Raw genomic sequence first — 57,671 nt, forward strand, 5'->3', positions numbered from 1 at the left:
GGATCCACCTGTACCCATACCGAACACAGAAGTTAAGCCTTCATGCGCCGATGGTACTTGGCTGGTAACGGCCTGGGAGAGTAGGTTATTGCCGGATTTTTTAAATAAAAAAATGATCTTAGGTAGCTCAATGGTGGAGCAACCGGCTGTTAACCGGTAGGTTGTGGGTTCGAGCCCCACCCTGAGAGCCAAAAGAAGAGGTCAGGCCGGGGTGGCGGAACTGGCAGACGCACAGGACTTAAAATCCTGCGGTAGTAAAATACCGTACCGGTTCGATTCCGGTCCTCGGCACCAAACAAAAAAATGACGCGGGATGGAGCAGTTTGGTAGCTCGTCGGGCTCATAACCCGAAGGTCGAAGGTTCGAATCCTTCTCCCGCTACCATTTTTTTTAATAAGGCGGCGTAGCTCAGATGGCTAGAGCATTCGGTTCATACCCGAAGTGTCAGGAGTTCAAATCTCTTCGCCGCTACCATAAGGCCCTGTGGTCAAGCGGTTAAGACACCACCCTTTCACGGTGGTATCTCGGGTTCGATTCCCGACAGGGTCACCAAATAAGGACGCATAGCTCAGTTGGGAGAGCACCTGCCTTACAAGCAGGGGGTCATAGGTTCGAGCCCTATTGTGTCCACCAAATGGCCTGGTAGTTCAGCTGGTTAGAATGCCAGCCTGTCACGCTGGAGGTCGTCGGTTCGAGCCCGATCCAGGTCGCCAAAGAAAAGAGAATGGAACTTGCTGGTGTAGCTCAATTGGTAGAGCAACTGACTTGTAATCAGTAGGTTAGGGGTTCAAGTCCTCCCACCAGCTCCATTATTTTTTCATATGGAGGAGTACCCAAGTTGGCCAAAGGGGACGGACTGTAAATCCGTTAGCATCGCTTTCAGTGGTTCAAATCCACTCTCCTCCACCAATAAAAATTAAACAATAAAATAAAATTACTTATGCGGATGTGGCTCAGTGGTAGAGCATCGCCTTGCCAAGGCGAGGGTCGCGAGTTCGAATCTCGTCATCCGCTCCATTTTTTTATATGCGCCTTTAGCTCAGCTGGATAGAGCGTTTGACTACGGATCAAAAGGCCGGGGGTTCGAATCCTCTAAGGCGCGCCAATAGCCATAAAATTTTTATGGCTATTTTTTTTTATTTAAAATTTTAAAAATGATAAAATTAAACAAGAGATTTTTTATTTTAGATATGGTAAAATGAAATTGCAAAAAAACTAAAAAGAAATTGTAAAAAAACTAAAAAAGGAGATAATAATGAACAAAAGAATATTAAAACTTATCCTCATACCAGTACTTATATTTTCAATAATAGAAAAAACATATGGAGAAGATAATCAACAATTTAAAATTACCGTAAATAAGAATAAAATACAAATGAACCAAAACTCAGGCTATCCATATATAGCAAAGGGAAACAGAACCATGGTGCCCCTAAGAGTAGTATCAGAAAACATGGGCTTTAAAGTAGACTGGAAGAGTGAAACTCAAGAAATCACCATGACAAACTCAGGCTTAGGCAGGAATTTAAACCTACAAATAGGAAACACCAAAGCAAGCCTAAATGGAAAAGAAATAAACATAGACCAAACAGGTATAATAGCCCCAATAATAAGAGGGGACAGAACATATGTACCTTTAAGATTCATAGCAGAGAACATGGGTTATAAGGTAGATTATAAGAAGGAAAATAATTTACATCAAATAGCAATTTACCTTGCAAACCAAAGTAACCAAGCAAAAGGAGATTTAAGCGAAGACCAATTATTAAACTTAACCTTTAAGCGTATAAAAGAAAGATATGAAACTTGGGATAGACCAGGTGATAACAGTGCTATTGTAAGTGGAAGAATAGCAAGTAGACCCGTAAAAGGAGAGTATCCCGGCAAGGTTTCTGATAAGTGGGTTGCTCCTGATTTGTGGTTAAATTATTGTGACCCGTGGAATAATGACTTTTTTACAAAAACTATTGCTCCTTGGGCTTTTCAGTTAAATAATCATAATGATTTTAAAAATGCTCCTGATGATTGGCAAATGGCTATTGAGCTTATTGACCAAAGATTTTCTCCTTATATAAAACATATTGACGCTAAAAAATTAGGTCATCAATACATTAAGGATGGAAAGTGTGTTGGTAAAAGTGGAAAAATCCATGACTCAGGATTTGCTGGAGATTATTTAAAGGAATGGGCTAAGGATACTTATGCTGTAGCTGGGCTTGAAGATTTATTTGTTGGAAACCCTGAAAACTATAACTTTTTAAAGACAAAGGGTAAGGATGAACTTCTTGCTCCTGCTATGGGCGACCTTATTAGATACAAGCTTATTGTTAGGGAAGGCGAGGAAGAGCATGCTTATGAGTTTGATGTAAGATATATGTTCTTAACTACAGAAAAGACTTTAAATAGAATTACTGACCCAGCTATTAGGGCAGCTATTAAAACTCATTTCCAAGGGAATGGAAACTATAAAAATAATAACAGAGGTCTTGGATCTGAAATTTTCAATATAAAACAACTTTATTAATATTCATCTTTATTATTTTTCACTTTTTTATCTTTTTTATCTTTTTGTATACCCCCTTATGGGGGTATTTTTTTATTGCAAAAAAACATTTCTTACAATGAATAATTTTAAAAACATATCTCTAATATATAGAGTAAGAATAATCATATTTTTTCATTAATAAGAAAGGAGACAAGGGCAGTTGCCCGAAATTTATGAAATTCAAAAGAATTACAACATTTATACTATCTTTAGTAATGTTAATAGGAATGATTCCTGTAGATTCAGTATATGCAGGTGCAGATCTTATTGATAAAAAAAACAAAGACAAAACAGAATGGGACGGCAAAACCGACTGGACCAGACCCTACGATGAAAACATGGGTATAGATCCAAAAACAGGCAAAAACGTTTACACCACAAATCCGGGTGGTCCTGGCTTTGGAGATTCCTACACCTACAGGCAGTGGATGGCTATAATGCTTAACTGGGCTGGAATCAAGTATTTGCCGGAAGAAGAAGGAAAGGGCGTTGACAAAAAGACTGGGGAAACGGCTTTTAGAGAAAGCAGAATTATGTATGACGTTTTGGTTGAGCAGCCCAACGGAGAAGTCAAAGCGTTTTCAGGCTTTGGGTTCAAGGGAAGGCCAATGTATAAACATTTGCTGAATGCAGAAAACAAGGACAAAAAAATAGAGGAGATTGATTGCAGTAAGTTCTTTAGTGTGAAAAAGATTGTGGGGTAAGGAGGGGAGTGTGAGGGGGACATAGGGGCGTTTAGCCCATTGGTCCCCCTCACAAAAAAATATTATATATGGCATTTTTATCCTAAGTACGATAAAAAACATAAAACCCAATGTAGGGTTTATTTATTCGAACAGGTTTCAAAAAAATAAACCCTTGCAAGCCAATGTAGGGACCAATTTATTGGTCCGATCGCCGTAAGGCGAATGATTTGAAACAAAATAAAAAACGAAAAATAAAAAATATAGAAAAAATTTCAATTGAAAATTTTTAAAAATAAAAATGCTTTACGTAGAGCGTAAAAAAGAGAAAATAAAATTCATTTTATTTTCATAAAAATGTGATAATCTAAAATAGGTGATAGATATGAAGATTTTAGTTGTAGAAGATGAAAAAGATTTAAATAAAATTATAGTAAAGCACCTTTTAAAACAGGATTTCATAGTTGATTATGCCTATAATGGCTTGGAAGCTTTGGATTTTGTTGCATATACAAAGTATGATTTAATTATTTTGGACATTATGATGCCTGAAATGGACGGATTTGAATTTGCAAAAAAAATAAGGGATGAAGAAAATGATACTCCTATACTTTTTTTAACTGCAAAAGATACTATTGAAGATAGGGTTAGGGGTCTTGACTTAGGTGGAGATGATTATTTAATAAAGCCCTTTGATTTTAAGGAGCTTCTTGCGAGAATAAGAGCTATTGTCAGAAGAAAAAATGGGGAAAGTTCAAATATAATAAGGGTTTTTGATTTAAGTGTGGATATAAATAAAAAGCAGGTAAAAAGAGGTTCCAAGCTTATAGATTTAACTGCAAAAGAGTACCAAGTTTTAGAGTACCTTTTAAGAAATAAAAATCAAATTCTAACAAGGGAAAATATAAGAGATGGTGTTTGGCCCTATGATTCTTCTGCGGAGTCTAATGTTATAGATGTTTTGATTAAAAATATAAGAAAAAAAATAGATATAGAAAATTCAAATAAGTTGATAACTACAAAAAGAGGACTTGGATATGGAATTTTTGACCAATAAATTAGGGGTGAAATTAAAAAAAATCCCTATTACAAAAAGGATAACTGCCTGGTATTCTTTTTTTATAATAATCTTATTTATAATTTTACTTACAAGTTCTGTCTTCATTTCAAAAAATATTTTACAGAATAGGGCTGAAAAAAAGTTAAAGAAAACTGTAGAAAGTTTACAAAATAAGAAGGGCAATTTTGAATATTTTGATAATGGGGTATTTTTTCTTTTTTACGATGAGTTTGGAGGAATAAAGGGGATAAAACCAAAAGATTTTGACACTAACCTTCCTGTGAGCTATTCGGGAATTTCAAAATATATAAGAAAAGACGGATCTTATCTTTATTATGATGTTAAATTAGATGAGAATGGCAGTTTTTTAAGGGGAATTTTGCCTGAAAATATAGTTTTTCATGAGCTAAGTAAGTTCTTTTTATTATTTTTAGTAGTAAGTCCCATATTAATTATTTTAATAATATATATAGGCTACAAAATAGCTGATAAATCCTTTAAGCCTATTAGAAATATAACCAATACTGCAAGGGAGATAAAGGAAAAAGGAGATTTGAAAAAAAGAATTTTAATTGGTGAGGGCAAAGATGAGGTTCATGATTTGGCCAGGACTTTTAATGGTATGTTGGATACTATCGAAGAGTCTTTAGACCGAGAAAAAAGGCTTACTATTGACGTTTCTCATGAGCTTAGGACTCCTCTTTCGGTTATAATGAGCGAAAGCGAATATGGCAAAGAATATATAAAAGATGAAGAGGCAAGGGAGTTATTTGAGATAATAAACAAGCAATCGGAAAAGATGAGGGCTTTGATAAATCAAATAATGGAGCTTGATAAGCTTGAAAGAGATTTTAAGGTGGATGATAAAATAGATTTTTCTCAAATGATTTTAAATAATTGTCAAATTTATGAGAGTGCCTACAAGGATATAAAATTTATAATAGATGTGGAAAAAAATTTAAAAGTATCAGGTAATAAAATAATGCTTGAAAGATTATTTGATAATTTAATTTCCAATGCAATAAAATTTAAAAAAACTTATATAGAAATAAGACTTTTCAAGGAAAAAAATAGAGTCATCCTTGAGGTAATAAATGATGGGGAAAAAATTTCTAAGGAAGATTCAAAGAAAATATTTAACAGATTTTATCAAGTTGATTCTTCAAGAAATAAAGATCTTAAAGATGGCTATGGCCTTGGACTGTCCATAGTTGATAAGATAAGCAAACTCCATGGAGGACAAGTTTCTATGGAAAGTGATGAAGAAAAAACAATCTTTAGATTATCTTTAGAAAGTAAGGAAAATTAAATGTTATAATTAAAAAAGGTGATAAGGTGAAAATTTTAATTATAGAAGACAACATTGATATAAACAATTTGTTAAGGGATATTTTAATTAAGGAAAACTATGAAGTTCGCCAATGTTTTACAGCTATGGAGGCTTTGCTGCAAAAAGATTTGGAAGAATTTGATTTGATGATTTTAGATTTAATGATGCCTGTAAAAAGTGGGGAAGAATTTATAAAAGAAATAAGAGATAAGTCAATTTCTATACCTATAATAGTTATAAGTGCAAAAATAGATGTGGATTCAAGGGTCAATGTATTAAATATAGGGGCAGATGATTTTATAAAAAAGCCCTTTGAAAAGGAAGATGTCCTTGCAAGAATTCAAGCAAATATAAGACGGTATAGAGAATTTTCAAAAATAAATTCATCTTTAAATTATAAAAATTTAAAATATAATAAACAAATGGAAAATTTTACAATAAATGGAAATGAGCTTCAACTTACAAAAACCGAACTCAACATTTTAAAACTTTTTATAAAAAATCAAAACAGGATTTTTACAAAGAAAAATTTGTACGAGGCTGTTTGGCAAGATAATTTTGCAGCTGATGAAGATACTATAAATGTTCACATTTCAAACATTAGAAACAAAATAAAAAAATTTGATTCAGAAGAGTATATAGAAACAGTTTGGGGAATAGGATACAGGCTAAGAAAATAGCCTGTTATTTTTTTAGAAAAACTTTAGAATTCCTTAAGACCTTATTAAATTAAGTGTCTGATAATAGTATCAGGAGGTAATTATTATGATTATAGAAACAAGAAATCTAAATAAAAAATTTGGAAATTTTCAAGCTTTGAAAAATTTAAATTTAAGTATTGAAGAAGGGGATATTTATGGTTTGGTAGGTCCCAATGGAGCTGGAAAGTCCACTTTATTAAAAATTCTTGCAGGCCATATAAATAAAAGTGACGGTACCTTAAAAATATTTGAAAAAGAAAGTCAAGAGAACCTTAATAAAGCAAGAAGTCAAATGGGATTTTTAATAGAAAATGCTGCTTTTTATGATTATATGACAGGAAAGCAAAATTTAATTTATATAGCAAAATTAAAAGGCTTGGATCCTAAAAATGAAGATATTTGGGATTTATGTAAAACTTTTAAAATTGATGACAGTTTAAATAAAAAGGTAAAATCCTATTCAACAGGTATGAAACAAAGACTTGGCATGGTTGCAGCAACTATGAATAGACCTAAAATTTTAGTCCTTGATGAGCCTATAAATGGCCTGGATCCTCAAGGTATAGTTGAGCTTAGAAATTTTATAAAAAAAATTAATTTGGAATGGTCCACAAGTATTATAATATCATCTCATATACTATCGGAACTTTCAGTTGTGGCAAATAAATTCGCCTTTATAAAAAAAGGAGAGTTAATTGAAGAAATAAGCCTAGAAAAATTACATGAAAAAAGCAAAAGGTATTATGAACTTGAATTTGAAGATCCTGATTTGAAAAAAGCTTTGCCAATTCTTGAAGAAAATAAGTTTATTGAAGACTATAAAGTAAAAAATGATTCTTTTGTGGAAGTTTATAATGAAGTGGACATAAAAAAATTACAGGAACTTCTTGGAAAAAACGGAATATTTTTAAAATCTTATAAAAAAAATGAAGGCAATCTTGAAGATTACTATGTAAACTTAATGGAGGAAAAATGAAAAATTTTATAAAAGCTGAGTTTTATAAAATAAAAAATAAAAAAAGTATTTGGATTTGGCTTATTTTTGTTCCTTTAATAATTTTAGTTCTATTTTTACAAATGAAGGGGGCAAATTCTTCTAACTTAAAAGATTTAAGTGTTGAAACTAACACATATCCATATATGCTTCCTTGGGTTTTGCTTTTAGTGGGAATATCGCCTCTTTTCACAATTTTTGTGGGACTTACAGTTCTGTCAGGAGAATTTAGAGAAGGGGGAAAGGTAAGGCAAGTTGAAGCAGGCTACTCAACAAATAAAACCTATTTGGCAAGATATTTTTTAATAATACTTATAGGATGCCTTTATATATTATTTTTGCTTTTAATTTTCAGCTTGGGAAATTTGCTCTTGGGCTTTAATTTTAGGCAAGTTTTAGTATTTTTTACAACTTTATTTAAAATCTTTACCCTTGGAGTATTTCCACTTTTTGCCTTGGGAGCCTTTATACAAATGGCTTTATATTTAAGCAGAAGCGAGATAGCAACTGTGTTTGCATGGCTATTTTTTACATTTTTTTATAAAGCCATAGAGGAAATTTTAAATAACTTAAATATAAATATTTTTTCAAAAATAAGCCAATATTTTCCTACAGAATTAATTGTAGATATCTTAGCAAAGGTAGGAATAAATAATTTTGAGATAGATTCAAAAACTTATATAAGAGTTATTTTAGTATCATTAATATGGATTATTTTATTTAATTTAATAGGGATGACATTTTTTAAAAGGAGGAGATTTCAATGAAAAATTATTTAAAGGGCGAATTTTATAGACTAGGGAAGGATAAATCAAACTACTTTTTATTTATTTTACCTCTTATTATTTTGCTCTTAGGAATTTTTGTAAATATAAATATTTTACCTGAAGATTATGTGGGAACGGAAAGAACGGTAAATTCTTTAGTTTTATCTTTTGCTTTAGCAATGACAATTTTAGTGGCAAATCCTTCCTTTGGCAGAGAATTTAAAGAGGGGGGACTTCAAAGGGGATTTGAATCAGGAATAAGCCCCAGGGAAATATACCTTTCTAAGATAATAGTTACTAGTATATACGGGATTATAAGCGCAGCATATGCTTCTCTTATTTTATTTATAGTCCTTGCCCTTAAAATGGAAAATATAGGAGGAGCTTTTGAAATAATAAAAAGTTCTTCCCTACATTTACTTTTAGAAATGCCAATTCTTTTTTCTGCAATTGCCCTTATAATGGCTCTAAACTGTTTGATAAAAAAAGAAGTAGTAACAGTTTTTATTTGGCTTTTTGCTATTAGCAATTTAAACTTTGTTGCTCAACTTTTAAGTTATTTATTTAAAACTGATATTTTCCTTGAGCTTAATAAAATTTCCTTTCAAAAACTGATAGGAGCTATACCTATAGGTAATGAAATTTTTCAAAATATAAAATTTTTAAATTTTGAAATAAATAATATTTTGTTTATTTTCACTGTAAGTCTTTTTTATTTCATGATTTTTCATATAATTGGATTTACAAAATTAAAAAATAAAAGGTTGGAATAATGAGCTTATTATTTCTTTTTATAATAGTAATTTTAATTTCATATATTATTTATCAAAAAAAGATAATAAAAAATTTTAAAGATAATTTTTTTTCGATTTTAAAAAATAGGTCTGTAAGCAAAGTACCTTTATCAGGCAACGATGATTTAGATTCTGTAAATGAAGAATTAAATAGCATTATTCTTGAAAATCAAAAATTAAAGATTGAAATTGAAAATCTTAATAAAAAGCATAAAGAAATACTTGCAAATTTAAGCCATGATTTAAGAACTCCTCTTACATCTATTTTAGGCTACTTAGATTTAATAGATGATAAAGAAAATTCTTATTTAAAAACTGTAAAAGAAAAAAGTCAGTTTTTATCTAAACTCATAGAGCGTTTTTACGAGTATTCTCTTGCCAGCATAAATGAAAATTTGGACTTTGAATTAATAGATCTCTATGAACTTTTAGCTCAAGCACTCTTATTTTACTATGATGACTTTAATAAGAAAAATATAGAAGTGGAATTTTGCATTGAGGAAAATGTAAAAATATTAAGCGATTTAAAATCTTTAAAAAGTGTAGTTTTCAATGCTCTTGATAATATGTTAAAATATTCAAAGAGTCATTCAAAGATAGAATATAATAAAGAAAAAAAATCTTTATATTTTATAAATGACACTGATTTAAAAGACGGAGATTACGATTATTTATTTGGCAGATCTGTTGTCATTGAAAAATCAAGAAATTCTACTGGACTAGGCCTTGCAATTATAAAGGAATATTTAACCAAAATAAAGGCAAGGGGAAAAATATATGTAAAGGATAAAAATTTTATTTTAGAAATAGATTTATGAGAAATTTTTGGGATTTAAATTATGGAGAAGCCGGATTTGAATTTTATGGAGTATATCATTTTACATGTGTACTTCTTATTATTTTTTTCGGAATACTTTTTTACAAACCATGGAAAAAAAGTAAAACTTTTAGAAAAATACTTGCAGTAACACCTATTACTTTGGAAATTTTAAGGCTTATAGCTGTGCTTTTAACGGGACATTATGACAGCTCATATTTGCCCTTTCATCTTTGCCTTTTCGGGGCAGAATTTATAGCGGTAGATGCTTTTATAAATAAGAGATTTATAAAATCCTGTCTATTTTTTCTATTTATGCCTGCAGCCTTTTTAAGTTTGTTTACGCCAGGCTGGACAGAAGTTAATAAATTATCTTATGTTGCAATTTCTTCTTGGATTATTCATGGGATAAATACTTTTTATCCTCTATACATTGTTATTTCAAAAGAATATGTGCCTAAGTTTAAGGAAATTTTATATCCGCTTATATTTTTAATAGGGATTTTACCTGTAATAAAATTTTTAAATAAAGTTTTCGATGCCAACTATTTTTATATAAGAGATCCCTATCCAGGATCTTTCTTGGAAATAATAAAAAATGTGTTTCCAAATTATATAATGGGTTTATATTTAGTAACATTTCTTGTAATGATAATGGTTTTTTTGATTTACAAGAGTGTGATTAAAGTCACAAATAAGAAAAATTAGAGCTTTTAAAAGCTCTTTTTTTTTATTTTTTGAATGACTTTTTTTCAAAATCTGTTATAATATAATTCATAGTAAATTTGTAGGATATATAGGAGGAAAAATGAAAGAAGAACTTTTAAAAATAGAAAATCTAAGTGCAGGCACTGAAGATAAATTAATTCTAAAAAATATAAATTTAAGTATAAATTATGGAGAAGTCCATGTAATTATGGGACCTAATGGAAGCGGTAAAACTACCCTTGCTAATCTTATAATGGCAAATCCAAAATACATTGTTAAAGATGGCGACATAAAAATGGACGGTAAGAGCATAATGGATCTTACTACAGATAAGAGGGCTAAAGAAGGCCTATTTATGAGTTTTCAATCTCCAATGGCAGTTTCAGGTATAAGTGTTGAAAACTTTATAAGAACTGCTATACAAGAAAGAAGTGAGGAAAATATTTCTTTTGTTAAGTTCAGAAAAAAATTATATGCTGAAATGGATGAACTTAAAATGGATCATTCTTATGCTGAGAGATATTTAAATTTAGGATTTTCAGGAGGAGAAAAGAAGAAAAATGAAATTCTTCAACTTTTAATGATAAACCCTAAACTTGCTATTCTTGATGAAACTGATTCAGGACTTGATGTTGATGCTACAAGGATAGTATCAAAGGGAATAGAGAGATTTCATAATAAGGACAATGGAGTTTTGATTATAACTCACCACCAAGAACTTGTTAGAAATGTAGTACCTGATTTTGTCCATGTTATAATTGATGGACGAATTGTTAAGACAGGAGATGCAAGTCTTGTTGAAAAAATTGAAAGAGATGGATTTAACTGGATAAGAGAAGAGGTAGAACTTGGTAAATAAAAAGAAAACTGAAATTGATGAAATGGATAGGGGTATCTATGACATCAAGAATAAATTTGAATATAGATCAAAAACTGAAAAAGGAATTTCAGAAGAAATTGTAAGACAAATTTCTAAAGAAAAAAATGAACCGGATTGGATGCTTGAAAAAAGACTTGAGGCTTTAAAAATATTTAACCAAAAGTCAAATCCTTCTTGGGGACCGGATATAAGTGAAGTTGATATGGATAAGGTTACAACTTATATAAGACCTAAGGCGGATATGAGTGATGACTGGAAAGAGGTTCCTGAAGATATAAGAAATACTTTTGACAAATTGGGAATACCTGAAGCTGAAAAAGAATCTCTTTTATCAGGGGTTGGAGCTCAATATGACAGTGAAGTTGTATATCACAGTATTCAAAAGCATCTTTTGGAACAAGGGGTTATTTATACGGACTTTGAAAGTGCCGTAAAAAAATATCCCAAAATTATTAAAGAGTATTTTGGAACTTGCATAAGACCAACTCTTCACAAATATGCAGCTCTTCACTATGCTGTATGGAGTGGAGGAAGCTTTGTATATGTGCCTAAGGGGGTAAAAGTTGATATACCTCTTCAATCTTATTTTAGGTTGAATGCACCAGGAGCAGGTCAATTTGAGCATACTTTAATAATTATTGAAGAAGATTCCTATTGTCACTTTATTGAAGGCTGTTCAGCACCTAAATATAATGTATTGAATCTTCATGCAGGGGCTGTGGAACTTTTTGTTAAGAAAAATGCAACTTTAAGATACTCAACTATTGAAAATTGGTCAAGAAATATGTACAACCTAAATACTAAAAGGGCAATAGTAGAAGAAAATGGGCTTATTCAATGGATAAGTGGTTCTTTTGGTTCAAAGGTAAGTATGCTATATCCTTGCTCTGTTCTAAAAGGAGAAAGGGCTAGCAGTGAATATACTGGCATTTCATTTGCAGGACCAGGACAAAATATAGATACAGGGGCTCAGGCAATTCACCTTGCTCCCCACACAACATCTACAGTAAATTCAAAGTCCATATCAAAGGGCGGAGGAATTGCAGTTTATAGGGGACTTGTAAAGATAAGTGAAAAGGCAAAAGATTCTAAGAGCAGTGTTTCCTGTGAGTCATTGATGCTTGATAGCAAGTCACGTTCAGATACTATTCCTGTAATAGATATAAAAACTAAGAATGTAGATTTCGGTCATGAAGCTAAGATTGGAAGAATTTCTGATGAAGTAATTTTCTATTTAATGAGTAGAGGAATTAGCGAATTGGAGGCTAAATCCATGGTTGTAAGAGGATTTGCAGAACCTGTAGCAAAAGAACTCCCTATGGAATATGCAGTTGAAATGAACAATCTTATTAACCTTGAACTTGAAGGCGCTATTGGATAAGGAGGCCCTATGAAAACACTTTATGGAAATGAACTTACTTTTAAAACTTTCAACTATTTAAAAGTAAATGAAACTGAAATAAAAATTCCTGATGTTTTCAAACAAGATTTCACTTTGCCTTCAGACAGGAAAGAAGAAATAAAAGAATTTGAAAACATTAAATATGCAACATCTGAACAAGCTATTGAAATAAATAAGGAAATAGGAAATTTATATAAGATATTTAAAACAAAAGACAAGGAACAAAAAGATTTTGGAATTTTAAATTTAGAGACTGATGACACTCATACAGAGCTTTTAGATACTATTGATGTAGTTGCTGAAAAAAATTCTGAACTTAGATTAGTTTTAGATTACAGTTCAAAAGGACAAAAAGAAAAATTTAGAAATTCTATAATAAGAATCCTTGCAAAAGAAAATTCAAAAGTGGATTTGTTTTTAATCCAAGGGGATGACGACAAAACCATAGCCAGTGAATCAATTTTAGTTTATACAAAAGAAGATTCTCTTGTAAATGTTTGTCAATATGAACTGGGAAGTAAAAATTTATACACAAATCTAACAGGAGAGCTAATTGGAGATAGAAGTTCCTTAAATGTAAATTCAATTTACTTTGGATACAAAGATCACAATTTAGATCTTTTATACAATGTTTACCACAGGGGAAAAGAAACTAAGGCTGAGATTTTAGTAAATGGAGCTTTAAAAGATAATTCTTTGAAAGTATTTAAGTCAAATCTTGATTTTAAAGAAGGATCCTCTGCATCTGTGGGAAATGAAGAAGAATATGCAATTTTATTAAGTGATGATGTAACAAATATATCAGTTCCCTTGCTCTTATGCCATGAGGATAATGTTATAGGTAATCACGCTGCCTCAGCAGGAAAAATTGATTCTGAAATATTATTTTATATAATGTCCAGGGGAATATCTAAAATAGATGCTGAATCCCTTATAATAGAATCAAAATTTTCAGGTTCTATTGACCAAATAGAAGAAGAAAAATTAAAAGAAAAGATTTGGGACAGAGTTTATAAGGTAATTAAGTAGGTGGAATATGGAAAAAAATGAAATTTTAGAAATTAGAAAAGATTTTCCCTACCTCTCTATAAATGGAGGCTCAATTGTATATTTTGACAATGCAGCCACAACTCAAAAGCCAAGACAAGTGATTGAAAGATTAGAAAAATATTATTTTTACGAAAATGGAAATCCTCATAGGGGAGCTCACTATTTGGCAATGAAGGCAACGGAAGTTTATGAAGAAGCAAGAGCCTATATAGGAAAATTTTTAAATGCAAGATCTTCAAATGAAATTGTCTTTGTGAGAAATGCAACGGAAGGCTTAAATCTTCTAACTTATTCTTATGGAAATGAAGAACTTCATGAAGGAGATGAAATTCTTATTTCAATCCTTGAACACCATTCAAATGAAGTAACCTGGCAAGAAGTTGCAAAAAAAACAGGGGCAAAACTTGTATATTTAAAAGTTGATGAAAATATGCAAATAAGCAGTGAAGAATTTAAAAATAAAATTAATGAAAATACTAAAATATTTTCTATAACTGCAGCATCTAATGTGGTTGGCACAATGCCTGATATTGAAGGAATGATTTCCTATATTAGAAAAAATTATCCTAATACTAAAATAATTTTAGATTGTGCCCAATATATTCCACACAGAAAAATAGATGTTCAAAAAACTGATTGTGATTTTTTAGTTTTTTCAGGTCATAAATTGTGTTCTCCCATGGGAATAGGAGTTTTATACGGAAAAGAAGAACTTCTAAATAAGTTAAAACCCTTCCAATATGGGGGAGATATGATTGAGTATGTCTATGAAGATTATGCAAGTTATTTAAAAAGTCCCCAAAGATTTGAAGCCGGCACGCAAAATGTAGGAGGAGCAGTATCTTTACAAGGTGCTATTGAATATATGGAAAATATAGGTTTTGATAAAATTTTGGAACAGGAAACAATTCTTACAGATTATGCCTATGAAAAAATGATAAAAATCCCCTATATTGATGTCTACACAACTAATAATAAAAGGAGAAGTCCTGTTATAAGTTTTAACTTTAAAAATGCTCATCCTCATGATGTGGCATCTATAATTGATACAAGAGGAATAGCTATAAGAAGTGGACATCACTGCGCCCAACCTCTTCACAGGTCTCTTGGAATAAATTTTTCCTGCAGGGCAAGTTTTGCTTTTTATAATACAATAGAAGAAGTTGACAAATTTATAGAAAGCTTATCTTATGTAAAAGAGGTGATGGGAATTGAATCTTAATGAAATTTATACACAACTTATATTGGAACAATCGAGAAATCAAAGAAACAGAAGGGAACTTGAAAATTATACTCATAAAGAACTTGGACACAACCCCAGTTGTGGTGATGAGATAACCCTTATGCTTAGAATAAAAGATAAAACAATTGAAGATGCTTCTTATATAGGACAAGGTTGTGCCATAAGCCAAGCTTCAACCTCAATAATGATTGATGAAATAAAAAAAATAAAAGTTGAAAAAGCCCTTGAAATGTGTAAAAAATTTATAGCCATGGTAAAGGGACAAATAAAAGATGAAGACGAGCTGGAAGAATTAGGAGATGCAATTGCTTTTGAAAGTATTCAAAATCTTCCTGCAAGGGTAAAGTGCGCAGTTCTTCCATGGTACACCTTAATGAATATTATTGAAGAAGGAAAAACTCAAGGAAGTTTTAAATCTGAATGAGGTGATTTTTTGAAATTGTCCACCAAGGGAAGGTATGGTCTTATGGCAATGTACAGACTTATGGAAAATTATGGCAAGGGACCTGTTTCCATAAGAGATATAGCAAATTCTGAAAATTTATCCGAGGCATACCTTGAACAACTTTTTATTTTATTAAAAAAAGCAAAATTAATTGAATCAAAGAGAGGGGCAAATGGAGGATATATTCTTTCAAAAGCTCCAGATCAAATAAAAATCGGTCAAATTATAAATGCTCTTGAAGGAGATATGGAATTAAGCTGCTGCACAAAAGATACTAAATGTCCAAAGCAAGTGGAATGTCCTACAAAAGATATTTTAAATGAGGTCCAAATAAAAATTCAAAATGTATTGGATTCAATGACTTTAAAGGATATGATGTAAGTATGATTTATTTTGATAATGCGGCAACTACAAAAATACATCCTCAAGTCTTGGAAGAGATGTATGAAGCCTATAAAACAATAAGTGGCAACCCTTCAAGCGTATATTCTCTAGGGCAAGAAGCTAAAGGTGCCATTGAACATGCAAGACAAACAATAGCAAATATTATGGGAGTAAAACCTAAAGAAATCTATTTTACTTCCGGTGGAACTGAATCTGATAATTGGGCCATTAGAGGTTTATTAAAGGCCTCTAAAAAAAATCATTTAATAACCAGTACTATTGAACATCATGCTGTTTTGCACACGACAGAATATTTAAGAGAAAATGGTGCAAAAGTTGATTATGTAAAAGTTGACAAAGACGGCATCATAGATCTTGAGGAACTGGAAAGTCTTATTAGTGAAGATACAGGTTTAATAAGCATTATGACTGCAAACAATGAAATCGGAACAATAGAACCTATTGAAGAAATTTCAAAAATTGCAAAAGCTCACAATGTTTTATTTCACAGTGATGCGGTTCAAGGATTTTTTAATACTGATATTGATTTTAAAAAATTAGACGCAGCTTCAATGTCAGCTCATAAAATCAGAGGTCCTAAGGGTATTGGGATAATGTATTTAAGGGATGGCATAAAAATAGATAATTTAATCTTTGGAGGCTCACAAGAAAGAGGAAAAAGACCTGGTACAGAAAATGTGCAAGGAATTATAGGTCTTAGCAAGGCCTGCCAAATAAAAAGTCAAAATGACAATAGAGCCTATGTAAAAAGTTTAAGAGACTATTTAATAAAAAATTTGGAAGATTTAAAAATAAAAATTAACGGAAGTCTTGAAAAAAGATTGGTTGGCAATGTAAACTTTATATTAGAGGGAATTCATCAAAATATAACTTTAATGAAACTTGATTTAGCAGGTATATGTGCATCGGCAGGATCTGCTTGTACAGCAGGGTCCTTAAGTCCATCTCATGTTTTAAAAGCAATAGGCCTTAGCGATGAAGATGCAGCTTCTTCTATTAGGATTTCTTTAAACGAAGAAAACACCAAAGAAGAAATAGATGTTTTAATAAACCTACTAAAAAATGAGGTAAAGAATGAATAAAATTGAAACTGTTCAAAAATTTATTACGCCTAAATTTTTAAGCAATTCACTTACAATTCTTTTGGGAGTTTTAGTTTTTTTGTGCATTTATTATTTAATTAACATCGGTAATAAATACATTGAAAGAAACAAGAGAATAAGGATAGATATTCTCCTAATTTTAAAAATTGTTTTAGCCTTTATTATAGTAGGACTTGTTGTTTTAATTTTTAACAAATATCCAATTTTAAAAAATACGGCAGGAGCAATATTTATAGCGGCTATAATGGCCTTTATTATAAATCCCATAGTAAATAAGCTTGAAAAGAAGGGAATAAAAAGAGCATACGGAGTAATAATAGTGTATGTAATTTTTGCTCTTGTTATGGCAATTTTACTTGCAATTGTAATTCCTAAAACTGTAAGCGAAATTGGAAAATTAATTTCATCAACTCCTAAAATAATTGAAACTCTTTCAGACAAGGCAGATGAAATAACAAACAACTTGCAAAAGATGATGGAAGGGAAATTTGCAAACTTTGCAAACAAAAGTGATGTTAACATTGTTGAACAATTTGGAAAGAGATTTTTAGATATTATAAAGAATTATCAAGATAAACTTTTCAGCAGCATAGGCAACATTGCCAGCGGTATAAGCGGTATGCTTTCCGCTCTTGTAAAAACCTTCCTTGTTATGATATTTACATTTTATTTTACAGTTGACAAGGAAAAGGTTAAATCTTTTATAGTCAGAAATATACCTGAAAAATATAAAAGAGATGTAATGTATGTAGCCGTAAGAATAAATGATGCCCTTCTTGAATTTGTTAAGGGAAGGCTTTTAATGGCGATTTTTGTAGGTCTTATAACTATGATTGCCCTTTTAATAGTAAGAGTGGACTTTGCAATAATTATAGGCTTTGTAACTTGCATAGCTGATATTATTCCATATATAGGACCTTTCTTAGGATTTTTGCCGGCAGTTTTATTTGCCTTTATGGATTCTCCAATGAAGGCACTTATTGTGGGAATTATATTTGTGCTGATACAATGGGCAGAAAATAATATAATTGCCCCTAAATTGTTGGGTGATAAAATTGGTTTAAATCCACTTCTAATATTAATAGCTATAATTATTGGAGGAGGAATGTTCGGCGTAATGGGAATGATTTTAGGAGTTCCACTTATTTCCGTAATAATTATTTTAATTGATTTTATAAAACTTAAATATTATGAAAGAAAAACCGGCATAAATTGACAAAGCCATTATTTAAATTTAAAATGTTAATAGTTAATTACTGTCCTCCTGTAATTGGGAGGACTTTTTAGAATAAAGGGGAATTTGTTAATGAAAAATTTAGGACTTCATGAAATAAGAAGGGAATATTTAAAATTTTTTGAATCAAAGGGACATTTAATTTTAAAGAGTTTTTCGCTTATACCGAAAAACGATAAATCCCTTCTTTTAATCGGTGCAGGCATGGCACCTATGAAAAAATATTTTACAGGAGAACTTACACCGCCAAGAAGAAGAGTTACAACATGTCAAAAATGTATTAGAACTGGTGATATTGAAAATGTAGGCCATACTGACAGACATGCTACATTTTTTGAAATGCTTGGGAATTTTTCTTTTGGAGATTATTTTAAACATGAAGCTATTAATTGGGCTTGGGAATTTTTAACTGAACATTTGGATATAAAACCGGAACAACTTTGGGCAACTGTATATTTAAATGATGATGAGGCCTTTAATATTTGGAAAAATGAAATAGGTCTTCCTGAAGATAGAATTGTAAGACTTGGAAAAGATGATAATTTCTGGGAACTTGAAGTTGGACCTTCAGGCCCCTGTAGTGAAATTTATGTAGACAGGGGAGAAAAATACGGTTGTGGTAAAGCTGATTGCAAACCGGGCTGTGATTGCGACAGATATATTGAAGTTTGGAACCTGGTATTTACACAATTTGATAAGGATGAAAAGGGAAATTATAATCCTCTTAAACATCCTAACATTGATACCGGAATGGGACTTGAAAGAATAGCAACAGTTCTTCAAGGAACAAATAACATTTTTGAAATTGATGCAATTCAAGATATCATAAAAGAAATTGAAAAAATTTCAGGATATAAATATGGAAGTGATAAGAACAAGGACATTTCCGTTAGAGTTATAACAGACCATATAAGAGCCATGACATTTATGATTTCCGATACCATAAGGCCCTCTAATGAAGGTAGAGGCTATGTATTAAGAAGACTTATAAGACGTGCTGCAAGACATGGAATTATTTTAGGCATAAAGAAATCTTTCTTGGCTGACCTGTGCGATCAAATCATAGATTCTTGGAGCGTAGAGTATGAAGAGCTTAAAGAAAATAGAGAATCTATAAAAGAAGTAATAAGAAATGAAGAAGAAAAATTTCTTGAAACTCTTGATCAAGGCATGAATATTCTTGATACTTACGTTAAAAATATAGGTAAGGAAAAAACTCTATCAGGCCAAGATGCCTTTAAATTATATGACACTTATGGATTTCCTATTGATTTAACTAAAGAAATCTTAGCTGAAAGAGGTCTTAAGGTTGATGAAGAAGGCTTTGAAGAATTAATGGAAATGCAACGTCAAAGAGCAAGACAAGCAAGGGATATGGATAATATTGGCTGGACAAACAAAGAAGATGAACACCTATATGAAAATATAGAAAGTCAATTTGTAGGTTACGAAAGCGAAAAAACTCAAAGCCAAATTATAAAAATCATAAAAGACAATGAAGAAGTAGAAGAATTAAGCCAAGGCAAAGCTGTAATTTTACTTGATAAAACACCATTTTACGGGGAAAGTGGAGGACAAATCGGAGATACAGGTTTAATTAAGGGTAAAGATTTTATCTTTAAAGTTTTAGATACTAAAAAAACTTCAAAAGGAATCCACATTCAAATAGGTGAAGTTGAAAGTGGTATAGTAAAAAAAGGTCCTGTAGAAGCTCTGGTAGACCCACAAAGACGTAGAAACATAAGACGTAACCATTCGGTAACACATTTAGTTCATAGGGCTCTTAGAGAGGTTTTAGGAGACCATGTTCATCAAGCAGGTTCTCTTGTTACAGATTCTTATATGAGATTTGACTTCACTCACTTTGAAGCTATATCAGCACAAGATCTTAAGAAAGTTGAAGAAATTGTAAATCAAAAGATTTTCCAAGGCCTTGAAGTTGAAACTATAGTTACAAGTCCTGAAGAAGCATACAAGCTTGGAGCAGTCGGTCTTTTTGAAGAAAAATACGGAGATATAGTAAGAGTTGTAAAAATGGGAGATTTTTCAATGGAACTTTGCGGAGGAACCCATGTAAGAAACACTGCTGATATTTCCATGTTTAAGATTTTATCAGAAGGCGGAGTATCTTCAGGAGTAAGACGTATTGAATGTATAACAGGACCTAAAGTTTATGAATATTTAAATGAAAATTTGAAAACTGAAGAAGAAATTTGTAGTCTTTTAAAAACTAATAAGTCGGACATAATTTCAAAAATAAAAACAAATTCCAACGAATTAAAGGCTCTTAAAAAAGAACTTGAAGACTATAAATTACAAAGTGCAAAAAATAATGTTTCTGAAATTTTAAAGGCTTCTTATGAAATTGAAGGGGCAAAGGCTATAGTTTATAAATTTGAAGGAATTGATGTAAATACTTTGAGAAATATAGCTGACGAGGTAAAAGATAAACTTGGTCAATGTGTTCTTGTATTTTCAACTGTAAATGAAGGAAAATTAAACTTTATTGCAAGTGTAAGTAAGTCCCTTACAAATAAATATAATGCAGGAAATATTGTAAGAGAAGTTGCTAAGGTTACAGGAGGATCCGGAGGAGGAAGACCTGACATGGCAACTGCCGGAGGAAAAGATATTACGAAAGTTGATCAAGCGCTTGATAAAGCAAAAGAAATGATAAAATAAAAGAATCGGGTTTATCCCGATTTTTTTAATGTAAATGATAATTTTTAATAAAAAATGATAACAATGTGTTATAATTAATAAGGAGGGATTTTATGAGCGATATACATGAAACACAAGTTTTCAAAAAGCAAGATCTTGAAACGGAAAGAATACAAAATATTTTAAAAACTGTTTACAGTGCCTTGGAAGAAAAGGGTTATAATCCTATTGATCAAATAATAGGTTATATTTTATCAGGAGACCCTACTTATATTACAGGCTTTAACAATGCAAGATCGATTATACAGGAAATTGAACGTGACGAATTATTGTCCGAATTATTAAAATCCTATTTAAGAAAAAAGATGTGAGAATTTCTCACATCTATTAAAATTTAGGAAATTATTATGGAAAGAATATTAGGACTTGATGTAGGAGATGTCTATATAGGAGTTGCCCTGTCTGATCCTTTCGGTATGATAGCCCAAAGTCTAACTACAATAAAAAGAATTTCAAAAGACCAAACATACGGGGAAATTAAAGAATTAATAGACAAATATGATGTAAAAAAAGTAGTGGCAGGCCTTCCTAAAAACATGAACAATACCCTTGGGCCTCAAAGCGAAAAAGTAATGAAATTTGCGGAAAAATTAAAAAATAAGTACAAAATAGAATTAATTTATGTGGACGAGAGAATGACAACACTTTCTGCTGAAAAAGTTTTAATAGAAGGGTCAGTAAGAAGAGAAAATAGAAAAAAATATATAGATAGGATTGCCGCAACTTATATATTACAAACTTACTTGGACACTCAAAGGAGAAACAATGGATAAACAGGTTTTTTTTGATGAAAAAGGACAAAAATTTGAATTTATAATCAGAGCAAAATTTGAAATAGATAATAAGGCTTATGTAGCTATGAGTCCTATTGAAGATGAGGAAAATCTTTATATTTTAAAAATTGCAAAAGATAAAGAGGGAAATGAGTATTTAAAAGGAATTGATGACGATGAATTAAATGAGGCTAAAGAAGCCTATGAAGAATTAATAGAAAAAGAGGAGGATATATGAAACTTGATAATGAATATGTAAAAAAAGTTTTAAAAGATAACGGATATAAGTTTACAAATCAAAGAGTAAAAATTTACAAGGTATTTGTAGACAATATGAATAAACACTTAACTACTGAGGAAGTTTTTAAAATTGTATCTAAAATTGACCCTGAAATCGGTATTGCAACTGTATATAGGACAGTTCTTTTATTTAACGAGTTGGGTCTTATAAGCCAAATTTCCTTTGGAGATAATATAACGAGATATGAAATAAAATTAAATAACAACGGCCACAATCACCACCATTTAATTTGCTTGGGATGTGGAAAGGTTCAGGAAGTAAAAATAGACTTACTTGACGATATAGAAAAAGAAGTTGAAAAAAATGAAGAATTTAAAATCATCGATCATCAATTAAAATTTACCGGCTACTGTAAAGATTGTTATAAAAAATTAGCCAAGGTGAAAAAATGAAAAACAATAACAAACTTAAACTTATTCCCCTTGGAGGTCTTCACGAAATAGGAAAGAACATGACCGTTCTTGAGTACAGAGACAATATAATTATTGTAGACTGCGGTATGACTTTTCCTGAAGATGAAATGCTTGGTATTGATGTAGTTATTCCTGATATAACTTATCTTATTAACAACAAGGAAAAAATAAAGGGACTTGTACTGACTCACGGTCATGAAGACCATATAGGTGCCATTCCTTATGCCCTTAAACAAGTGAATTTTCCAATTTACGGAACACCACTTACTATGGGACTTTTAGAAAACAAGTTAAAAGAACACAGACTTCCTAATGTAGATTTAAATGTAGTTCACCAAGGAGATACAATTAAGCTTGGTAAGTTTGAGATTGAATTTATAAGAGTAAATCACTCTATTCCAGATGCCTGTGCATTGGCGATAAAATCACCAATAGGAACGGTATTTTTTACAGGAGATTTTAAAGTAGATTTTACACCGATTTCTGGAGAACCTATAGATTTACAAAGACTTGGAGAAATAGGAAAGCGTGGGGTTCTTGCAATGGTAGGAGAATCTACAAATGTTTTGAGAAAGGGCTATTCTCTTTCAGAAAGCAATGTAGGAGAAACCTTTAACAGAATTTTTCAAGGGGCAACACCTCACAGAATAATTGTTGCAACATTTGCAAGCAATGTTCATAGAGTCCAACAAATAATTAATGCGGCAGAGCATTTTGGAAGAAAAGTTGTCCTTTCAGGTCGCAGTATGGAAACAATGATGGAAACTGCAAGAAGACTGGGCTATGTCCGTGTAAAAAAAGATACCATCATAGATATTAATTCTATGAAAAAATACAATGATGAAGAACTTGTTCTTATCACAACAGGTTCTCAAGGAGAGCCTATGAGTGCTCTTACAAGGATTGCTTTTGGAGAGCATAAAAAAATTCAGCTTACACCTAATGATATGATAATACTTTCAGCAACACCTATTCCAGGAAATGAAAACAGTGTTGCCAAGGTAATAAATAAATTACTTGAAAGTGGAGCACAGGTTGTATATGAAGCTCTAAGTGAAATTCACGTTTCGGGTCATGCTTGTCAAGAAGAATTAAAGATGATGTTATCATTAATAAAGCCTAAATATTTTATTCCGGCTCATGGAGAAGTAAGACACCTTTTAAAACACGCTACAATTGCAGAAAAAATGGGAATAAATGCCTCTAATATATTTATAATGGAAAATGGAAATTGCTTGGAATTTAATAATAAATCGGCAAGTATTATAGGTGATGTTCCATCGGGAAATATACTTGTAGACGGCTTAGGCATAGGCGATGTAGGAAATATTGTTTTAAGAGATAGAAAGCATCTTTCAGAAGATGGACTTATTGCAGTCGTTGTTACAATATCAAAACAAGAGGGAAAAGTTGTTTCAGGACCAGACATTATTTCAAGAGGATTTGTATATGTTAGAGAATCTGGAGATTTAATGGACGATGCAAGAGATGTCGTTAAGAGAACCTTAGATAGATGCACTAAAAAATCAATAAGTGATTGGTCAACTTTAAAGACAAGTATAAGAGAAGATTTAAGAAGTTATCTATACCATCAAACTAAGAGAAACCCAATGATTTTACCAATAATAATGGAAATATAATGAGCAATGTAACTTACGAATTTACAGAAGACTATATAAGAAGTCTGATTAAAGAAAAAGATGAACTTTTAATTGCAATGAGAGTTTATGCAGAAAAAAATCATGTTCCTATAATTGAAAAAGAATGTGAAGATTTCTATAAATTTTTGCTTAATATCCTTAAACCTGAAAAAATCTTGGAGCTTGGCACTGCTATAGGATATTCTGCCATAGTCTTTGCAAAAACAAGTGGAGCTTTTATTAAAAGTGTTGAAATTTCTGAGGATATGATAAAGCTCGCAGAAGAAAACATTAAAAATGCCAATTTGGAAAATAATATAAAAGTTATAAATAAAGATGCTCTGGAATTTTTGCTGGAAACAAAAGATTCTTATGACTTAATTTTTATTGATGCTGCAAAGGGTCAATATGAAAAATATTTTGATGAAGCTGTAAAACATTTAAATAGAGGCGGAACAATTATTTGTGACAATGTCTTATTTAGGGGAATGATTGCAAATCAAAATCTTGTAAAGAGAAGAAAAATAACAATTGTAAAAAGATTAAGAAAATTTTTAAATAGAATAAAAGATGATGGAAGCTACTCATCTACAATAGTTCCTATTGGAGATGGAGTATTGTTGGTTAGGAGGATTAGTGAATAAAATAGAATTACTTGCTCCTGCGGGAGATTTAAATAAACTGAAAACTGCAATAGATTATGGCGCCGATGCAGTTTATTTAGGCGGAGAAAGTTTTGGACTTAGAAAGGCTTCAAAAAATTTTTCCTTAGATCAAATAGAAGAAGGGGTTAAATATGCTCATGAAAGAAATAAAAATGTCCATGTAACTCTTAATATAGTACCCCACAACAAAGATATTTCAGGAATTGAAGAATATGCAAAAGCCTTACAAGATATAGGAGTTGATGCTGTAATTGTGTCAGATCCGGGTATGTTTATGAGAATTAAAAATGCTGCGGATAAATTAGATATACACATTTCAACACAAGGTTCAGTAACAAATTCATCTACAGTTCAATTTTGGCAACAAATGGGAGCCAAAAGAGTTGTCCTTGCAAGAGAACTATCCCTTGAAGAAATAAAGGAAATAATAAGGGAAACTCACGATATAGAAATAGAAACTTTTGCCCATGGAGCAATGTGTATGTCTTATTCAGGCAGATGCCTTTTATCAAATTATATGACAGGAAGAGATGCAAACATGGGAGATTGTGCTCAACCTTGCAGATATAAATATTATCTTGTAGAAGAAAAAAGACCGGGGGAATATTTTCCCATAGAAGAACATGAAGAAGGGTCTTTTATTATGAATTCTAAAGATCTTTGCATGATAGACCATATAGATGATTTAATTGAAGCCGGAATCAGATCTTTGAAAATTGAGGGAAGAGTAAAAAGTGAATATTACCTTGCCACAACTATAAGGTCTTATAGGATGGCTATTGATGAATATTATAAAGATCCTAAAAATTATAAATATGATCCCTATCTTATGGAAGAACTTAAAAAAGTTTCTCACAGAGATTGGACAAAGGGATTTTTTTATGGAAAAGTTAAAAGCGATTCACAAGTTTATACTGACAATTCCTATATTAGAGGCTACGATTTCATAGGAATTGTATTGGATTATGATGAAGAAAGTAAAATGGCAACAGTGGAAATGAGAAACAGAGTTTTTGATGGAGATACTGTTGAAATTTTTGGACCTGGCAAAAAACATTTTACTCAAAAAATTGAGGGTATGTTCGATAAGAATAATAAGCCAATTGACCTTGCAAATAAGGTTCAAATGATTTTTAAATTTAAAATAAAAGAGCCGGTCGCTTATAATTATATGATAAGAAGGAAGAATGAGGAATGAAAAAACCTGTAGTAATTGGAATAGCTGGAGGAAGCGGAAGCGGAAAATCAACTGTAACAAAAGAACTTATAAAATTAATTGACAAAGATTCAGTTACAGTTATTGAACAAGACTCCTATTATAAAGATCAATCAGATAAACCCTTCGAAGAAAGAATAAAGACAAACTACGATCACCCCTTTGCTTTTGACAATGATCTTTTAATTTCTCAACTTAAGGATTTAATAGATGGCAAAACAATTGAAAAACCAATTTATGATTTTGAAGTTCACAACAGAAAAAAAGAAAGGGAAAATGTAAGCCCATCAGATGTAATAATCCTTGAAGGAATTTTAATTTTAACAGAAGAAAAAATAAGAGAACTTCTTGATATAAAAGTATTTGTGGATACAGATAGTGATGTTAGGATTATAAGAAGAATTTTAAGGGACTTAAAAGAAAGAGGCAGGACTTTAGATTCTGTAATTTTACAGTATATGTCCAGTGTAAGACCTGCCCATTTGCAATTTGTAGAGCCTTCAAAAAGATATGCGGATATAATTATCCCAGAAGGAGGCTACAACAAAGTTGCCATTGATTTAATAAATACAAAAATTCAACAAGTTTTAAATTCTTAAGAAATAGAATTAATAAGTTCAATAATTTTATTAATTCCTTCTTCAAGAGAAGTTTTTGACATGTTACCGAAGCCGAGTATTAATCTCGGCTTTTTGTATTTTATAGGTCTGCTTAAAAAATTTGAAATTCCCTGAATAAAAATAGAATTATCTCTTAAATATTTTATAAGCTCCTCTTCACTAATAGAAGTATCAACCTCTAAAATAAAATGAAGGCCGGCTTTTTTATCAAAGACTTTAAATTTTTTTTGGTTTTTAAAAAGAGAAAGGGCAAACTTTCGCCTTTCATCGTATAATTTTCTCATTTTATTTAAATGTCTTTCAAAAAAGCCTCCGTCTATAAATTTAGAAAGAGAAATTTGAATAAGGTTCGGAACAGGGCAATTTAAAAAAGGTTTTAAATCTTCATATTTTTTTAAAAGGTCCTTTGGCAAAATCATATAGCTTACACGAAGAGTAGGTGAAATTGATTTTGAAAAATTGGAAATATAAATAACCCTATCAATTTTATCCAAACTTTTTAAAGCGGGGATAGGTCTTCCGTAATATTTAAACTCACTGTCATAGTCATCTTCAATAATGAAACCGGAAACTTTATTTGAAAAATTTAAAAGCTTTATTCTTCTGTCAATGGGAAGTATTGAGCCGACAGGAAATTGGTGAGATGGGGTAACCAAAAAAATATTTGAATTTTTTGGAATTTTTGATGGATTTATTCCATAATCGTCTACATCGGTAAAATCATATTTAAAGCCATTAAGATCAAATAATTTTAAAAGATTTTTATAACCGGGATTTTCTAAAGTAAATTTTGAATTTTTAGGCAAAATATAAAAAAGAGCCTGAAATAAATATTCTATACCGGAACTTACAATTATACTCTGAGGATTAGTTTTAATGCCTCTTGCAGACAACAAATAATTTGCAATGGAATTTCTAAGTTCATAAAGACCTTTGGGATCTCTTGTATTTAAGAGATTTTCTAAAGATAGGGATTCATTAATTAATTTTTTAAAATTAGTGTTTGGAAAATTAAAAGTTGAATTTTTATTTAAATCAAAATCATACTTATAATTTAAAAATTTTTTGGAGATTAAATTTTTTTCTTCTTTTTTTATATTAATAAGGTTATCAATATCGGCAACAAAAAAGCCTACTCTTTCCTTTGAATAAATGTAGCCCTCATCCATTAAAGTTTCATAAGCGGAAGTAACTGTATTAACGGAAACTCCAAGATGATTTGACAAATTTCTCTTAGAAGGCAAGGGAGTACCGCTTTTTAAATTTCCAAAAATAATTTCATTTCTTATGTGATTGTAAAGTTGTAAAAATAAAGGTTCATCTTTATTAAAATTTAAAGTTATCATCTGGTACCTCGAAAATAAATAGTTTTGATACTTTTGATGATATCAAAAAACGCTTATAATGTCATTAAAATAATAAATGAGAGGTAAAATATGAATAAAAAATTTATTGAACTTACAAACTCCTTAAAGGGTGGAGTAATTATGGATGTAACAAGCCCTGAACAAGCAAAAATTGCAGAAGAAGCTGGAGCAGTTGCAGTTATGGCTCTCGAAAGAATTCCTGCCGACATTAGAGCTGTGGGAGGAGTATCAAGAATGAGTGATCCTAAGATGATTAAAGAAATTAAAAAAACAGTAAAAATTCCTGTAATGGCAAAATGCAGAATAGGACATTTTGTTGAAGCATCAATCCTTGAAGCTATAGGAATAGACTACATAGATGAATCTGAAGTCTTAACTCCGGCAGACAACGATAACCACATTGATAAGAAAAACTTTAAAACACCTTTTGTATGTGGCGCAAGAGATTTAGGAGAAGCTTTGAGAAGAATTGAAGAAGGGGCTTCTATGATCAGAACAAAAGGTGAAGCAGGAACAGGAGATGTTTCTCAAGCTGTAAATCATTTAAGAAAAATCATAGGTCAAATGTCTTTTGTAGCAAGTTTAAAAGAAGACGAATTATATAAAACAGCAAAAGAAATGCAAGTAAGTTATGAACTTTTAAAATATGTTCATGACAATAAAAAACTTCCAGTTGCAAACTTTAGTGCTGGCGGAGTGGCAACACCAGCAGACGCAGCTCTTATGAGAAGATTAGGAGCTGAAGGAGTATTTGTAGGATCAGGAATTTTTAAATCAAATAATCCAGAAAAAAGAGCTAAAGCAATTGTAAAGGCAGTTGAAAATTACATGGATGACAAAATAATTGCTGAAGTATCTGAAGATCTTGGAGAAGCAATGGTTGGCATAAATGAAGAAGAAATAAAAATAATAATGGCTAACAGATAGAATTTCATAATTTATCTAACTCCTATAAACCCATCGATTAAGTCGATGGGATTTTTTTATTTAAACAAAAATAAAATGCTTCACATAGAGCATAAAAAATATTTAAAAAAATTGGTTTTGATTTCTCGCACAGATATTTATGAAAAATATAGAGACCAATTTTATTGGTTCGGCGGCCTTAGCCAAATGAAATAAAATAAAAAATAATGCTTCACATATGGCATAAAAAATAAAAAACAAAAAATGTTTCAAATAAATCATAAAAAATTAAAAAATTTTTTTAAAATATTGAAAATAACTAAAATTACAGTAGATTTACCTGATGAGATGGTGTAAAATATAAGCAAATGGAGTAATATGGTTTAAAATGGAGTAAAAGGGAGAAAAAAATGCTTATAGGCCAATACAATCTCACCCTCGATGAAAGAGGAAGAATAACAATTCCATCTAAATTTCGTGATTCAATTTTAGGAGATTTTGTACTTACTAAAGGCTTAGATAATTGTGTCTTTTTATATCCTAAAAATGAATGGGAGAGAATAACCTCCAAACTTAAAGAACTACCACTTTCAAATAAAAATGCCAGAGCATTTCTTAGGAACTTTTACTCCGGAGCCGTTACTTCATCTATTGATAAACAGGGTAGAGTTTTGCTCCCTCAAAATCTTAGAGACCATGCTGAAATGGGAAAAGAACTTGTGATTATAGGTCTTGATACGAGGGCTGAAATATGGGCACAAGACAAGTGGGAAGAATTTAATTCTCAAGAAGGATTAAGTTACGAAGAACAAGCCCAAACTTTAGATCAGTTAGGTATATAAATGAAATTTGAACACACTCCGGTTTTATTTGATGAAACCATAAATTTATTAAATATAAGAAAAAATAAAATATATGTAGACGGAACTTTAGGCGGAGCGGGACATTCATCGGAAATACTTAGAAGACTTGAAGGAACAGGTCTATTAATAGGCATTGATCAGGATAAGATAGCTTTAGAAGCGTCAGAGAAGAGATTATCTAAAATTAATCAAAACTATAAATTGTTTCACAACAATTATGGAAATTTTGAAGAAGTTTTAAATTCATTAGATATAGATAAGGTTGACGGAATTTTACTTGATCTTGGAGTAAGCTCATATCAATTTGACCAGGGAGACAGAGGTTTTTCTTATAAATATGACGGGCCTCTTGATATGAGAATGGACGATTCCATGGAAATAAGTGCTAAAGATATTGTCAATGACTATTCTAAGGAAGATTTAATCAGAATTTTCAGGCAATATGGTGAAGAAAAGTGGTCTCAAAGAATTGCGGAATTTATTGTAGAAAAAAGAAATGAGAAAAAAATTGAAACTACTTTCGAGCTGGTTGATATTATAAAAGCTGCAATTCCTATGAAATTCAGAGCAAAAGGTCCCCATCCTGCAAAAAGAGTTTTCCAAGCTTTAAGAATAGAAACTAACAATGAGATAGGTGTGTTGAGAAAAAGCCTTGGAAAAATGATAGAGAGACTTAATGTGGGTGGGAGAATATGTGTAATATCTTTTCATTCTCTTGAAGACAGGATAGTTAAAGAAACTTTTAAATATTACTACCTTGATTGTATTTGTCCACCGGAAATGCCCTACTGCAATTGCGATAAAAAAAGGGAAATAGAAATTATTACAAGAAAACCTATAGTAGCTTCAAAAGAAGAGCTTGAAGAAAATAACAGAGCGCACTCAGCAAAATTAAGATGTGCGGAAAAAATTGGAGATAGCCATGAAGGGTAAGTTAAAAAGGCAAAAAAGCCTTATAAGAAAAAGAAAAATTAAAATGTCTAACATGCCACTTGTACTTACTTGTATACTTGTTATAATATTATCTATAGTTGTAACAGCTCTTCAAGCACAAATTTCAAATTTAGATAGAGCATTGATAAAACAAGAAAGCGAAATAAAAGATCTTGAAAATACAAAATTGTCTCTTGAAGGAGAAATAAAAGGAATTATAAGTTCTCAAGAAATTCAAGATGCAGCAATGTATAAACTTGGAATGGTTCATCCGGATGAAAAACAAATTGTTTACATAGATGTCAAGGAAGATAAAAAACAAAAAGATGTTAACAACAACGTATTTTTAAGTCCCATAGTTTCAGTTATTAAATCATTTACTAAAAATTAACTGGGGAGGCAGTTTTGAAATTAAACAACCGTAAAGATAAAACCGGGGAAAAAGTAAAAAAAACAATTGTGAGTTCTAACAAGAGGATTTTTTTTACATTAACAGTCCTGGTTTTTTTATTTATTTTAATTGCCGTAAGGCTATTATATATACAAGCTTTTGAATCTGAAGAACTTACAAAAGCAGCTTTAAGACAACTTACAAAACAAGAAAGTATTCAATCCAATAGAGGATTAATTTATGACAGAAATAAAAAGGTTATGGCATTAAATGTTTCTAAATCTACTATTTATTACGATTCAAGCCTAATAATTCCTCGTGGGGGAAAAAACAAGGGCAAGAGAGAATCTGATCAGCAATATGAAGACAGAATGGCAAAATTTAACATTGACAGGAAAAAAACCTTAGAAGAAGATGCAACAAGTCTTGCTAATATTTTAAATTTAAATAGGGAAGATTTACTTTTGCAAATAAGTCAAGATAAAATGGTGAGAATTGCCAGAGATGTTGATAGAAAAGTTGCCTTAAAAATAAGAGAATTAAATAATCCCAGAATAAGTAATGAAGACTATATAAAAAGATTTTATCCTTTCGGAAAATCAGCAGCCCATGTCTTAGGATTTTTAAATAATGAAAACTTCGGAATTTATGGTCTTGAATCTTATTATGATGATGAATTGTCAGGAATCGCGGGAAAATCAATAAAAATAAAAAGTGAACAGCAGCAACAAATACCAATGACAAAAGAAGAAAACTATGCCCCAAAAAACGGTTTTAATTTAGTATCTTCAATAGATGTAAACATTCAAAATTTTGCTGATGAAGCTGCTCAAAAAGCCTATAATTTATATGAACCAGATAAGGTTTCAATTATAGTTCAGGATACAAAAACTGCACAAATTCTTGCCATGGTAAATTTAGATGAATATGATCCAAATGAGCCGAGAAATCCTATAAATAAAAAACAAGAAGAGGAATGGAAAGGACTAAAAGATAGTGATAAAGTTGATCTTTGGGCAGAAAACTGGAAAAATTTTTCAGTTGAATCTCAATATGAACCAGGATCAACATTTAAACTTATAACTGCTGCTGCTGCCATTGAAGAAGCGACTACAAATCCAAGTAGAGTTTATACCTGCCCAGGAGTTTTAACTGACATGAAGGGAGTTAAAATTTCATGTACTTCAAAAAACAGGGGACCCAGAACTTTTTTAGAGGCAATGGAAGAATCTTGCAACATAACCCTTGTAAAAGTAGGAAGAGAATTGGGGCCTGAAAGATTTTTAAAATATATAAGAGCTTTCGGATTTGGAGATAAGACGGGAATTGATCTTAAAGGAGAAGTAAATGGTACAATACCTAAAGATCCTAAACATATATCAAAAGTAAGTATTTCTACAATGAGCTATGGCCATGGTATAGCTGTTACTCCAATCCAATTAATCAATGCTGTTTCCGCCATAGGAAACGGGGGATTTTTAAATGAACCCAGGATTATAAAAGAAGTTGTAGATAATGATGGAAATATAATTGAAAAATTTAAAACCAATACTTTAAGAAGGGTTATTTCTCAAGAAACTTCAAAAACTCTTAAAGACATAATGGCAAAAGTTGTTGAAGAAGGAACAGGTAAGAAGGCGCAAGTTCCAGGATATAAAATAGGGGGAAAAACAGGGACAGCCTATATAGCATCTGCTAATGGTTATGAAGATGAATATAACTCCTCTTTTATAGGACTTGCACCGGCAATGGATCCTCAAATAACAGTTTTAGTAGTAATAAATAGACCGAAGGGAGATTTTTATGGAGCAACTGTAGCTGCTCCCATTGCCCAAGAAGTTATGGCTAAATCTCTTGAGTATTTAAAAGTACCTAAAACTGAAAAAGTTGATGAAAATGCCTTAAAAGAAGATATTGAAGTTCCTGATGTAACAAATAGACTTGTAATTGATGCGGGAAAAATTTTGGTCGATGCAGGACTTAGATTTAATACTCCAAATAAAAACACAAAGGACTCATCTGTTGTAATTTCACAAAACCCAAAAGCGGGAAGTATTGTAAAAAACGGAACAATTATTGATGTTGAGTTAAATGATCCTGACGAAGAAAAAATAATGCCTCTTATGACAGGAATGAAAGACCAGCAAGCAGAATCTATTTTAAAAGCTCTTAACATAGAGTATAATATTGTAGGCAACGGTTCTATAGTATCTCAAAAACCTCTTCCTGGTACGAGACTGACTGAAGAATCAAAAATTCTATTAAAATGTGACAATTTAACTAATTATGATGAAAATAAATCTGAAGATGAAAATTCTTTTGAAGAAAAAAACAGTCACAAAGAAAATGGAAAAAACAATAATGAAAATAATAATAAAAAAAATAGATGAAAGAGAGATAAATAATGTTTAGATATATAGCTTCTTTTATGGCAGGCTTGGTTTTTTCTTTAATTTTAGGGCCGATAATAATACCTCTTTTACACAGGCTTAATGCAGGGCAAAGTATTAGAGAAGAAGGTCCTTTAAGCCATTTAGTTAAGGGTGGAACTCCTACAATAGGAGGACTTATATTTTTAATTTCCTTACTTGGATCTACGATTATTACTTTTAATTTTAACTTAGATTCTATGGTTATATTAATATCAACTTTTATATTTGGATCAGTAGGTTTTATTGATGACTATATTAAAGTTGTAAAAAAAAGAAATTTAGGGCTTACGGCGCTTCAAAAACTTTTGCTTCAAATTTTTGGTGCTGTAATACTTCTTATTTTTCAATATAATTCAAAAGATTTATCAACCAATGTCTATTTGCCTCTAGTAAAAAATATGGTTAATTTCGGGATATTTTATATTCCCTTTATAATTTTTGTAATTGTGGGAACGGTAAATTCTGTAAATTTAACTGACGGATTAGATGGACTGGCAAGCGGAGTTACAATTATATGTCTTTTATTTTTTTCAATCTGCGCTTATAAATTTCAAAGACCAGGTATATTAATTTTATGTCTTTCAATGGTTGGAGCTCTAATAGGGTATTTAAAATTCAACAAATACCCTGCAAAAGTTTTTATGGGGGATACAGGGTCTCTTGCCCTTGGAGGAATTGTAAGTGCAGTTGCAGTTATGCTTAATTTGCCTCTTATACTTCCAATTGCAGGGGGGATTTATTTTATAGAAACATTATCTGTTATACTACAAGTTTTGTCTTTTAAGTTAAGAGGAAAAAGAATATTTTTAATGAGCCCCTTGCATCATCATTTTGAGCAACTTGGCTGGAAAGAAACAAAAGTTGTTAAATTATTTTGTTTAGTAGAGCTTATTTTATGTATAATAGCTTATTTTATGATTTTTTAAGGATATATTATGAAAAACATTTTATTAATAGGAACGGGAATAACCGGCAAATCTTTATACGATTATTATAAAGATAAGGATGTAAACTTATACATCTATGATGACAAAGATTTTTCAGGATTTGAAAAAGCAAAAAAATTTGATGGGAATTTTAATAATATAGATTTTCTTGTTAAAAGTCCGGGCATAAAACCTAATCACAGATTAATAGAAGAAGCGGAAAAATTAGGAATAAAAGTTTATTCTGACTTGGAACTTGCTTTTTCTTTACTTAAAACAAAAAATACAGTTGCAGTTACAGGCACAAATGGAAAAACTACAGTTACAATGCTTATAGGTAAGATTTTGGAAAATATGGGAAAGACTTACCTTGTTGGAAATATAGGCAATGGAATCTTTGATTGCTTAGATGAAATTTCAGAAAAAGATTATTTAGTAGTTGAGTGCAGTTCTTTTCAGTTAGCCTTTACAAATAAATTTCATCCCCATGTTGGAGTAATTACAAACATTACAAGTGATCATTTAGATTGGCATGGTAGCCTTTATAATTATCAGGAAGCGAAAAAAAATATTTATAAAAATATGACAAATGAGGACTACCTTATAATTAATTTTGATGATCCATTTTTAAAAACAATGGAAGGGCCAAAGACAAATCTTTTAGCCTATGCCATGGAATACCCACACTTAAATGGAGCCTTTATAAAAGATAATGCTTTTTATACTCTTATTGAAGGAAAACTTGAAAAAATTATGGATACGGATAAAGTTTTACTAAAAGGGGACCACAACAAGGGAAATATCCTTGGAGCAATCCTTGCAGCTAAAGTTTATGGAGTAAAAAATGAAATCATTGAGAAAACTTTAATGGAATTTAAAGGAGCTCCTCATAGAATTGAATTTGTAAGAAAAATAAATGGAGTGGAATATTATAATGACTCAAAGGGTACCAACCCTGATTCTACAGATGTTGCTTTAAAGGCTTTTAAAAATATAATTTTAATTGCTGGAGGCTATGATAAAAAATCAGATTTTTATGAAATGCTGAAAAACAATAAAGATGCAATTAAAAAAATGATTTTATTAGGAGCAACAAAAGATAAATTAAAGAATGAAGGGGAAAAATTAAACATTCCATATCATGTTGTTGATGATTTGGAAGAAGCTGTAAATTTTGCTTATAAAACTGCAAAAAAAGATGATGTTGTGTTATTGTCTCCTGCTTGTGCTTCTTGGGATATGTTTAAAAATTATGAAGAAAGAGGAGACAAATTTAAAGAATTAGTTAGGAATTTATAATGATAAAAAAAACACTTAAAGATGTTGATATGACCTTATTTTTTGTTATTTGCGTAATGCTTTTAATAAGTATTATTTGCATAACAAGCGCATCATATCCTCAAGCGGTAAAATATCATAAAAATGATGCTTTTTTTTATACAAAAAGACATATTTTGAGCATGATTATAGGACTTATCATAATGCTTTTTGCCATTAATTTGCCAAGAACTTTTATTAAAAAGTGGGCACTGGCAGGATTTGTTGCATCAATATTTTTAGGACTTTTATTGTTTACACCAATTGGAGTTAATGAACATGGGCAAGTAAGATCCATTTTAATTCCTATTATAAATAGAAAAATCCAACCTTCAGATTTAATAAAAATTTCATCTATAATATTTTTTGCCGAATATCTTGAAAAAAATAGGCGGAATTTAGATAAAAATGAAGTCTTTATTACTATTTTGGTAATTTTTGCCTTTTCAGCAGGAATTATATTTTTTAAAGACTTATCTACAGCCATAGTAATAGGACTTTCGCTGTTTATTATGTATATAATTGCAGGTATAAGACCCCATCAACTTGTAATTATTTTAGCCATAGGTCTTGTAGCAGTTTTTATTTTTATAAAAATTTTCAGCTATCGTATTGATAGGCTTGTAGGTTTTACCGGTAGTGAAATGAATAAATTTACTTACCACCAATTTCAAAGTTTATATGCCATTGCAATGGGAGGCTTTGCAGGAGTTGGTTTATTTCATTCCAGACAAAGGTACAATGTTTTTGCAGCTCATTCAGATTTCATCTTTTCAATTATATGTGAAGAGTTCGGTCTTTTAGGAGCCATGATAATTTTAGTTTTATTTGTGATATTTATTATTAGAGGTTATACTATAGCTAATAAAGCGTCAAATTACTTTGATAAATTTATGGCTGCCGGAATTACCAGTTATATAGGTTTACAAGCTATATTTAATATTGGAGTAACTTGTAAATTATTTCCTGTAACAGGAATTACTTTACCCTTTATTTCTTATGGTGGAACTTCAATTATTGTTACATTATTTGCTGCAGGATTAGTTCTTGGAATATCAAAAAGAGGAAACAGATGAAATATATATTATCAGGCGGAGGCACAGGAGGTCATATTTATCCGGCCCTTGCTATAGCAAATGAAATTAAGAATAGAGATAAAAATGCGGACATACTTTATATAGGCACAAAAAATGGCCTTGAAGCTGAAATAGTTCCCAAGGCCGGTTTTAATTTTAAAGCCATTGATGTAAAAGGTCTCCCAAGGAAAAAGGTAAATGTTGAAACTGTAAAAACTTTACTTGCTTTATATAAGGGCTTGAGGCAATGTGAAAAAATAATATCAGAATTTAAACCGGATATAGTAATAGGCACAGGGGGTTATGTTTGTGCTCCAATTGTTTTAAAAGCACAACAAAAGCATATACCAACAGTTATTCAGGAACAAAATGCCTATCCGGGTAAAACAAATAAATATCTTGCAAAAAGAGCCTCTTTGATTGCTCTAAACTTTAAAGAAGCAAAAAAATATTTTAATGAAAAAAATGTTATTTTTACAGGGAATCCTATTAGAAGTAATTTTGAACATATTTCTAAAGAAGAAGCTTTAAAAAAGTTGTCTTATGAAGGTAATATAAAAACAGTTTTATCTTTTGGAGGATCAGGAGGTCAGGAATCTACAAATGAAGCAGTTATTGAAATCATAAAAAGCAAAAAAAATTTAGATTTCAGATTTATTCATATAACAGGAAAAGTCCACTATGAGAGTTTTATGAATGCAATAAAAGATATTGAATTACCAAAAAATATAATTATAAAAGATTATTCCTTTGAGATACCGGACTTACTTATGATAAGCGATCTTGTAGTGGCAAGTTCAAGTGCCATGACTCTTGCTGAAATTTCAGCGGTGGGTCTTCCCAGCATTTTGATTCCAAAAGCATACACTGCAGGAAATCATCAAGTTTTTAATGCAAAAAGCTATGCTGAAAAAGGTGCGAGTCAAATTATTTATGAAGACAAATTAAATGGTGAATTGTTATTTGAAAAGATCACCGCTCTTTTAAAAGATGATGATAAATTAAAAGAAATGAGTAAAAATGCTAAAAGCTTAGGTAATATAAGTGCTGTAAAGGAATTAGTGGATAATATTTTAAAAGTAGTTGATTAGATGCAACAAAGAACGAATAAAAAAATAAAAAAGCGAAAAGCTAAGAGAAAATTAAAAAAAATAATGTTTTTATTAGTATTTATAATACTGGGTATTTTTCTTGTTTTGAAAGCTGGTCTTTTTAGAATAAAATCCATAGATATAAGAGGAAACAGCCAAGTTAAATCTGAAGAGATACTTAAAGCTGCTGGGCTTAGTCAAGGTCAAAATTATAATTTTACTGAAAAAAATAAAATTATTTTAAACTTAAAAAAACTTTCCTTTGTAAAAGATGCAAATATTAAATTTTCTTTAAGGGGAAATCTTAAAATTTTCATTACAGAAAGGCACCCTATAGGAGAAGTAAAGGGTTTAACCAGCTATATTATTGACGATGAATTTAGAATTTTAAAAACTTCAGATAATTTTAATGACAAACTAATTGATATAGAAGGTATAGATACAAACAAGTATGAAATAGGTGCCTTCATATTTAGAAATGACAAAAATTTAAGAAGTGTTTCTTTAAAACTTTTAAATAGTAAATATAAAGATGAAATCAAGAAAATAAGCTATGATAAAGAAAATTTAAGTTTTACTTTAAAAAATGATATTGAAATCATATTTGGTGGAGATGAAAAATATGATTATAAGATGAAACTTCTTGACAAAGTTTTTAAAGATGTAGAAGAAACTGGCAAAAATATTGTTTCTATTGACCTTGTTTCAGGAGACGACGTAATAGTTGTTTTACAAGATGACACAAATTATGAAAATAATTGAGATAATTATATAGAAAATGACTAAATATAGCATTTTTATTGACTAATTAGAAATTTACTAATAAAATAAAGATAGATTATTATACTTAAAATAAAGAGGAGGAAGTTTATGTTAGATTTTGATATGGATCATGATGATTTCGCCAAAATTAAAATTGTGGGCGTAGGCGGCGGTGGAAATAATGCAGTTAACAGAATGATAAATGCCGGCGTTAAGGGAGTTGAATATTTTGCATTAAATACAGATAGGCAAGCTCTTAAAAATACATTAGCTGAAAATAAAATCCAAATAGGCGAAAAAGTTACAAAGGGTCTTGGAGCAGGAGCTAATCCTGACGTTGGCGAACAAGCAGCGGAAGAATCTAAAGACGAAATCAGAGACGCTCTTGAAGGAGCAGATATGGTGTTTATTACTGCAGGAATGGGAGGCGGAACCGGAACGGGTGCTGCACCGATTGTTGCTGAAGTTGCCCAAGAACTTGGACTATTAACTGTAGGTGTTGTTACAAAACCATTTACTTTTGAAGGATTGAAGAGATCTAAATCAGCAGAACGTGGAATAAATGCATTAAAGGATAAAGTTGATACTCTTGTTATAATTCCTAACGACAGACTTCTTTCTATTTCTGATAAAAAGACAAGTTTTTCTAAAGCTTTTGAAATGGCTGATGAAATATTAAAACAAGGTATACAAGGAATATCCGATTTAATTTCTATACCAAATCTAATTAATCTTGACTTTGCCGATGTTAAGACAATTATGGAGAAAAAAGGCATAGCTCATATGGGTATAGGTATTGCAAATGGAGATGATAGAGCTACAGAAGCAGCAAAACTTGCAATTAATTCACCTCTTCTTGAAACATCAATTGAAGGAGCAAAATCAGTTTTAATTAATATAACAGCAGGAAATGATCTTGGTATTTTTGAAGTTAATGAAGCTGCAGATTTAATTAGAAATTACGTTTCCGATGATGCAAATATTATATTTGGCGCAGGAATAGATGATACATTAAAAGATAGTGTAAAAATTACAGTTATAGCAACAGAATTTGATGAAGAAGAAAATGAAGGTAAAGCAAGACCGACAATTGATAAAATAGGAAATACTGAAATTAATAGGGACAATGGAGAACTGAATATTCCTGATTTTTTGAGAAAAAGAAAATGATTGTTGATTTTTTTAAGGGTGTCATATGATACCCTTTTTTTTATATAAAGGAGATTAAAAAATGAAATGTCCATATTGTGGATATGAAGATTCAAAGGTAACTGACACAAGGCCCACAGATGAGGGAGCTATTATTAGAAGAAGAAGAGAGTGCCCAAAATGTAAATCAAGATGGACAACCTATGAAAGAATGGAAGAAACTCCCATTATAGTAATAAAAAAAGACGGAAATAGACAAAGTTTCGACAGAAGTAAAATTGAAAAGGGAATTATTAAATCTTGTGAAAAAAGACCTGTTCAAATTGATGAAATAGATAGGGCAGTAGACAATATAGAAAAGAGAATTAGAAACTCCATGAAAAGAGAAATTAGCTCCCATGAAATAGGAGAGCTTGTAATGGATGAATTAAAAGATCTTGATGAAGTAAGTTATGTGAGATTTGCTTCGGTCTATAGACAATTTAAAGATACGGAAAGTTTTTTAAATGAACTTGTAAAAATTTTGGAGAAGAAAAAAGAATGAATTTTTTTGAAATGAATCTTGAAAAACAAGTTAATAAAAGCGCCCCTCTTGCAGATAGATTAAGACCAAAAACAATTGAAGAATTTGTGGGTCAAGATGAAATAATAGGTCCAGGAAAATATATAAACAGACTTTTAAAAGCAAATAAAATTTTTTCCATTATTTTTTATGGTCCACCAGGAGTTGGAAAAACAACTCTTGCGGAGATAATAGCAAATACACTTAATATAAATTTTATAAGACTTTCAGCAGTCACCTCAAATTTAAAAGAATTAAGAGAAGCTCTGAAAGAAGCTGAAGATAATTTAAAATTTAACTCAAAAAAAACAATACTCTTCATAGATGAAATTCATAGATTTAATAAAACCCAACAAGATGGACTTTTACCTTTTGTAGAAAAAGGAATAGTTACCTTAATAGGGGCCACAACGGAAAATCCATATTTTGAAGTAAATGGAGCCCTCTTATCAAGAATGCAGGTTATAAATTTAAAGCCTTTAAAAGAAAAAGATTTGCTCATATTATTAAGCAGGGCCCTTGAAAGCGAAGATGGATTTAAAAATTTAAAAATAGAAATAAGTGAAGGGGCAAAAAGCTTTTTAATTAATAATGCAAATGGAGATGGAAGAGCTCTTTTAAATGCCCTGGAAATAGTTGTTCTCTCTACAGATTCAGATGAAAAAGGACTTATAAAAATAGATACGGAAGATGTGGAAAATTCCATTTTAAAGAAAAACGTAAAATATGATAAAAATGGAAATAACCATTACGATACAATCTCTGCATTTATAAAATCCATAAGAGGAAGTGATCCTGATGCAGGGCTATTTTACCTTGCAAAAATGCTTGATTCTGGAGAAGATCCTAAATTTATTGCAAGAAGATTAATTATTTCCGCATCGGAAGATATAGGAAATGCCGACCCTAATGCATTAAAAGTAGCAGTAAGTGCCTTTGAAGGTCTAAATATTGTAGGAATGCCTGAAGGAAGAATAATACTTGCTCAGTGCGTAACATATCTATCAAGTGCAAAAAAAAGCAATGCATCATATATGGGCATAGGCATGGCATTAGAAGATATAAAAAGAGGAAAAAACTTTGAAATACCCATGTATTTAAGAGATCCTCACAATCCCTCATTTAATAAAAATTCAAAGTATTTATATCCTCACGACTATCCAAATTCATATGTAAAGCAACAATATTTGCCCGATGAATTTAAAGAGAAAAAATATTATCAACCTAAAGATTCGGGTTATGAAAAAATTATAAAAGAAAACCTCAAAAATATAGATAAATAGACCTTTTATGCTATAATAAAATAATGATTAAGGAGGAAATTATGGTTTTAGATATTAAAGAAGTTCTTACAAACAAGGAATTAATTGATAAAGAAGTGGAAATTGAAGGTTGGATAAAAACATCAAGAGCATCAAAAAACTTTGGATTCATTGAATTAAATGATGGCTCATGTTTTAAATCAATTCAAGTTGTTTATGACAATGAACTTGAAAATTTTGAACAAGTTCAAAAATTTCAATTACCAAGTTCTTTAAAGGTAAAGGGAATAGTTGTAGAAAGTCCGGGAGCAAAACAAAATATTGAAATTCACGGAAAAAGCATTGAACTTATGGGAGTTTCAAATAATGATTATCCCCTTCAAAAGAAAAGACACACAATGGAATATTTAAGGACAAAAGCTCATTTAAGACCAAGGACAAACACCTTTAATGCAGTTTTTAGAGTCAGAAGTTTAATAGCTTTTGCAATTCATAAATTTTTCCAAGAAAATGGTTTTATATACGTTCACACTCCAGTTATTACAGGCTCTGATGCTGAAGGAGCAGGAGAAATGTTTCAGGTTACAACTTTAGATTTAAATGAAGTTCCAAAAGAAAATGGAAAAATAGATTATTCCAAAGACTTTTTCGGCAAAGAAACAAATCTTACAGTTTCTGGTCAACTTGAAGCAGAAGCCTTTGCCCATGCTTTTAAAAATGTATATACATTCGGACCTACATTTAGAGCAGAAAATTCAAACACTACAAGACATGCTGCAGAATTTTGGATGATAGAACCGGAAATGGCTTTTGCAGATTTAAATGACAATATGGAAAACGCTGAATCTATGCTTAAATATGTTATAAATTATGTTCTTGAGAATGCACCAGATGAAATGAATTTCTTTAACAGTTTTGTAGACAAAAATCTTTTAGAAAGACTTCAAAATATTGTTTCAAACGACTTTGGAAGAGTAACTTATACTGAAGCAATTGAACTACTTGAAAAATCAAAAGAAGAATTTAAATATCCTGTAAAATGGGGAATAGACCTTCAAACGGAACATGAAAGATATTTAACTGAAAAGATTTTTAAAAAGCCTATATTTGTAACAAACTATCCAAAGGAAATTAAAGCCTTTTATATGACTTTAAATGAAGACGGCAAAACTGTTGCAGCTTGCGACCTTTTAGTTCCTGGAATTGGAGAAATAATAGGTGGTTCTCAAAGAGAGCACAGACTTGATGTTTTAAAACAAAGAATTCTTGATAACGGTATGGATTTGGAAACTTATGAATGGTATTTGGATTTAAGAAGATACGGTTCAGTAATAACTTCAGGTTACGGTCTTGGATTTGAAAGAGCAGTTATGTATATAACAGGAATGGGAAATATAAGAGATGTCATTCCATTTCCAAGAACAGTAGGATCTGCAGAATTTTAAGGAGAAAAAATGAGAGAATATAATCCTTCAAAAATAGAAAAAAAATGGCAAAAATTTTGGGAAGAAAATAAAACTTTTAAAGCCCAAGATGATAGTTCAAAGAAAAAATTTTATGCTTTAGTAGAATTTCCTTATCCATCAGGACAAGGACTTCACGTTGGACACCCAAGACCTTATACAGCTCTTGATATAGTTGCAAGAAAAAGAAGACTTGAAGGTCAAAATGTTCTTTTTCCAATGGGCTGGGATGCCTTCGGTCTGCCAACGGAAAACTATGCAATAAAGCATAAAATTCATCCTGAAATTGTAACAAAAGAAAATGTAAAAAGGTTTAAAGAGCAATTACAATCAATAGGATTTTCCTTTGATTGGGATAGAGAGATAAACACAACGGATCCTGAATACTATAAATGGACTCAGTGGATATTTTTAAAATTATTGGAAAATGGTCTTGCTTATAAATCTGAAATGCCTATTAATTGGTGCCCTTCATGTAAGGTCGGTCTTGCAAATGAAGAAGTTGTAGGGGGCAAATGCGAAAGATGTGGAACAGAAGTTGTTCAAAAGGTAAAAAGCCAATGGATGCTTAAAATCACAGACTATGCTGAAAAACTAATTCAAGGATTAGATGAAGTTGATTTTATAGATAGAGTAAAATTACAACAAAAAAATTGGATTGGGAAAAGTATAGGAGCACAAGTATTTTTCAATTTAAAAAATTCGGATGAAAAAATAGAAATATTTACAACAAGACCAGACACAATTTTCGGTGCAACTTACATGGTTCTTTCACCGGAACATCCAATTGTAAAAAATCATAAAGAGCAGATCGAAAATTATGAAGAAGTAGAAAAATATGTAAATGAAGTATCCAAAAAAAGCGACTTTGAAAGAAGCGAGTTAAATACTAATAAAACGGGAGTGGAACTAAAAGGACTAAAAGCTATTAATCCTTTAACCAATGAAGAAATACCTATATGGATTTCAGATTATGTCCTTATGTCCTACGGAACAGGAGCAATTATGGCAGTTCCTGGTCATGACACAAGAGATCATGAGTTTGCAAAAAAATTTGGTTTAAAAATAGTTAAAGTAATAGATGGTCCTGATGTTGATGAAAAGCCAAACATTGAAACATCTGAAGGAAAACTTGTAAATTCAGGATTTTTAAATGGTTTAAGTGTAAAAGAAGCAATGGAAAAAATAATTGCTTGGCTTGAAGAAAATAATATTGGAGCAAAAAAGACTAATTATAAATTAAGAGATTGGGTATTTTCAAGACAAAGGTATTGGGGAGAACCAATTCCTGTAGTTTACTGTGAAAAACACGGCTGGGTAGGAATTGATGAAAATGAACTTCCTTTAAAATTACCTAAAGTTGAAGATTATGAGCCATCTCACGATGGAGAATCACCCTTATCAAAAATGACTGATTGGGTAAATACAACTTGTCCAATTTGTGGCGGACCAGCAAAAAGAGAAACAGATACAATGCCTAACTGGGCAGGAAGCTCATGGTATTATCTTCGTTATATAGATCCTCACAATAAAAAAGAATTTGCAGATCAAAACAAATTAAAATATTGGTTAAATGTTGATTGGTATAACGGAGGAATGGAACACACAACTCTTCACTTATTGTACTCCAGATTTTGGCACAGATTTTTATACGACTTAGGACTTGTCCCAACAAAAGAACCCTATCAAAAGAGAACTTCTCACGGAATGATTCTTGGTAAAAACGGAGAAAAGATGTCCAAATCAAGAGGTAATGTAGTAAATCCTGATGATGTTGTAAAAGAATTTGGAGCAGATACTTTAAGAACCTATGAAATGTTTATAGGAGATTTCGAAAAATCAGCACCTTGGAGTGAAGAAGGTGTTAAAGGATGCAGAAGATTTCTTGAAAGAGTTTATAAAGCATTTGAATTAGTTGATGAAAATCTTAAAGAAAGTAAACTTGAACAATCAATTCACAAAACAATAAAAAAAGTTTCCTTTGACTATGAAAATTTAAAATACAACACGGCAATAGCTTCCCTTATGTCACTTTTAAACGAATTCTATGATGCAGGAAAAATAACAAAAGAAGATTATAAAATATTTTTAATTTTGTTAAATCCCGTAGCTCCACATATAACAGAAGAACTTTGGGAAGAAGGAAAATTCGGCGGATATATCCATGAACAAAAATGGCCAGAATACGAAGAAGAAAAAACAATTTCTTCAATCATAGAAATGCCTGTACAATTTAATGGTAAAGTAAGATTCACCATAGAAATAAATAGACAAGCAGATAAAGAAGAAGTTTTAAAAATTGCAAGAGAAAACGAAAACTATAAGACCTGGACGGAAAATAAAAAAATAGTAAAAGAAATTTATGTTCCGGGAAAAATACTAAATATAGTAGTTAAATAGAAATAAAAAAAGAAAAACTCATCTGTAAAAAGGTGAGTTTTTTTATTTTGCAAAAAAAGCTATATAAAAAATGATGTGATATAATAATTTCATAGAATCCAATACGAAAAAAGAGGTTAATATGACTATAGGATTTTCAGAATTTTTAGGAGAAGTTTTTACAAACCCTATTTTATTAATAACAATCATTTTAATAATAGGCGGGATGGTAGTAAACGGAATTACAGACGCATCAAACGCAATAGTAACTTGCGTTTCAACAAGAGCGATAAATGTTGACTATGCCATAGCCATAGCAGGATTTATGAACTTTTTAGGAGTTCTCACAATAATGATGTCAAACACAAGAGTGGAAAAAACAATTTACGGTTTAGTAAACTTTGGGAATAAAAGTGATATTGTTTTTATTGGAATAATCTCAGCCCTAATATCAGTAATTATTTGGTCTATAGGGGCCTGGCATTTTGACATACCAAGCTCCGAATCCCACGCCCTGGTATCAGGACTTATAGGGTCGAGTCTTGCAGTATCAGGATTTGCAGGAATAGGAATAAAAGAATTTTTAAAAGTTTTTATAGGATTTTTTCTCGCAATTATTTTGAGTTTTTTATTTGGATACTTAATAGTAAATATAATAAAAAAATTTTGTAAGAATAAAGACAGAAGAAAACTTCAGGAACCCTTTAAAAAAGCTCAAATATTTTCAGGAGCCTTTCTTGCCTTTATGAACGGAGTCCAAAATGGACAAAAATATTTGGGAGTTCTTTTCATAGTTCTATCAGCCTTTAAAGACAAAGAAATCATAAATAAAATACCCATATACCTACTTTTAATATTCGGTCTTGCAATGGGACTTGGAACAGCAATAGGGGGCAAAAAAATTATAAAATCAATAGGAATGAATCTTGTAAGGATTGAAAACTTTGAAGGTTTTTCCTCCGACATGGGAGGGTCTCTTGCAATCTTAGGAGCAAGTATTTTTGGACTTCCAGTATCCACAACTCACGCCTCTACAAGCGCTCTAATGGGAGTGGGGGCATCAAAAAGATTTTCAAATGTTAACTGGTCATTTGTTTTTAAAATGATAATAACTTGGTTTTTAACTTTTCCAGTTAATATATTCCTGGGATTTTTATTTACAAAACTTATCTTAATAATATGGTGATAATATGGAAAAAATAGAATTTAATTATTTTAAAATACTAAGAGAAATGGTAGAAGGATCCATGGCGGCGGCAACCCTTTTAAATGAAATACTAAATGATTATAAGCCTTCAGAATTAATAGCCAGAATGAGCGAGATGCACGAAATAGAACATTCAAACGACGGCCTAATTCATATAACCCAAAGTCATTTAATAAAAGAATTTTTAACTCCTATAGATAGAGAAGACATACAAGTTCTCATTGAAGAACTGGACGAGCCTACAGACTCAATAGAAGACGTTTTGTTTGCCCTTTATATGTATAACATTCATGAAATAAAACCGGAAGCTTTAAAATTTTCCCAATTAATTTGTAGTGCAACAGACGCGCTTTATGAAGCAATAATTGAATTTCAAAACTACAATAAAAACTCAGAAATTAGAGATAAAATTATAGAAGTAAACAGACTTGAAGAAGAAGGAGATAACCTCCACCTAAATGCTATAAGAAACCTTTATATTAAAGAAAAAGATGCAAAAGAACTTTTAATTTGGACAAGAACCTTTGACAAATTGGAAAGATGTTTGGACGACATTGAAAAATCAGCAAATCTTTTGCAATCAATAATATTAAAAAACTTTTAAAAAAATATAAAAAGAGACTTAAAAATTTTAAGTCTTTTTTTAAAATATTTAAAAAAAATGGTAAAAAATCTTTTGATTTGTTATTGGATAAAAAATAATTAAAAATTAACTTCATATGGGAAAGGTTTTAAAAGGGCCTGTTAAATCAAAGGAATTTAAAATAAATTATAAGTATATTTTACAAAACCTTGTTATAAATCCTGTGTAAAGGTATAATTAATTTATAATTTGAGGTGAAATATGAAAATTGCTATAATCCTTGCGGCAGGCGAAGGAACAAGGATGAAATCAAACCTTCCAAAAGTAATGCATAAAGTGGGAGGTTTTTCTCTTGTAGACCATGTAATCAATTCTTGTTCAGATAAAGTTGATAAAATTATTTTAGTTTTAGGTCATAAAAAAGAAATTGTAAAAGAACATTTTAAAAACAGTAATATTACTATTGTAGAACAACCTATAGGTGGAGAAAATCCTTATGGGACAGGTTTTGCAGTTCTTTGTGCAAAAGATGAGTTTAAAGATGAGGATTCGGTTCTTATTTTAAATGGAGATACTCCACTTATTGAAGCTAAGACCATTGAGGATTTTTTAACTTATCATAAAAAAAATAATTTTGATTGCAGCGTTTTGTCCGCCCATTTGGAAAATCCCAAGGGCTACGGAAGAATAATAAGACATGGAGATCAAGTTTTAAAAATCGTTGAGGAAAAAGATGCTGATGATTCCGAAAAGCAAATAAAAGAAATTAATTCTGGTATTTTTGCTTTTAAGGGTGGTTTACTAAAGGAATATTTAGGAAAATTAAATACAAATAATGCTCAAGGAGAGCTATATTTAACTGATGTTTTAGGAAACTTAAAAAAAGATAATAAAAATGTAGGCGCCTATACTATTTATGATGAAATTCAGATCCTTGGAGTTAATTCCAGAAGACAATTATGTGAACTTCAAAAAATTCTTAATGAAAAAATAATTAATTTTCATCTTGATAATGGTGTTACCTTTATAGATCCTAAGTCAAGTTATGTTGAAAAGAATGTTAAAATATCTAAGGATACAATTATATTCCCAGGAGTTTACTTAGAAGGAAATACTGTAATTGGAGAAAATGTAATAATTAGAGGAAACACCAGAATTGTAGATTCTACTATAGGTGATAATGTGGAAATAGAATCATCTCTTATTGAAAGTTCTATTGTTTCAAATGGAGTTAAAATAGGTCCATTTTCTCATTTAAGACCAAATTCAAATATTGGTGATAATTGTAAAATAGGAAATTTCGTTGAAATAAAAAATTCAAGTTTAGGAAAGGGCACAAAAGCTTCCCATCTGGCATATGTTGGAGATGCAGATGTTGGGAAAAATGTAAATATAGGTTGTGGTGCTATTTTCGTCAATTATGACGGCAAAAATAAATTCAGAACAATTGTTGGCGATAACGCTTTTATAGGCAGCAATTCAAACTTAGTGGCTCCTCTTGTTGTGGAAGATTATGGCTATGTTGCAGCAGGCTCCACTATTACAAAGAAAGTTTCTAAGGGAGAACTTGCTCTTGAAAGATCAAAGCAATTGAGCTTTAAGGATTGGGTTGAAAAGAAAGGTTTATTAGGAGGAAAAGAATGAATTCATGTAATGGACACTTAGGTAAAATACAAATTTTTACTGGTAATTCCAACCGCGAACTTGTACAAAAGATTTGCGAAAATTTAGGCATTGAAATGGCTAAATGCGAAGTTAAAAAATTTTCAGATGGAGAAATTCAACTTGATATTGGGGAAACTGCAAGAGGAAAAGATGTTTACATCATTCAATCAACTTCAAGTCCTGTAAATGATAATTTAATGGAACTTTTAATTTTACTTGATGCTCTTAAACGTGCTTCTGCCGGTCGAATTAATGTTGTTATACCTTACTATGGATATGCAAGACAAGATAGGAAGACTAAGGCGAGAGAGCCTATAACTTCTAAATTAGTAGCAGACCTTTTAGAAACTGCAGGAGCTGACAGAGTGGTTGCCATGGATTTACATGCCGGACAAATTCAAGGTTATTTTAATATTCCCGTTGATCATCTTTCAGCAATACCTTATCTATCAAATTATTTTGAAAAGATAGTAAAGGACTCAAGTGAAGATTTTGTAGTTGTTTCTCCAGACCTGGGAGGAGTAACTCGTGCAAGAACTTTTGCCAATAGATTGAATCTTCCTATTGCAATTATTGAAAAGAGAAGACCTAAGCCTAATGTTTCTGAAGTAATGAATATTATAGGAGATATTGAAGGAAAGGATTGTATTTTAATTGATGATATAGTTGACACTGCAGGAACTATTTGCCAAGCTGCCAAAGCTCTAAAAGACAATGGGGCAAAAAAAGTTTACGGTTGTGCAACTCATGCAGTTCTTTCCGGTCCTGCTTATGATAGGATTGAATCTTCTGTAATGGAAGAATTTGTAGTTACGGATACAATTAAGGTAGGGGAAGATAAATTAAAGGGAAAGTTAAGTCAAATAAGCGTCGCTCCAATTTTTGCCTCTGCTATAAGAAGAATAAATGCCAATACATCTGTAAGTCAGATGTTTGATAAATAATGCATATAATAGTAGGTCTTGGAAATCCCGGCAATAGATATGAAAATACAAGACATAATATGGGATTTTTAACTATAGACAGATTGGCAAAAAAATATAATGTAAGAGTTGATAAAATAAAATTTAAATCTTTAATAGGTGAATTTTATCTAAACGGTGAAAAGATTATACTTGTAAAGCCTCAAACTTTTATGAATAATAGTGGAGAGGCAGTAAGAGAAGTTATGAACTTTTACAAGGAGGACATAAAAAATCTTTTAGTTGTAGTTGATGACATAGATATTGAATTTGCAACAATTAAGATTAAGAAAAAAGGATCAGCAGGCACTCATAATGGCCTCAAATCAATTATTTATCAGCTCCAATCAGATGAATTTCCAAGACTTAAAATCGGAGTCGGAAAAAATAATTTACCTGATTTAGCGGATTTTGTTTTATCAGGATTTGCAGAAAATGAAAAAAAATCTATAAGAGAAACTATTGACTCTGCTGTAGAAGCAATTACAACTTACATTGTAAATGGAATTGATACGGCAATGAATAATTTTAATAACAAGCTGTCTAAATGACAGCTTTTTTGTGGTGGATATGGAAATACTATTAGATAATTTAAAAAATTTAAAATCTTACAAGGACACATTAGAGGCTTTAAAAAAAGAAAGTGCAAAAGTTGGAGCTTTCGGAACAATAGAAGGTTTCACAAGCATCATATCTTATGCTTTATCTTTTAATTATAATGAAATAATTTTACTTACAAGTGATGAGATTCGTGCAAAAAAAATAAATGAGGATTTAAATTCTTTAGGTAAAAAAGCATCTTATTATCCAGCTAAGGATATTTTTCTCTATGAAAGAGATTATAGAAGCATGGATAACATCAAAAACAGGATTAATGCCTTAAAAGAAATAAGTTTAAATAAAGAAAAGATCCTTGTAACAACTTTTAAAGGATTAAAAGATAAAATTACAAGCCCCGATATTTTTAAAAATAATTTTCTTGTAATTTCTATTGGTGCCACATTTGACCTTAATGAACTTGGAAAAATTTTTTATAAAATGGGTTATGAAAGAGTTTTTCAAGTGGAAAGCATGGGGGAATATTGCATAAGAGGAGGAATTGTAGATATATATACTCCTGACGGTCCCATGCGTTTGGAATTTTTTGACAATGAAGTTGATTCAATAAGAAGTTTTGAAATTGAAAGTCAAAGATCAATTGAAAATTTAGAAAATGTTTTAATAAGCCCTGCAAAAGAAATAATTATTCCTGATGAAGAAAGAAAAAAAGCGGCTGAAAAAATTGAAAAATCTCTTAAAAAAACAAGGTTAAAGGGAAGAGATTTAGAGAGATTAAAGGAAAAATTCAATCTTTATATTGAAAGGTTAGGTGGCGATTTTCAAGTAAACAATTGGGATTTGCTTCTTCCTTTTATTGATGAAAAATATTTAAGTTCAATTTTTGATTATTTTTCAAAACCATTAATAATTATTGAAGATCCAAGAAAAATTCTTGAAAGAGATAATTCAGACTTAAGAACTTATTTGGAAAATTTAAAAGAATTAATTTTAAATGGAGAAGCTTTAAAAGAACACGAAAATGTTTCTTTTAAAAGTCAGGCTTTAATTGAAAAATTAAATGAAGACAAAGTTTTAACCTTAAACACTCTCTTAAATCCACCAAGTGACTTTACTCCTAAGGATATAGTTAATTTTAAATTAAAATCCATTGTAAATTACAGGGGTCGTTTAAAAATATTTAAAGAAGATATTAATTCGTACTTGTATAAGGGATATAAAATTCTTCTTATGGCAGGGTCTGAAAAAAGAGCTCAAAGACTTTTAATAACTTTAAAAGAACTTGATTTAAAAGGCAGAATAAATAAAGAAAGAAAATCAATTTCTTCAGGAGAAATTGTAATAAGCACAAACAATTTAAGCCAGGGCATTGAAATTGTTGATTCCAAGTTAATAATTTTAAATCAAGGAGATATTTATGAGCAAAATATTAAAAGAAAAAAGAGAAAAAAATCCGACATAAAGCTTTCCGATTTAAAAATAGGAGATTATGTTGTTCATGAAACTCATGGGATTGCCCAATATGTAGGCAATAACATAATGGAAATTCAAGGAATAAAAAGAGATTATTTAACTTTACAATACAGTGGAGGAGATAGGGTTTTTATTCCAATTGAATCTTTGGATATAATTCATAAATATATAGGAAGTGAAGGGGTAAGACCTAAACTTAATAAGTTAAATTCTACAGATTGGCAAAAACAAAAAAGTAAAGCCAAAAAAGCTGTGGAAGAAATGGCTGATTATTTAATAGAGCTTTATGCAAACAGGGAAAATTCCAAAGGTTATCAATATAGTCCTGACACTGAATGGCAAAGGGAATTTGAAAATTCTTTTATTTATGAGGAAACGGAAGGCCAGCTAAGAGCAAGCCAAGAAATAAAAGATGATATGGAAAAACAAAAACCTATGGATAGACTTCTTTGTGCCGATGTAGGCTATGGGAAGACGGAAGTTGCCATAAGGGCAGCCTTTAAAGCTGTTATGGATTCAAAACAAGTTGCTTTTTTAGTTCCTACAACAATTTTAGCCCAGCAGCATTACAATACTCTTGTTGAAAGATTTAGGGATTTTCCAATAAAAATTGCCATGCTTTCAAGATTTAGAAGTCTCAAAGAACAAAAGGAAGATATAAAAGATTTAAAAAATGGATTTGTGGATATTGTAATCGGTACTCACAGGCTTTTGTCAAAAGATATTAAATTTAAAGATTTGGGACTTTTAATTGTTGATGAGGAGCAGAGGTTTGGAGTTAAACATAAAGAATCATTAAAACTTCTCAAAGAAAATGTGGACACCCTTACTTTAACTGCAACACCTATTCCACGAACACTGCAAATGTCCATGATAGGTATAAGAGATATGTCTGTAATAGATGAGCCTCCTGAAGAAAGATTTCCAACTCAAACCTATGTCCTTGAATATAACGACATGATGATAAGAGAGGCAATTTTAAAAGAAATTGAAAGAGACGGTCAAGTGTATTTTGTCTACAACAGGGTTTCAAATATGGAAAACAAATTGGCCGAGCTTAGAAAATTAGTTCCTGAGGCAAGTTTTGCCATGGCAAACGGTCAAATGAAAGATAAAGTCCTTGAGGAAACCATGATGTCTTTTTTAAATCATGAGGTGGATGTTCTCTTATGTTCAACTATTATTGAAACCGGTATGGATGTGCAAAATGCAAACACAATGATTGTAACAGAAGCTAACAGACTTGGTCTTTCACAGCTTTATCAGTTAAGAGGAAGAATAGGTAGGTCAAACAGACTTTCCTATGCATATTTTACCTATGATAAAAGAATTTCCATGTCAGAAATAGCTGAAAAAAGATTAAAATCAATTAAAGAATTTACAGAATTCGGCTCCGGCTATAAAATTGCCATGAGAGATCTTGAAATAAGAGGTTCAGGCTCAATTTTAGGAGAAAAACAAAGCGGGCATATTGAAACCATAGGTTATGATTTATACATTAAATATTTACAAGATGCAATTAAGAAGAAAAAGGGTTTGGAAAGTGAAGAAGAGGTAGAAACCACAATAGATATAAAAATTGATTCTTATATACCTAAGACTTATATAAATAATGAAGAAATAACAATTGAGATATACAAAAAAATTGCAGGAATTTCAAACAATGAAGATTATAGGGATCTTCTTGATGAATTATTTGACAGGTTTGGAAATATTCCAAGAGAAGTTTCCAATTTAATGGATATTTCATTAATTAGACAAACTGCGAAAAAACTTGGTATAATATCAATCGTTGAAATAAATAAAGCTTATGAAATTTCATTTATAAAGGAAAAATTAACCTTACCTTTAATAAATGAAATCAGATTTACTTTTAAAGATCTGGATTTTAATTTAAGAGGACTTCCTAAAATAAGAGTGAGAAATTTAAAAAATCCTCTTGAGGATATAAAAAGTATACTTGCTATTATAGGAAGCCATAAATACTGACAGATATTTTAATTTGTAGTATAATAAGAAAGCTAATAATAAGAGAGGAAGTTTATATGAATATTAAAAAAATAATTAAAGTATGCGCAATAGGAATTACACTTACATCTATGCTCACAGCTTGTGGAGAAAAAGCTCCTCAAGGAGTGGCTGCCACTGTAAATGGAGTTGACATTACAACAGATAAATTTGATATGGAATATGCAGCCCAAAGAAATTCAATTGTTTTACAATATGGAGAAGATTATTTAAAAGAAGATATGGGCAACGGAAAAGGAACAGTTGACCAAGGAATAAGACAATATGTTTTAAATAATTTAGTTCAAATGGAAATTGTAAAGCAAGACGGGGAAGCAAAGGGTATTAAAGCTGACATTAAAAATGTTGAAGAACAACTGAATGCTTTGTATAAACAAGAAGGCGGTCAAGATAAATTTAAAGAAGCATTAAAGAAACAAGGCTTAACTGAAGAATTCTTTAAGAATTATTTGGAAACAAAAGAATTTTTATCTGAATATACAAAAAAAATGCTTGAAGATTTAAAAGCAACAGATGAAGATGTTAAGAAAGAATATGATGCTCACAAGGATGAATACTTTACAGCAAATGCAGCTCATATTTTAGTTGCTGATGAAAAAGAAGCAAAAGAAATTAAAAAGCAACTTGATGAAGGCACAGATTTTGCAAAACTTGCAAAAGAAAAGTCTACTGATCCAGGTTCAAAAGACAATGGTGGAGAGCTTGGAGATTTTTCAAATGGAGTAATGGATCCAGATTTTGAAAAGGCTGTAAAAAGTTTAAAAGTAGGAGAAATTTCTTCACCAGTAAAGACAACCTACGGATATCATATAATAAAACTTAACAGCTTCAATAATCTTGAATTTGATAAAGTTAAAGACCAAATATCTAAAAAATTAACTGATGAAAAATTCACAAAATATCTAAACGATCTTGAAAAGAAAGCAAAAGTTAAAAAATATATAGATCCTAAAAAAGACTATGAATTAAAAGAAGAGTACAAGGTTGTAGTTCCTAAAAAAGAAAATGAAGAACAAACTAAAAAAGATGACAAAAAAAATAATTCTTCAAATAAAAACACACAAAACCAAAATAAGAACGAAAACAAAAAAAACAATAAATAAAAATAGTTTTTATAAATCAGCTGAGAGTCGGCTGATTTATTTTTTTTAAATTATTTACTTCTTAAATTAATATCATTTTTGAAAATTTAAATAGTTGATAAAGATTAACACCTATGGTAAAATAGCTTAGGTATGAAATGACACACATCTTTTGACGATTTTACGTTGCCTATATGGTTTATAAATCGGGTGATGAAGATGGAGGAAATAAAAACGGAGGTGCAAAATGTCAGTTATATCAATGAAAGCTCTTCTTGAAGCCGGAGTTCATTTCGGTCATCAAACAAGAAGATGGAACCCTAAAATGGGAAGATTTATTTTTACAGAAAGAAATGGAATCTATATAATAGATCTTCAAAAAACTGTAAAGAAAATCGAAGAAGCTTATGAGTTTGTTAAAAATCTTACTGCCGATGGCGGAGTTGTTCTATTTGTAGGAACAAAAAAACAAGCTCAAGATGCTATTGAAAAAGAAGCTAATAAGTGCGAAATGCCTTTTATCAACCAAAGATGGTTGGGAGGTCTTTTAACTAACTTTAAAACTATTAAAAGAAGAGTTGAAAGATTACATGCTCTTAATTTAATGGAAGAAGATGGAACTTTTGACTTACTTCCAAAGAAAGAAGTTATAAAGCTTAAACACGAAAGAGACAGACTTGAAAAGTTTCTTGGCGGAATAAAGGATATGAATAAACTACCTGATTGTGTTTTTGTAGTTGATCCTAAAAAAGAAAATATTGCTGTTAAAGAAGCACATATCCTTGGAATCCCGGTTGTAGGAATTATTGACACAAACTGTGACCCTGATGAAATTGATTTTCCAATTCCGGGCAACGATGATGCAATAAGAGCGGTAAAACTTATTACCGAAACAATTGCAAATGCAGTTTTGGAAGGAAAACAAGGGACTCAAATAACTGATTTGAATGATGAAGATTCTGAAGATTCTATGGAAGAAATGGAAATATTTGAAGAAGATTCAGAAGAAGCTATAGAAGAAATTTCAGAAGAAACTATAGAAGAAACTTCAAACGAAGAAGAATAATTAAAAGAGAGTTCTAAAGCCTTGCTTTGAACTCTTTTTTTAAAGTAACAGGAGGTAAAAATGAATATTACTGCACAAATGATCAAAGAGCTTAGAGAAATTACTCAAGCGGGAATGATGGACTGTAAAAAAGCCCTTCAAGAAACTGAAGGAGATATGGAAAAAGCAATTGACTTTTTAAGAGAAAAAGGTCTTGCAAAGGCAGCTAAAAAATCTTCAAGAATTGCATCTGAAGGAATTGTTGCATCTTATATCCACGGTGGAAGAATTGGAGTTTTAATTGAAGTTAACTCTGAAACCGATTTTGTTTCTAAAAATGAAGAGTTTAAAGCTTTTGTTAAAGACATGGCTATGCAAGTTGCAGCTCAAAATCCTAAATATGTTTCAAGAGAAGAAGTTCCTCAAGAAGAATTAGAACATGAAAAAACCGTTTTAAAGGAACAAGCTCTTAACGAAGGAAAACCTGAAAAAATTATTGAAAAAATGGTTGAAGGTAGACTTGAAAAATTCTATGAAGAAATTTGTCTATTAGACCAAAAATTTATTAAGGATCCTGATGTAAAGGTAAAAGATCTTCTTTCAAATCTTGTTGCAAAGATTGGTGAAAATATAAAAATCAGAAGATTTGTAAGATATGAAGTTGGAGAAGGCTTAGAAAAAAGAGAAGAAAATTTCGCTGAAGAAGTAGCAAAACAAATGGGAAACTGAGGTGAGTTTCTTGTCTCCTAAGTATAAAAGAATAATTCTTAAATTAAGCGGCGAAGCTATGGCAGGTGAGAGGGGTATAGGAATAGACCCTGAAACCATAAAAGTTATTGCAAAAGAAGTCGTAAAAATTCATGATTTGAATGTTGAAATAGGTATAGTAGTTGGTGGAGGAAACTTTTGGCGAGGTAGAAGTGCCTCCACAATGGATAGGGCAACCTCAGACTATATGGGTATGCTTGGTACCGTTATGAATGCTCTTGCTCTTCAAGATGCTCTTGAAAGTCTTGAAGTTGATACAAGGGTTCAAACAGCAATAGAAATGAAAGAAGTTGCTGAACCTTATATAAGAAGAAGAGCCATTCGTCATCTTGAAAAAGGCAGAATAGTAATATTTTCAGCTGGTATAGGAAACCCATATTTTTCAACAGATACCACAGCGGCATTAAGGGCTGCAGAAATAAATGCAGATGTTATTTTGCTTGCTAAAAAAGGTGTTGATGGAATATATGATTCAGATCCTAAGATTAATCATGAAGCTGTTAAATATACAGACTTAGACTATAAAGAGATATTGAATAAAGAACTTAAAATCATGGATGCAACTGCAACATCTCTTTGCATGGACAATGATATACCTTTAATTGTGTTTGGCATAGACACTCCATCTAATATGTTGGATGTGGTAATGGGCAAAGACATTGGAACTAAAGTAAAATAGGAGGATGTTATGTTTTCTGATATTAAACGCGACACTGAAAATAAAATGAAAAGAACTATAGAAGTTTTTAGAGAAGATTTAAAAAATATAAGAGCAGGCCGTGCTAATCCTTCGATTCTTGATAAGATAACCGTAGATTATTACGGACAACAAACACCGCTTAATCAGGTGGCGGGAATTTCCGCACCGGAAGCAAGACTTCTTGCTATTCAACCTTGGGAAGCAAAAATGA

Annotated in this window: 54 protein-coding genes, 11 tRNA genes and 1 rRNA gene (1 of these 66 running past the window's edge); 65 read left to right on the forward strand and 1 reads right to left on the reverse strand. The window is 30.9% G+C overall.

All coding sequences use genetic code 11. From position 1 onward, the window contains the following. The 39 genes from rrf to udk form a co-directional block, all read left to right on the forward strand. Positions 1–97, forward strand: a 5S ribosomal RNA gene (rrf, locus tag J2S72_RS00005); the annotation flags it as partial. 19 nt (positions 98–116) lie between these two features. Further along, positions 117–191 (forward strand) — tRNA-Asn (locus J2S72_RS00010). Between the two features lie 14 nt (positions 192–205). Further along, positions 206–294, forward strand: a tRNA-Leu gene (locus J2S72_RS00015). Between the two features lie 13 nt (positions 295–307). Beyond that, positions 308–384, forward strand: a tRNA-Met gene (locus tag J2S72_RS00020). Between the two features lie 13 nt (positions 385–397). Continuing rightward, positions 398–474 (forward strand) — tRNA-Met (locus tag J2S72_RS00025). A 3-nt stretch (positions 475–477) separates the two neighbouring features. Further along, positions 478–552: transfer RNA gene (locus tag J2S72_RS00030), tRNA-Glu, on the forward strand. Between the two features lie 5 nt (positions 553–557). Beyond that, a tRNA-Val gene (locus tag J2S72_RS00035) sits at positions 558–633 on the forward strand. A gap of 3 nt (positions 634–636) precedes the next feature. Continuing rightward, a tRNA-Asp gene (locus J2S72_RS00040) sits at positions 637–713 on the forward strand. Positions 714–733: 20 nt separating this feature from the next. Next, positions 734–809, forward strand: a tRNA-Thr gene (locus J2S72_RS00045). 14 nt (positions 810–823) lie between these two features. Beyond that, positions 824–909, forward strand: a tRNA-Tyr gene (locus J2S72_RS00050). 33 nt (positions 910–942) lie between these two features. Beyond that, positions 943–1,017, forward strand: a tRNA-Gly gene (locus J2S72_RS00055). Positions 1,018–1,028: 11 nt separating this feature from the next. After that, positions 1,029–1,105 (forward strand) — tRNA-Arg (locus tag J2S72_RS00060). Positions 1,106–1,255: 150 nt separating this feature from the next. Then, positions 1,256–2,524 (forward strand): copper amine oxidase N-terminal domain-containing protein, encoded by a 1,269-nt coding sequence (locus J2S72_RS00065; RefSeq protein WP_307494792.1) that lies wholly within the window; start codon positions 1,256–1,258, stop codon positions 2,522–2,524. 194 nt (positions 2,525–2,718) lie between these two features. Next, positions 2,719–3,249, forward strand: a complete 531-nt coding sequence (locus J2S72_RS00070) for a hypothetical protein (protein ID WP_307494793.1) — start codon at positions 2,719–2,721, stop codon at positions 3,247–3,249. Positions 3,250–3,613: 364 nt separating this feature from the next. Further along, the gene (locus tag J2S72_RS00075) at positions 3,614–4,285 is read left to right on the forward strand and encodes a response regulator transcription factor (protein ID WP_307494794.1); all 672 of its coding nucleotides are present in this window, start codon (positions 3,614–3,616) and stop codon (positions 4,283–4,285) included. After that, on the forward strand, positions 4,266–5,597 hold the full coding sequence (locus J2S72_RS00080) for a sensor histidine kinase (RefSeq protein ID WP_307494795.1): 1,332 nt from the start codon (positions 4,266–4,268) through the stop codon (positions 5,595–5,597). The genes J2S72_RS00075 and J2S72_RS00080 overlap by 20 nt, the downstream gene beginning before the upstream one ends. A 26-nt stretch (positions 5,598–5,623) precedes the next feature. After that, complete coding sequence (locus J2S72_RS00085; protein WP_307494796.1) at positions 5,624–6,298, forward strand: response regulator transcription factor; 675 nt, start codon at positions 5,624–5,626, stop codon at positions 6,296–6,298. A gap of 85 nt (positions 6,299–6,383) precedes the next feature. Further along, positions 6,384–7,295 carry an ABC transporter ATP-binding protein gene (locus tag J2S72_RS00090; RefSeq protein WP_307494797.1) on the forward strand — a complete coding sequence of 304 codons (912 nt, stop codon included), beginning with the start codon at positions 6,384–6,386 and terminating at the stop codon, positions 7,293–7,295. Beyond that, entirely contained in the window at positions 7,292–8,080 is a 789-nt protein-coding gene (locus tag J2S72_RS00095; RefSeq protein WP_307494798.1) for an ABC-2 transporter permease family protein, read from the forward strand. Before J2S72_RS00090 ends, J2S72_RS00095 begins: the two co-directional genes overlap by 4 nt. Continuing rightward, positions 8,077–8,853 (forward strand): ABC transporter permease, encoded by a 777-nt coding sequence (locus tag J2S72_RS00100; protein ID WP_307494799.1) that lies wholly within the window; start codon positions 8,077–8,079, stop codon positions 8,851–8,853. Before J2S72_RS00095 ends, J2S72_RS00100 begins: the two co-directional genes overlap by 4 nt. Then, positions 8,853–9,692: a sensor histidine kinase gene (locus tag J2S72_RS00105; protein ID WP_307494800.1), complete on the forward strand. Its 840-nt coding sequence runs from the start codon at positions 8,853–8,855 to the stop codon at positions 9,690–9,692. The genes J2S72_RS00100 and J2S72_RS00105 overlap by 1 nt, the downstream gene beginning before the upstream one ends. Next, positions 9,689–10,399 carry a YwaF family protein gene (locus J2S72_RS00110; RefSeq protein WP_023054812.1) on the forward strand — a complete coding sequence of 237 codons (711 nt, stop codon included), beginning with the start codon at positions 9,689–9,691 and terminating at the stop codon, positions 10,397–10,399. Before J2S72_RS00105 ends, J2S72_RS00110 begins: the two co-directional genes overlap by 4 nt. A gap of 100 nt (positions 10,400–10,499) precedes the next feature. Further along, a complete protein-coding gene (gene sufC / locus J2S72_RS00115; RefSeq protein ID WP_023054804.1) occupies positions 10,500–11,258 on the forward strand; it encodes a Fe-S cluster assembly ATPase SufC in 759 nt (252 codons plus the stop codon). Next, positions 11,248–12,660: a Fe-S cluster assembly protein SufB gene (gene sufB / locus J2S72_RS00120; protein WP_023054822.1), complete on the forward strand. Its 1,413-nt coding sequence runs from the start codon at positions 11,248–11,250 to the stop codon at positions 12,658–12,660. Before sufC ends, sufB begins: the two co-directional genes overlap by 11 nt. Positions 12,661–12,669: 9 nt before the next feature. Continuing rightward, on the forward strand, positions 12,670–13,710 hold the full coding sequence (locus tag J2S72_RS00125) for a SufB/SufD family protein (protein WP_023054847.1): 1,041 nt from the start codon (positions 12,670–12,672) through the stop codon (positions 13,708–13,710). A gap of 7 nt (positions 13,711–13,717) precedes the next feature. Further along, entirely contained in the window at positions 13,718–14,953 is a 1,236-nt protein-coding gene (locus tag J2S72_RS00130) for an aminotransferase class V-fold PLP-dependent enzyme (RefSeq protein ID WP_023054838.1), read from the forward strand. After that, positions 14,943–15,398: a Fe-S cluster assembly sulfur transfer protein SufU gene (gene sufU / locus J2S72_RS00135; protein WP_023054873.1), complete on the forward strand. Its 456-nt coding sequence runs from the start codon at positions 14,943–14,945 to the stop codon at positions 15,396–15,398. Before J2S72_RS00130 ends, sufU begins: the two co-directional genes overlap by 11 nt. Before the next feature lie 42 nt (positions 15,399–15,440). After that, positions 15,441–15,800, forward strand: a complete 360-nt coding sequence (locus J2S72_RS00140; RefSeq protein ID WP_238318860.1) for an RrF2 family transcriptional regulator — start codon at positions 15,441–15,443, stop codon at positions 15,798–15,800. 2 nt (positions 15,801–15,802) lie between these two features. Continuing rightward, the gene (locus tag J2S72_RS00145) at positions 15,803–16,906 is read left to right on the forward strand and encodes a cysteine desulfurase family protein (RefSeq protein ID WP_023054778.1); all 1,104 of its coding nucleotides are present in this window, start codon (positions 15,803–15,805) and stop codon (positions 16,904–16,906) included. Next, positions 16,899–18,143: an AI-2E family transporter gene (locus J2S72_RS00150; protein WP_307494801.1), complete on the forward strand. Its 1,245-nt coding sequence runs from the start codon at positions 16,899–16,901 to the stop codon at positions 18,141–18,143. Before J2S72_RS00145 ends, J2S72_RS00150 begins: the two co-directional genes overlap by 8 nt. A gap of 90 nt (positions 18,144–18,233) precedes the next feature. Further along, on the forward strand, positions 18,234–20,843 hold the full coding sequence (gene alaS / locus J2S72_RS00155) for an alanine--tRNA ligase (RefSeq protein WP_307494802.1): 2,610 nt from the start codon (positions 18,234–18,236) through the stop codon (positions 20,841–20,843). Positions 20,844–20,935: 92 nt separating this feature from the next. Beyond that, the gene (locus J2S72_RS00160; protein WP_023054786.1) at positions 20,936–21,193 is read left to right on the forward strand and encodes an IreB family regulatory phosphoprotein; all 258 of its coding nucleotides are present in this window, start codon (positions 20,936–20,938) and stop codon (positions 21,191–21,193) included. A gap of 36 nt (positions 21,194–21,229) precedes the next feature. Further along, a complete protein-coding gene (gene ruvX, locus J2S72_RS00165; protein WP_307494803.1) occupies positions 21,230–21,655 on the forward strand; it encodes a Holliday junction resolvase RuvX in 426 nt (141 codons plus the stop codon). After that, positions 21,648–21,893 carry a DUF1292 domain-containing protein gene (locus J2S72_RS00170; RefSeq protein WP_023054769.1) on the forward strand — a complete coding sequence of 82 codons (246 nt, stop codon included), beginning with the start codon at positions 21,648–21,650 and terminating at the stop codon, positions 21,891–21,893. Before ruvX ends, J2S72_RS00170 begins: the two co-directional genes overlap by 8 nt. After that, complete coding sequence (locus J2S72_RS00175) at positions 21,890–22,348, forward strand: Fur family transcriptional regulator (protein ID WP_023054843.1); 459 nt, start codon at positions 21,890–21,892, stop codon at positions 22,346–22,348. Before J2S72_RS00170 ends, J2S72_RS00175 begins: the two co-directional genes overlap by 4 nt. Next, complete coding sequence (locus tag J2S72_RS00180) at positions 22,345–24,009, forward strand: ribonuclease J (RefSeq protein ID WP_023054787.1); 1,665 nt, start codon at positions 22,345–22,347, stop codon at positions 24,007–24,009. Before J2S72_RS00175 ends, J2S72_RS00180 begins: the two co-directional genes overlap by 4 nt. After that, a complete protein-coding gene (locus J2S72_RS00185) occupies positions 24,009–24,653 on the forward strand; it encodes an O-methyltransferase (protein WP_023054807.1) in 645 nt (214 codons plus the stop codon). The genes J2S72_RS00180 and J2S72_RS00185 overlap by 1 nt, the downstream gene beginning before the upstream one ends. Then, positions 24,646–25,872 carry a peptidase U32 family protein gene (locus tag J2S72_RS00190; RefSeq protein ID WP_023054850.1) on the forward strand — a complete coding sequence of 409 codons (1,227 nt, stop codon included), beginning with the start codon at positions 24,646–24,648 and terminating at the stop codon, positions 25,870–25,872. The genes J2S72_RS00185 and J2S72_RS00190 overlap by 8 nt, the downstream gene beginning before the upstream one ends. Continuing rightward, positions 25,869–26,489, forward strand: coding sequence for a uridine kinase (gene udk, locus J2S72_RS00195; protein WP_023054782.1), 621 nt, complete (start codon positions 25,869–25,871; stop codon positions 26,487–26,489). Before J2S72_RS00190 ends, udk begins: the two co-directional genes overlap by 4 nt. Here the strand turns inward: udk and pdxR are convergent. After that, complete coding sequence (pdxR, locus tag J2S72_RS00200) at positions 26,486–27,856, reverse strand: MocR-like pyridoxine biosynthesis transcription factor PdxR (RefSeq protein ID WP_307494804.1); 1,371 nt, start codon at positions 27,854–27,856, stop codon at positions 26,486–26,488. The genes udk and pdxR overlap by 4 nt on opposite strands. Positions 27,857–27,946: 90 nt before the next feature. On the opposite strand from pdxR, the gene pdxS reads away from it, so the two are divergent. From pdxS to frr, 26 genes are all read left to right on the forward strand, one after another. Next, complete coding sequence (pdxS, locus tag J2S72_RS00205) at positions 27,947–28,804, forward strand: pyridoxal 5'-phosphate synthase lyase subunit PdxS (protein ID WP_023054796.1); 858 nt, start codon at positions 27,947–27,949, stop codon at positions 28,802–28,804. Between the two features lie 389 nt (positions 28,805–29,193). After that, positions 29,194–29,625 (forward strand): division/cell wall cluster transcriptional repressor MraZ, encoded by a 432-nt coding sequence (mraZ, locus tag J2S72_RS00210; RefSeq protein ID WP_023054820.1) that lies wholly within the window; start codon positions 29,194–29,196, stop codon positions 29,623–29,625. Further along, positions 29,626–30,579 carry a 16S rRNA (cytosine(1402)-N(4))-methyltransferase RsmH gene (gene rsmH, locus J2S72_RS00215; protein ID WP_023054790.1) on the forward strand — a complete coding sequence of 318 codons (954 nt, stop codon included), beginning with the start codon at positions 29,626–29,628 and terminating at the stop codon, positions 30,577–30,579. Continuing rightward, entirely contained in the window at positions 30,569–30,970 is a 402-nt protein-coding gene (locus tag J2S72_RS00220) for an FtsB family cell division protein (protein WP_023054846.1), read from the forward strand. The genes rsmH and J2S72_RS00220 overlap by 11 nt, the downstream gene beginning before the upstream one ends. 14 nt (positions 30,971–30,984) lie before the next feature. Further along, positions 30,985–33,360: a penicillin-binding transpeptidase domain-containing protein gene (locus tag J2S72_RS00225; protein WP_307494805.1), complete on the forward strand. Its 2,376-nt coding sequence runs from the start codon at positions 30,985–30,987 to the stop codon at positions 33,358–33,360. Positions 33,361–33,374: 14 nt separating this feature from the next. Next, a complete protein-coding gene (gene mraY / locus J2S72_RS00230) occupies positions 33,375–34,328 on the forward strand; it encodes a phospho-N-acetylmuramoyl-pentapeptide-transferase (RefSeq protein ID WP_023054806.1) in 954 nt (317 codons plus the stop codon). A 9-nt stretch (positions 34,329–34,337) separates the two neighbouring features. After that, entirely contained in the window at positions 34,338–35,627 is a 1,290-nt protein-coding gene (gene murD / locus J2S72_RS00235) for a UDP-N-acetylmuramoyl-L-alanine--D-glutamate ligase (RefSeq protein WP_023054817.1), read from the forward strand. Next, complete coding sequence (locus tag J2S72_RS00240) at positions 35,627–36,721, forward strand: FtsW/RodA/SpoVE family cell cycle protein (protein ID WP_023054811.1); 1,095 nt, start codon at positions 35,627–35,629, stop codon at positions 36,719–36,721. The genes murD and J2S72_RS00240 overlap by 1 nt, the downstream gene beginning before the upstream one ends. Beyond that, the gene (gene murG, locus J2S72_RS00245; protein WP_023054860.1) at positions 36,718–37,812 is read left to right on the forward strand and encodes an undecaprenyldiphospho-muramoylpentapeptide beta-N-acetylglucosaminyltransferase; all 1,095 of its coding nucleotides are present in this window, start codon (positions 36,718–36,720) and stop codon (positions 37,810–37,812) included. The genes J2S72_RS00240 and murG overlap by 4 nt, the downstream gene beginning before the upstream one ends. After that, on the forward strand, positions 37,813–38,574 hold the full coding sequence (locus tag J2S72_RS00250) for a cell division protein FtsQ/DivIB (protein WP_307494806.1): 762 nt from the start codon (positions 37,813–37,815) through the stop codon (positions 38,572–38,574). It begins immediately after the preceding gene. A gap of 108 nt (positions 38,575–38,682) precedes the next feature. After that, positions 38,683–39,744, forward strand: coding sequence for a cell division protein FtsZ (ftsZ, locus tag J2S72_RS00255; RefSeq protein ID WP_023054810.1), 1,062 nt, complete (start codon positions 38,683–38,685; stop codon positions 39,742–39,744). A 61-nt stretch (positions 39,745–39,805) separates the two neighbouring features. Continuing rightward, entirely contained in the window at positions 39,806–40,267 is a 462-nt protein-coding gene (nrdR, locus tag J2S72_RS00260) for a transcriptional regulator NrdR (RefSeq protein WP_023054798.1), read from the forward strand. Continuing rightward, positions 40,264–41,568: a replication-associated recombination protein A gene (locus J2S72_RS00265; RefSeq protein ID WP_307494807.1), complete on the forward strand. Its 1,305-nt coding sequence runs from the start codon at positions 40,264–40,266 to the stop codon at positions 41,566–41,568. Before nrdR ends, J2S72_RS00265 begins: the two co-directional genes overlap by 4 nt. Positions 41,569–41,609: 41 nt before the next feature. Continuing rightward, positions 41,610–42,992: an asparagine--tRNA ligase gene (gene asnS, locus J2S72_RS00270; RefSeq protein WP_023054768.1), complete on the forward strand. Its 1,383-nt coding sequence runs from the start codon at positions 41,610–41,612 to the stop codon at positions 42,990–42,992. A 9-nt stretch (positions 42,993–43,001) separates the two neighbouring features. Then, positions 43,002–45,410: a leucine--tRNA ligase gene (leuS, locus tag J2S72_RS00275; RefSeq protein ID WP_023054809.1), complete on the forward strand. Its 2,409-nt coding sequence runs from the start codon at positions 43,002–43,004 to the stop codon at positions 45,408–45,410. 121 nt (positions 45,411–45,531) lie between these two features. Continuing rightward, positions 45,532–46,575, forward strand: a complete 1,044-nt coding sequence (locus J2S72_RS00280) for an inorganic phosphate transporter (protein WP_307494808.1) — start codon at positions 45,532–45,534, stop codon at positions 46,573–46,575. 4 nt (positions 46,576–46,579) lie between these two features. Next, positions 46,580–47,200 (forward strand): DUF47 domain-containing protein, encoded by a 621-nt coding sequence (locus tag J2S72_RS00285; protein WP_307494809.1) that lies wholly within the window; start codon positions 46,580–46,582, stop codon positions 47,198–47,200. Positions 47,201–47,440: 240 nt separating this feature from the next. Beyond that, the gene (gene glmU / locus J2S72_RS00290) at positions 47,441–48,823 is read left to right on the forward strand and encodes a bifunctional UDP-N-acetylglucosamine diphosphorylase/glucosamine-1-phosphate N-acetyltransferase GlmU (RefSeq protein WP_307494810.1); all 1,383 of its coding nucleotides are present in this window, start codon (positions 47,441–47,443) and stop codon (positions 48,821–48,823) included. Then, positions 48,820–49,788, forward strand: a complete 969-nt coding sequence (locus J2S72_RS00295; protein WP_307494811.1) for a ribose-phosphate diphosphokinase — start codon at positions 48,820–48,822, stop codon at positions 49,786–49,788. Before glmU ends, J2S72_RS00295 begins: the two co-directional genes overlap by 4 nt. Next, positions 49,788–50,357 carry an aminoacyl-tRNA hydrolase gene (gene pth, locus J2S72_RS00300; protein ID WP_307494812.1) on the forward strand — a complete coding sequence of 190 codons (570 nt, stop codon included), beginning with the start codon at positions 49,788–49,790 and terminating at the stop codon, positions 50,355–50,357. Before J2S72_RS00295 ends, pth begins: the two co-directional genes overlap by 1 nt. A 19-nt stretch (positions 50,358–50,376) precedes the next feature. Continuing rightward, entirely contained in the window at positions 50,377–53,826 is a 3,450-nt protein-coding gene (gene mfd, locus J2S72_RS00305) for a transcription-repair coupling factor (RefSeq protein ID WP_307494813.1), read from the forward strand. Between the two features lie 38 nt (positions 53,827–53,864). Beyond that, a complete protein-coding gene (locus J2S72_RS00310; RefSeq protein WP_503128799.1) occupies positions 53,865–54,968 on the forward strand; it encodes a peptidylprolyl isomerase in 1,104 nt (367 codons plus the stop codon). A 226-nt stretch (positions 54,969–55,194) separates the two neighbouring features. After that, positions 55,195–56,013 (forward strand): 30S ribosomal protein S2, encoded by an 819-nt coding sequence (gene rpsB / locus J2S72_RS00315; RefSeq protein WP_023054837.1) that lies wholly within the window; start codon positions 55,195–55,197, stop codon positions 56,011–56,013. Positions 56,014–56,073: 60 nt separating this feature from the next. After that, complete coding sequence (tsf, locus tag J2S72_RS00320; RefSeq protein ID WP_023054832.1) at positions 56,074–56,721, forward strand: translation elongation factor Ts; 648 nt, start codon at positions 56,074–56,076, stop codon at positions 56,719–56,721. A 10-nt stretch (positions 56,722–56,731) separates the two neighbouring features. Next, the gene (pyrH, locus tag J2S72_RS00325; RefSeq protein WP_023054824.1) at positions 56,732–57,439 is read left to right on the forward strand and encodes a UMP kinase; all 708 of its coding nucleotides are present in this window, start codon (positions 56,732–56,734) and stop codon (positions 57,437–57,439) included. A 9-nt stretch (positions 57,440–57,448) separates the two neighbouring features. Beyond that, positions 57,449–57,671 carry the 5' portion of a ribosome recycling factor gene (frr, locus tag J2S72_RS00330; protein WP_023054830.1) on the forward strand. 335 nt of this gene lie beyond the right edge of the window, so the window shows 223 of its 558 coding nt (coding positions 1–223); it begins with the start codon at positions 57,449–57,451; its stop codon lies beyond the right edge, outside the window.

The organism is Peptoniphilus koenoeneniae (assembly GCF_030812875.1).
In the GTDB taxonomy this organism is placed as follows: Bacteria; Bacillota; Clostridia; order Tissierellales; family Peptoniphilaceae; genus Peptoniphilus_B; species Peptoniphilus_B koenoeneniae.

Bases quoted from the DNA above. Each gene is read 5' to 3' on its own strand.
- J2S72_RS00080 (WP_307494795.1), top strand. From the start codon at position 4,266: ATGGAATTTTTGACCAATAAATTAGGGGTGAAATTAAAAAAAATCCCT.
- J2S72_RS00295 (WP_307494811.1), top strand. From the start codon at position 48,820: ATGAATTCATGTAATGGACACTTAGGTAAAATACAAATTTTTACTGGT.
- J2S72_RS00075 (WP_307494794.1), top strand. From the start codon at position 3,614: ATGAAGATTTTAGTTGTAGAAGATGAAAAAGATTTAAATAAAATTATA.
- J2S72_RS00280 (WP_307494808.1), top strand. From the start codon at position 45,532: ATGACTATAGGATTTTCAGAATTTTTAGGAGAAGTTTTTACAAACCCT.
- J2S72_RS00240 (WP_023054811.1), top strand. From the start codon at position 35,627: ATGATAAAAAAAACACTTAAAGATGTTGATATGACCTTATTTTTTGTT.
- leuS (WP_023054809.1), top strand. From the start codon at position 43,002: ATGAGAGAATATAATCCTTCAAAAATAGAAAAAAAATGGCAAAAATTT.
- ftsZ (WP_023054810.1), top strand. From the start codon at position 38,683: ATGTTAGATTTTGATATGGATCATGATGATTTCGCCAAAATTAAAATT.
- J2S72_RS00160 (WP_023054786.1), top strand. From the start codon at position 20,936: ATGAGCGATATACATGAAACACAAGTTTTCAAAAAGCAAGATCTTGAA.
- tsf (WP_023054832.1), top strand. From the start codon at position 56,074: ATGAATATTACTGCACAAATGATCAAAGAGCTTAGAGAAATTACTCAA.
- pdxR (WP_307494804.1), bottom strand. From the start codon at position 27,856: ATGATAACTTTAAATTTTAATAAAGATGAACCTTTATTTTTACAACTT.
- J2S72_RS00130 (WP_023054838.1), top strand. From the start codon at position 13,718: ATGGAAAAAAATGAAATTTTAGAAATTAGAAAAGATTTTCCCTACCTC.
- J2S72_RS00100 (WP_307494799.1), top strand. From the start codon at position 8,077: ATGAAAAATTATTTAAAGGGCGAATTTTATAGACTAGGGAAGGATAAA.
- J2S72_RS00150 (WP_307494801.1), top strand. From the start codon at position 16,899: ATGAATAAAATTGAAACTGTTCAAAAATTTATTACGCCTAAATTTTTA.
- udk (WP_023054782.1), top strand. From the start codon at position 25,869: ATGAAAAAACCTGTAGTAATTGGAATAGCTGGAGGAAGCGGAAGCGGA.
- asnS (WP_023054768.1), top strand. From the start codon at position 41,610: ATGGTTTTAGATATTAAAGAAGTTCTTACAAACAAGGAATTAATTGAT.
- pdxS (WP_023054796.1), top strand. From the start codon at position 27,947: ATGAATAAAAAATTTATTGAACTTACAAACTCCTTAAAGGGTGGAGTA.
- alaS (WP_307494802.1), top strand. From the start codon at position 18,234: ATGAAAAATTTAGGACTTCATGAAATAAGAAGGGAATATTTAAAATTT.
- sufC (WP_023054804.1), top strand. From the start codon at position 10,500: ATGAAAGAAGAACTTTTAAAAATAGAAAATCTAAGTGCAGGCACTGAA.
- J2S72_RS00180 (WP_023054787.1), top strand. From the start codon at position 22,345: ATGAAAAACAATAACAAACTTAAACTTATTCCCCTTGGAGGTCTTCAC.
- J2S72_RS00185 (WP_023054807.1), top strand. From the start codon at position 24,009: ATGAGCAATGTAACTTACGAATTTACAGAAGACTATATAAGAAGTCTG.
- mfd (WP_307494813.1), top strand. From the start codon at position 50,377: ATGGAAATACTATTAGATAATTTAAAAAATTTAAAATCTTACAAGGAC.
- J2S72_RS00250 (WP_307494806.1), top strand. From the start codon at position 37,813: ATGCAACAAAGAACGAATAAAAAAATAAAAAAGCGAAAAGCTAAGAGA.
- pth (WP_307494812.1), top strand. From the start codon at position 49,788: ATGCATATAATAGTAGGTCTTGGAAATCCCGGCAATAGATATGAAAAT.
- J2S72_RS00140 (WP_238318860.1), top strand. From the start codon at position 15,441: ATGGCAATGTACAGACTTATGGAAAATTATGGCAAGGGACCTGTTTCC.
- rsmH (WP_023054790.1), top strand. From the start codon at position 29,626: ATGAAATTTGAACACACTCCGGTTTTATTTGATGAAACCATAAATTTA.
- murD (WP_023054817.1), top strand. From the start codon at position 34,338: ATGAAAAACATTTTATTAATAGGAACGGGAATAACCGGCAAATCTTTA.
- J2S72_RS00110 (WP_023054812.1), top strand. From the start codon at position 9,689: ATGAGAAATTTTTGGGATTTAAATTATGGAGAAGCCGGATTTGAATTT.
- nrdR (WP_023054798.1), top strand. From the start codon at position 39,806: ATGAAATGTCCATATTGTGGATATGAAGATTCAAAGGTAACTGACACA.
- glmU (WP_307494810.1), top strand. From the start codon at position 47,441: ATGAAAATTGCTATAATCCTTGCGGCAGGCGAAGGAACAAGGATGAAA.
- J2S72_RS00065 (WP_307494792.1), top strand. From the start codon at position 1,256: ATGAACAAAAGAATATTAAAACTTATCCTCATACCAGTACTTATATTT.
- J2S72_RS00285 (WP_307494809.1), top strand. From the start codon at position 46,580: ATGGAAAAAATAGAATTTAATTATTTTAAAATACTAAGAGAAATGGTA.
- J2S72_RS00070 (WP_307494793.1), top strand. From the start codon at position 2,719: ATGAAATTCAAAAGAATTACAACATTTATACTATCTTTAGTAATGTTA.
- mraZ (WP_023054820.1), top strand. From the start codon at position 29,194: ATGCTTATAGGCCAATACAATCTCACCCTCGATGAAAGAGGAAGAATA.
- J2S72_RS00105 (WP_307494800.1), top strand. From the start codon at position 8,853: ATGAGCTTATTATTTCTTTTTATAATAGTAATTTTAATTTCATATATT.
- murG (WP_023054860.1), top strand. From the start codon at position 36,718: ATGAAATATATATTATCAGGCGGAGGCACAGGAGGTCATATTTATCCG.
- J2S72_RS00125 (WP_023054847.1), top strand. From the start codon at position 12,670: ATGAAAACACTTTATGGAAATGAACTTACTTTTAAAACTTTCAACTAT.
- J2S72_RS00145 (WP_023054778.1), top strand. From the start codon at position 15,803: ATGATTTATTTTGATAATGCGGCAACTACAAAAATACATCCTCAAGTC.
- ruvX (WP_307494803.1), top strand. From the start codon at position 21,230: ATGGAAAGAATATTAGGACTTGATGTAGGAGATGTCTATATAGGAGTT.
- rpsB (WP_023054837.1), top strand. From the start codon at position 55,195: ATGTCAGTTATATCAATGAAAGCTCTTCTTGAAGCCGGAGTTCATTTC.
- J2S72_RS00095 (WP_307494798.1), top strand. From the start codon at position 7,292: ATGAAAAATTTTATAAAAGCTGAGTTTTATAAAATAAAAAATAAAAAA.
- J2S72_RS00175 (WP_023054843.1), top strand. From the start codon at position 21,890: ATGAAACTTGATAATGAATATGTAAAAAAAGTTTTAAAAGATAACGGA.
- J2S72_RS00090 (WP_307494797.1), top strand. From the start codon at position 6,384: ATGATTATAGAAACAAGAAATCTAAATAAAAAATTTGGAAATTTTCAA.
- mraY (WP_023054806.1), top strand. From the start codon at position 33,375: ATGTTTAGATATATAGCTTCTTTTATGGCAGGCTTGGTTTTTTCTTTA.
- J2S72_RS00265 (WP_307494807.1), top strand. From the start codon at position 40,264: ATGAATTTTTTTGAAATGAATCTTGAAAAACAAGTTAATAAAAGCGCC.
- J2S72_RS00170 (WP_023054769.1), top strand. From the start codon at position 21,648: ATGGATAAACAGGTTTTTTTTGATGAAAAAGGACAAAAATTTGAATTT.
- J2S72_RS00220 (WP_023054846.1), top strand. From the start codon at position 30,569: ATGAAGGGTAAGTTAAAAAGGCAAAAAAGCCTTATAAGAAAAAGAAAA.